Here is a 57084-nt window from a genome sequence, read left to right on the forward strand (position 1 = left end):
GCCGGCGCCGAGGTCGTACACCAGCAGGAAGGAACCGACGCGCAGCGCACCACCGTGCGTGGCGGTGAACGCCGCCGCGGCCGCCAGCGGCTCGGCGACGAGCTCGACGTCACCGAACCCGACCCGCCGCGCCGCCTCGACCAGCACCGCCCGCCGGGCACTGCCCCAGTCCGCGGGATGGGTGAGCACCACTTCCCGCACGGCACCGCCGACCCGCCCGGCCTCGACCGCGACCCGCCCGAGCACCGCCCCGACCAGCTCGGCGACCCCGACCTCGGCATCGGCGAGCAGCACGGCACGCTCGTCGATGCGCCGCTTGGGGTTGGGCTCGAGCCGCTCGGGCGCACTCCGCGCGAGATGCGCGGCGTCCCGCCCGGTGTGCAGCCGCCCGTCCACCCCGAGCAACACGGCCGAGGCCAACAACGGCGACCCGTCGAACAGCAGCTGCTGCACCCGCCCATCGGACCGCTGCAGCACCGCGACGGTCGTCGACGTGCCGAAGTCGATCCCCAGCCTCATGGTCGGCGAGAGTAGCGCATCCCCCCGCCGCGCCCGCCGCTCCGCCACCACCCGGAACACCGCCGCGAAGCGGCACCGGTCGAGCCGCTGGCGGGTCGGGGCGGTTGGCGGGCGGCGACCGGCGCGGAGCGGACCGTGGCGGAAAGCGGGCAGTGGCAGGCGGCGCGGGGCAGGGTCATGGCGGGCGGCAGGCGGCGCTGCGCAGGGCTGTGACAGGCAGCGCCGCGCAAGGCCGTGGCGCGCGGCGCAGAGCCGTGGCGCGCGGCGCAGAGCCGTGGCGCGCGGCGCAGAGCCGTGGCGCGCGGCGACCGGCAGGCGACGCGGGGCGGGCCGTGGCGGGATGAGCGGCGGGAGGCCGCGGCGGGAAGCGGGCCGCGACCGGCGATCACGTCGCACCGTCGGGCGCTCCACCCCGCGAGGCGCGGCGCAGCGACCGGAACTCTCCGCGATCATGCACAACCCGGCACCGACACCAACGGTTTTTCATGATCACGGAGTGCTGATGTACCCCCGTGTACCACAAGTCTCCGGGATCATGGCAAACCCGTGGTGCGCCACTGCGGACTGCATGATCACGGAGACATACGTCCGGCTCGGCCGCGCAGATCGGCGGTTGCACCCGCCGGGTGCGACGCTGGGCGCCGTTGCGAGCGCGGACGAGCAACACCCCAGAGTGCGGGCCGACAACCCGAGCGCAAGCGGGCGAACGACGCCCGGCGACGCGCTCCGGCAGCGGGCGACGGGGGGGGACGAGCCGGGGCGGCGCGGATGGCCGGGGGCGCGGACGAACAGACGGCGCAGGCCAGCAGACGGCGGCGGGACGGGCCGGCGGGCAACGCGACGCTTCGCGGGACGGGGCGCCGTGGCAGGCAGAGCCCGGCGGGCGGGAAGGCGGCGCGAGTGCCCGACCGTGGCGGGATGAGCGGCGCGGGGCCGTGGCTGGCGGCGACCGACGGGCGGCGCGAGTGCCCGACCGTGGCGGGATGAGCGGCGCGGGGCCGTGGCTGGCGGCGACCGACGGGTGGCGCGAGGCGAGGCCGTGGCGCGAGGCGGGGCCGTGGCGCGAGGCGGGGCCGTGGCGCGAGGCGGGGCCGTGGCGCGAGGCGGGGCCGTGGCGCGAGGCGGTCGACGGGGGGCGGGCCGTGGCGGGAAGCGGCGCGGAGCCGGCGGAGGTGGGTGGCGGACGGCGGGTCGGGGCGGTGCGGGACCGGCCCCGACGCGCGGCGGTTGTAGTGGGGCGAGGCGGAAGGGCGGGACGCGGGGCGTCAGCCGTCGGCCGGCGGCCGTCAGCGGCGGTCGGCGGTGTCCTGGGCTTCCTCGTCCTCCTCCTCGTCTTCGTCTTCGTCCTCGGTGAGCTCGTCGTCGAGGTCGACGAAGGCGTGCTCGTCGAGGCGGTCGACGACGCGGTCGCCGTCGGCCAGGGTGAAGGGGCCGGCGCCGTCGGTGTCCTCGTAGGTCTCGGGGTCGAGCGGGGTGTCGACCTCGGCGACGATGACGACGCCGTCGAGGGACTCGAGCTCCGGGATGTCCAGGGCGCCGAGCGAGCCGTCGCCGGCCTGCATCAGCTCCAGGACGGCCTCGCCGACCGTCTCGACGGAGGCGCTGTCGCCCTCGCCCGGGTTGGCGCGGCGGGCGGCCTCGGCGAGGCGGAGCAGGGCGGCGACGCTGGGCACGCGGTAGTCGCGGCGCTGGCGGACCGAGATGACCTGCGGGTGCGGGTCCTCGGCCTCGGTGCCGTCGACGCCGCCGATGCCGACGCCCAGCTGGCGGTCGGCCTCCTCAGGGTCGATCGCCTCCACGTCCCACGGGGTGACCTCGCCGAACTCATCGAGGAGCAGCTCGTCGTAGCTGTTGGAGGCGTTGTTGAGCTCAACGTAGGCCCGCCACACCTCGTCGTCGTCGGCCCGCCCGTTGGCGGCCTTGACCGCGGCCAGGTGCTCGCGTGCCGCCGCGATCACGCGCTCGAGCGCGGCGTCAAGCTCCGCGTGCCGGTCGGTCATGATGGGACTCCCCCTGAATCGATGAACGCTGTATTGGTCAGGACTGCTGCAGGAACCGGTCGAGAACTCGCACGCCGAACTGTAGTCCCTCCACGGGAACGCGCTCGTCAATGCCGTGGAACAACGCGCCGAAGTTCAGGTCGGCGGGCAGGCGCAGCGGCGAGAAGCCGAAGCAGCGGATGCCGAGCCGGCTGAACTGCTTGGCGTCGGTGCCGCCGCTCAACATGTACGGCACGGGGAGCGCTCCCGGGTCCTCGGCCCGCAGCGCCGCGGACATGGCCCCGACCAGCGCCCCGTCGAAGCTGGTCTCCAGCGCCGGCTGACGGTGGATGTACTCCAGCTCGATGTCCGGCCCGACGATGCGCCGCAGCTCCTCCTCGAACGCCTCGGACTGGCCGGGCAGGGTGCGGCAGTCGATGGTGGCCGAGGCGCGGCCGGGGATGACGTTGTCCTTGTACCCGGCGGCGAGCCGGGTCGGGTTGGCGGTATTGCGCAGCGTGGCGCCGATGATCATCGCGATCGGCCCGATCTTGCCGACCGCCGCCTCCGGGTCGTCGAGGTCGAACTCGATGCCGAGCACCTCGGAGACCTGCACCAGGAACTCGCGCACGGTCGGGGTGAGGATCACCGGGAACCGGTGCCGGCCGACCCGCGCGACGGCCTCCGCGAGCGCGGTGACCGCGTTGTCGTCGTTGATCATCGAGCCGTGGCCCGGCCGGCCCTTGGCGTGCAGGCGCAGCCAGTCGATGCCCTTCTCCGCGGTCTCGACGAGATAGAGGCGCTGGTCGCCCCCGACGCTCACGGAGAAGCCGCCGACCTCGCCGATGGCCTCACTCACGCCGTCGAAGTGCTCGCGGTGCCGCTCCACCAGGAACTGTGCGCCGTAGGTGCTGCCCGCCTCCTCGTCGGCGACGAAGGCGAGCACGACGTCGCGCGGGGGCTTGCGACCTTCGCGCTTCATTTGGCGTACCAAAGCGAGAACCATCGCGTCGAAGTCCTTCATGTCGACGGCACCGCGCCCCCACAGGTAGCCGTCCTTGAGCTCGCCGCCGAACGGGTCCACCGACCACTCCGCGGCCTCGGCGGGCACCACGTCGAGGTGGCCGTGGATCAGCAGCGCGTCGCGCGTCGGGTCGGCACCCTCGAACCGGGCCACGACGCTGGCCCGCCCGGGCTCGCTCTCGTAGATCTGCGGCTCCAGCCCGACCTCGGTGAGCTTCTCCGCGACATACTCGGCGGCGACCCGCTCACCGACGCTCGTGCCGAGGTCGCCGGTGTTGGTGGTGTCGATGCGCAACAGGTCGCGGCAGATGTCGATGACCTCGTCGGTGGCGTCCATGGTGAAGTCATATCAGGCGGGTGTGACAGTTTGGCGGTTGGTCCGGCGACGGCTACGGTGAGTCGTCGCCGGACCACCCTGAGATTCACCAGGCGAAGCCGGCGGCGTAGCTGATCGAGGCGAGCACGGCCTGCCCGGACGCGTTGGGGTGGAAGTAGTCCCAGGTCGAGACCTCGGACAGGGAGAACTGGTAGCCGAAGACGGCCCCGCCGTCGTACTTGCAGTTCGCGCCATAGGCGATGCAGGCGGCGGCGAGCTGCCCGTTGAAGTCGATCACGCGCTGGCGCACGCGGTCGCGGCGGGCCGAGTCGGCGGCCGAGGTCGAGGTGGGGTTGGCGAGCATCGATTGACAGATGCCGAACAACGACCACACCGTCCGCGCGGCGGCGTTCGTGCTGCCGACCTGCCAGAGCCGTTTGATGTCGGGGATGCTGATCAACAGGATCTTCGCGTTCGGCAGCCCGGACTTCAGCGTGGCCAGCGCGCCGTCCAGCGTGGAGCGGAAGGCGGCGACGCCGGTCATGGTGGACTCGGAGCTCGTGCAGGCGTCGTTGGCGCCGATCAGGATCGTGACGTACCCCGCGCCCTGACTGACGGCCGCGGCGGCCTGCCCCGGCATGTCGGCGACCGTGGCACCGGACTCGGCGTCGTTGAAGTTGTGGCCGCTGATCGCCGGGTTGACCGCCCGGATGCGCAGGTAGTGGCTGTTCACGCCGGTGTCGGTGCCGGTGCTGAACGATCGGCTCGGACAGTCGACGTACCAGCCGCAGGCGTTGAAACCGCGGGAGATCGAGTCGCCCATCGAGGCGATGGATCCGGGCGGCGGGCCCGGGGCCGCGGCGGCCGGGATGGCGGTCCCGAGCTGCGCGGCGGTGATGACGGCGGCGGTGAGCGCGGCGAGGGCGGCGGACCCCCGCCAGGTCACAGACATGGCGGCCCCTTCAATTGAAGATGGTGCATGCGATGGTACCGCCGTTTCAAGGAATGCGGACTCGGGTAACCGCGCGTCACCACTCCCACGACCGAGGAGGTCGACCCGTGAGCGCGGCCCCGCTCCCCCCGCTGCCGCCCGTGCCAGGCGTCACCGACGAAGAACTGGAACCGGCCGGCCCCAGCATGCTCGACCTGCTGCACGAGGACCACGAGCAACTCGACCGGCTGTGCGCCCGCGCGACGACGGAGCCGAAGGCGTCAGACGTCCTGGTGGCGATGCTGGCCCGCCACCTGTCGGCCGAGGAGCAATATCTTTATCCGGCGATCCATTCGGTACTGCCGGAAGGCCCGGAAATCGCCGAACGCGAACTCGCCGCCGACGCGGAGCTGCTGGTAGCGCTGCGGCGGCTGCACGCGACGCCCGCGGACCAGGCCGCGCTGCACTCGGTGACGGAACGCGTTCGAGCACACACCAGGCGCACGGACGGCGAAGTTTTTCCGGCCCTGCGCGAGCGATGCACCGATACTGAGCTGGTACGGCTGGGCAACCGGGTGGAGATCGCCCGCTCGGCGGCCCCCACCAGGCCACATCCCGGCACTCCGTCCACCCCGCCGCTGAACAAGGTCGTCGACCCGGCGATCGGCGTGGTGGACAAGGTGATGGACGCGCTTTCCCGGCGTACCACGTGGGAAGAGGACTTGTAAGCCGGCGAACGTTTATCGATCGGTCCACAGCGGTATCAAACAGGCATGGCAACCATCCTGTGGATCATCGCGGTGCTGATCGGCATCGCCGGTGTCGTCGCACTCCTGCGCCGGCAAATCTTGTGGGGCATCATCCTCATCGTCGTGGCACTGCTGATCGGCCCGGGTGGCGTCAGCATCTTCAACGTCTAGGGCACCGCCACCCTCGACGCTACGAACCCCGGGCCGGCCGGCTCCCCCTCCGGCCGCCCGCGGCACAAGGCCCCCGGCGCCCCTCGCGCCGGGGGCCGCCGCGTGTCTCACCCCCGATTCGTCAAGATCTCGGGGAACCGTGTAATGTGTCGCAGGGCCGTTGGAGCGGGGTGAGAACCACCGCGTACAATGGTTCAGCCAGTCGAAGTGGCGGAATGGCAGACGCGCTAGCTTGAGGTGCTAGTGCCCGTTAAGGGCGTGGGGGTTCAAGTCCCCCCTTCGACACCAATGTGTTGCATACCTGCACCACTTGAGTGCTTCCTGGTCGAGCACGCTTGAGCACCGTTTCGTAGCATCCCTGCTTCCTGACGCCCGTCTATTCGGTCGGGTGGTGGCAGCATGGCTGCGCTGACCATCGCCCCGATCGTCCCGCCCAGCGCGCTGGCCGCCGCTGGGCCGGAGGGGCCGCGAGGGCTGCCCCGGCGGCCGCTGCCCCTGGCACCGGTCCCCTCGCCGCACACCAGCCCGATGCGGTATGGGCTGGCCACGCTCGACAACCGCGGCCGTGTCGCGGACGGCGCCCTCGTCCGGGCCATGGGGTGGGCGCCGGGCACCCGGGTCCACATCCGCGAGCAGTCCGGGCTGGTCCTGGTCACCGCCGACGCCCAGGGCGTGTTCAGCATCAGCCGCCAGGGATACGTCCAGCTCCCGGCCACGGTGCGGCACTGGTGCCGGCTCACCATCGGCGAACGGCTACTGCTCAGCGCCGACCCCGCGAGAAAGCTGCTGGTCGTCCACCCGCCCGAGGCGCTCGACGCCATGGTGGCCCACCTGCACGCGCTGCGCATCGGGCAGGACGAATCATGACCGCCGTCCCGCACGCACCGGCCGGCCAGGCAGAGCTCGAAGCGGCTCGGCTGCTGCTGGCCCGGCTCGGCGTCACGCCCGCCGACCTGCTGCAACTGACCCCAGCCCGGGCGGCGGCGCCGACGTTCGCCGAGTATGTCCCGATCGTGGCCGCGGCGGTCAGCGACGGCACCCGCCGGGCGTACACCAGCTACTGGAACCGAGTCCTGGAGCAGTGGGCCGACCGCCGGCTGGACGACGTACGGCCGTCCGACATCGAACGGCTCGTCGAACACGTCAAAGCCCACGTGGTCGTCCGCAGCAACGCCCGCGGCGGACGCAGCGCCGCCGAAAACACCATCACCGCGCTGCGCTGCCTGTACCGCCGCGCCGTCGCCGACGGATACCTCACCGAGGCGGAAAACCCAGCGGCCAAAGTCGCCAAACCAAAGCGGCTGCCCAGCACCCGCCGGGCTGTGCCGGACACACGGCTTGCGGAGATCAACCAGGTCGCGGCCAGCACCGGCGACGACCCGGTCCTGGACAGCCTCCTCCTGCGGCTGCACACGGAAACCGCCTGCCGCCGCGGCGGCGCGCTCGCGCTGCAACCCGCCGACCTCGACGAGGAGCAGTGCCTGATCAGGCTGCACGAGAAGGGCGACACGGTACGGTGGCAGCCCGTCTCACCGACCCTCATGCGACACCTGCGCCAGCACGCCGACGAACGCCACGCACCACCAGACGGTCAACTGCTGCGGTACCGCAACGGCCAGCCGATCACCCACCGCCGCTACGACCACCTCTGGGAACGCATCGGCAGACACCTGCCATGGGTCGCCAAACAGGAGATCAGCACCCACTGGCTACGGCACACAACCATCACCTGGGTCGAACGCAACTTCGGCTACGCCATAGCCCGTGTCCTGCACCGGGTTTGATGGAGACATCGAAACCTGGGAGGAATACCAGCGATGCCTGCACCGAAGAAGTACCCCGATGAGTTGCGTGAGCGTGCGACCCGGTTGGCGGTCGAGGCCCGCCGGGACCCGGTGTCGGCGGTGGGCGCGATCCGGCGGGTCGCCGATCAGCTCGGGGTGCATCCGGAGGCGTTGCGGACGTGGGTGAAGCAGGCCGAGACCGATGCCGGTGTGCGGCCTGGCAGCACCAGCAGCGACGCGGAACGCATCGCCGCGCTCGAACGGGAGGTGCGTGAGCTGCGGCGGGCGAACCAGATCCTGAAGTCCGCGGCGAGTTTCTTCGCGGCGGAGCTGGACCGTCCGTCGCGATGAAGGTCGATTTCGTCGACTCCCAGAAGGAGCAGTACGGTGTCCAGCCGGTCCTGCAGGCGCTTGATGGCACGCCGGCACAGATCGCACCGTCGACGTACTACGCGGCCAAGACCCGCCCCGCCAGCGCCCGGTCCCGGCGCGACGAGGAACTGACCGCGCTGATCGAGCAGGTCCACGCGGAGAACTACGGCGTCTACGGGGCCCGCAAGATCTGGCACGAGCTGCACCGGCGTGGTGTCCGGGTGGCCCGCTGCACGGTCGAGCGGCTGATGCGCGCAGCCGGGCTGCGCGGGCTGCTGCGTGACAGGTCGCCGCGCACGACCCGGCCTGCAGCCGAGACCAGCCGGCCCGCTGACCTGGTCAGACGGGACTTCACCGCAGCCGGTCCGAATCAGCTGTGGGTCGCTGACCTGACCTACGTGCGCACTGCCGTGGGCTGGGTGTACGCCGCGTTCGTGCTCGACGTGTTCTCCCGCATGATCGTCGGCTGGCAGGTATCGACGAGCCTGTACACCGACCTCGCGTTGGACGCGTTGAAGATGGCCATCTGGCGCCGCGAGAACCAGGGCACTGACCTGGACGGACTCGTTCACCACTCCGACCGCGGCGTGCAATACCGGGCGATCCGCTACAGCCAGCGCCTCGCCGAGGCCGGCGCCGCCGCCTCGGTCGGGTCCAGGGGCGACTCCTACGACAACGCGATGGCCGAAGCGTTCAACTCCCTCTACAAGGCCGAACTCGTCCGCAACCGAGGACCCTGGCGCGGGCTTGACGACCTGGAGATGGCCACCGTCGAGTACATCGACTGGTACAACAACCGGCGCCTGCACGGCGAGCTCGGGCACGTCCCGCCCGCCGAACACGAAGCGCTACACGCGATGACCCACCCACTCACCGCAACCCTGGAAACCAAATAACTTCGTCTCCATCAAACCCGGGGCTTGACACCGCGCCTACGCCGGACATGCCGAAGGTAGCGCCGCCGGCACCACCGCTACCTATGTGCGGGCCAGCCTGCAGGAGATCGCAGCCGCACTGGCCGCACTCACCGGCGAGCCTCATCCGCTGGCATGACCGACCACGTCACACCGCGCCGGCGGCGGCCCACACGTTCTGATGGTCGCCGCCAGCGCCGACACGCCTCGCGGAGGGCAAGGGGTCGTGGGTTCAAATCCCGCCGTCCCGACGGGTTCTGAGCAGGCCGTATAGATCGCCGCCTGTGATCTTGTGTTCACGGGCGTGGTAACAGCGATCAGCTACAGTGCCCCGCATCGTCACGCTGTGACCACGGGGGCACCAATGGCCGTATTCAGTTAGCACCTCGCCAACGGACAGACGCGCTGGTTCTACGTTGTCGATCTTCCTCCGGGCCCGGACGGCAAGCGACAGCAGAAGAAGAAGCGCGGAATCAAGTCGCGGACCGCCGCGCTGAACGCCGAGCGAGAACTCCTAGCGGCGTTCGCCGGCGCCGAGATGAACGCCGACGGCACGCTCGGCGCCGAGTTGAACGCCTGGCTCAACGAGCGCGAACTCGACCTCGAGGAAACGTCGCTGGAAAACTACCGCGACATCGTCCGCTGCTACGTCAACCCGCACATCGGCCGGAACCAGCTCTACGCCGTCGACAAGAACATGATCAACGGCCTGTTCAAGACGCTGCTACGCTGCGGCAACAAGCAGGGCAGCCCGCTCTCTCCGGGCACCGTGCGGATCGTGCACCGAGTGCTGATGAAGGCGCTCAAAGACATCGGAATCACCGTCAACGGCGTCCGCCAGCCACGCCGCGAGGCCAAGGAGACGATGGGCCGCAAAGGCGTGTGGCCACCGGACCAGTCGCGGACCTTCCTCAAATTCCACGCCCGGCACCGGATGCGGGCGGCATGGGCGCTCGCGATCGTGGTCGGCACGCGACGCGACGAGATCGCCGGCCTGAAGTGGCAGCGCGTCGACTTCGAACGGGGATCCTTTTCTTGCACTGGCAGCGAACCACCACCAGCGCCGGGGTGGTCGAGAAGGAACCGAAGGGCAAGAGCAAGCGCACCGTCGCGATCGGCCCAGCACTCGTCGCCGAACTCTGCGCCCACCGCAAACGGCAGCAGGCGGAGAAGGACCACGCCGGCGTCGTCTACCACGACCGCGACTACGTCTTCTGCAAAGAGGACGGCGAGCCGTACTACCCGAAGTACTTCACCGGCGAATGGGAGCATGCCTGCATCCAGGCGGGCGTCGCCGTGATCGCCTTGCATGACGCCCGGCACACATCCGCGACGACCGGAGCCGACGCGGGCGTCCCCGAACACGTCATGCAACGCCGCCTCGGCCACGCCGACGCACGCACCACCCGCGAGGTCTACACCCACCTACTGCCAGAGACCGAACGCAAAGCGGCGCAACTCATGGACGCGATCCTGATCAACGGCGAAGCCGCCTGACTACACGGAATGACTAGGCCATCCGGTCAATTGTTTGGACCTGGTGCCGCGAAGCAGCAACTGCCCTGTTCCACGACTCGGATCGCGGCTGTACGTTCCGTGGCAGGAGTAGGTCTGCTCAACCTCTTCATGACCTCGCCTCCGCAAAGGGGTATAGACACTGCGTGCCGTCACCGCAAATGTGTGGGCCCACCAACTGACGGTGGACGGCAATGTGGTGCGCCAACTTCTGGTTCCCGAAGGAAGTCTTGACGTCGAAGACACGCCGACTGGACTTTGGGTCGCCGGGTCGTCTGGCAGGTGGCCCGCGACGAGGGCCAGCGGCATGGACGAAGCCGACCCACTGACGGCGCAGCTTCCCGTCCTACGCACCAAAGGGGTGCGTATCGTTTGGGTCGGTTCTCGGCAGCCTAGCGATCCGAGCGACGTGCAGTCATCCTATGCCGGAGCCTTCACATTTCGGTCTCACGATGAGCCGCACAGTCTCCGCCGGCCGCAGATAGGCGCGCTGCATTCAGTAGTGGGTTACTGGTCTTCGGGACTCACCGACCCCGGCATCGTTGTCATGCCGACCGGGACGGGAAAGACCGAGACGATGATCGCGCTGTTGGTGGCGTGTCAGATAACAAAGTTACTGGTCATTGTCCCGACGACGGCGCTACGAAACCAAGTCGCGGGCAAGTTCGAATCACTCGGCATCCTCCAAGAGCAAAGGATCATCGAACCGTCGGCGTTGCGGCCCCGAGTCGCCCGGTTTGAGCATGGGATGCGGGACCGTGCGAACGCCGAAGCACTGGCAGCCGCGTGCAACGTGCTCGTCGCAACGCCCCAAGCGCTTGGCGCCTGCTCTCCAGAAGCGCGCGGAGCCCTTCTGGAGCAGTTCACGCACCTCATGGTCGATGAGGCTCATCATGCTCCGGCGCCGAGCTGGGCCGCCATCATCCAGGCTTTCGAGGACCGGCCGGTGCTGCTGTTCACGGCCACGCCGTTCCGCGAGGACGGCAAGGGACTTCCAGGTCGCACCATCTTCAGATTCCCGCTACGCGAAGCCCAGCGAGACGGGCACTTCACCCACATCGACTATCAGGCGGTTCTAAGCCTGACCGGCGCGGACGCCATGATCGCCGACCTCGCGGTCGATCGGCTACGTCGCGACCTGGCGGCCGGATTCGACCATATCCTCATGGCCCGTGCCAGGAGCGTGCGGCGTGCCAAGGAAATCGTCGCTCTCTACCAAGCGCGCGCCAGCGACCTGTCACCTGCGGTGCTCTACGACGGTGTCCGTCCCCAGCAGCGCCGCGCAGTTATGCAGGCGTTGGAGGAACGCTCTTGTCGCGTCGTCGTTTGCGTCGACATGCTCGGCGAAGGGTTCGACCTGCCGTCCCTCAAGGTCGCGGCCTTGCACGACGTTAAGAAGAGCCTAAGTCCGATGATCCAGTTCATCGGACGATTCACCCGTGCGCCTGACACTCCAACGATCGGCACGGCGTCCGCGTTCGTTGCCCGTGATCCTTCGGTCGCGCTGTCACCGCTTCGTGACCTACTGCGGGAGGATGCGGACTGGAACCTTCTGCTCACCGATATCACCGAACGTGCCACCGCTGCTGCGGAAAGCGTCAGCGAATTCGAAGCGTCCTTCACAGGTGCGCCGGACGACGTCGCCGTTGCCCTGCTGGAACCGAAAATGAGCGCGGTTGCATACCGAGCTCCCTTTTCGTCCTGGCACCCCGAACGCGCGCTGACGTTCTACGGAGAGGGTCGCATCCTCGACGACCGGGTCGCCATCGGAGCCTCGGCCTCAATCGCCTGGTTCGTGGTCGAACACCGTACCAGCGTCAGCTGGGGCAGCGTACCGGACCTCGAGCAGGTGATATTCGAGCTAATCATCCTGCACTTCGACGAGCGGACACGACTGCTGTACATCCACGGCTCCCAGAAGGCCGGAACGTACGCGGACCTCGCGAACGCTGTGCTTGGTGGTGAGCCGATGCCGCTGAAGGGGCCGCACACGTTCCGGGTGCTCGCCAAGCTCGACCGACTGATACCAAGCAACATCGGACTGCTCGATGCCCGTGACCACTTCAACCGGTTCACCATGTATGTCGGCAGCGACGTCATGGAAGCCCTCAATACCGCTGACCGGCAGGGGAAGAGTCAGACGCACATCGCCACGTCTGGGTTCGACCAGGGCGAGCGAGTCACGATCAGCGCCGCCCTGTCCGGCCGTTTCTGGTCGGTGCGATCCGCGCCGAACCTGAAAGCCTGGGCGGAGTGGTGCGACGTTCAGGGCGAGAAGCTGCTCGACGACCGGATCGATCTCAAGGACGTCTTCAACGGACTCATCGTTCCCGTCGACCTCACGCAGCGACCGCCACATGTCCTCCTCGGTCTCGAGTGGCCGTGGGAGCTGTTCATGGGTAACGGCACCGGCGTATCGATCAGTTACGGTGACGCCCCTTACCCGGTCACCGACGTAGGGTTCGAGGTCGACGACTACGGTACTGCGGGGCCGTTCCGCTTCTCACTGGTCACAGCCGCATGGCGGGTCCGTTATCAGGCCGACTTCACGCGACAGGGGCTCACGTATGCACCAGTCGGCGACGATGCAGAAGCTCTTTCTCGCCCTGCCCCGGTCCCTCTAGAGGCATGGATCAACAAGCGGAAACCCACTCTGTTCCTCGATGGGGACCGCATGATCACCAGCGAAGACCGGCTACTGCACCCCAACTACGACATCGAGCCCTTCGACCGGACCCGGCTCGTGACGTTGAGGTGGCCCGGCGTGGATCTCCGGGTGGAATCCCAAGGGCCCGAGCGGCGCCCAGATTCCATCCAGGCCTTCATGTCGAAACACCTTCAAAGCACCGACGTGTTCGACGTACTCCTTGACGATGACCGGTCGGGCGAGGCGGCCGATCTCGTCGGCCTTCGCGTTCTCGACAGGGAACTCATCGTGACGCTCGTGCACTGCAAGTACTCGTCCAAGCCCGACCCAGGCGCACGCCTCACCGATCTTTACGAGCTGTGCGGCCAGGCGGTCCGCGGTGCCAAATGGCGACAGCATGGGGCACAGCCCCTGTTACGTCATCTCGACCGACGTGCGCAACACTACGCGAACCGGACCGGCATCTCGCCATACGAGCTCGGCGACATCGGCAGCCTCTACCGCATCAGACAGCTCGCCACCCAGCTACGACCAAGGTTCCGCACGCTGCTCGTTCAGCCTGGCCTGTCTCAAGCGGAATGCACCGACGAACACCTCCGCCTGCTTGCCGGCGCGGAGTCATACGTCCACGCAGTAACCCGAGGAACATTCGAGGTGTTTTGTAGCGGGTAGCCAGCTCCACGGTGATGCTCGACACGCTGCGCCGAAGTAGCCGCTGCGCAAAAGATCCACCGGCCGGTCGGCGCCCTGACCGGATCCGGGTCGTAGCGCTGGACCCGGCGGCCCTACGGCGTACATCGGGTTCGGGTCCAGGCTCTGGCAAATTAGCCGGGCTCTGGCTGTTTCCGCACCGGCAGGTTTACGTCGAGCAGGCAGGGCACGGTGGAAACCACGCCGTCGGCGGCGATCTCCTCGGCCTGCGAGCTGAGCTCGGCGAGCAGGCGCTCCTTGCTGTAGCGCGCCGCGGCCGTCCTCCTGCAGTCGTTCTTCGTCCAAGAGTCGAGCGGATACCAGCCGACGAGGTAGATGCCCGCCGAGCTGCGGGCCGCCGGAATGTAGCGGTCGGCCAGCTGCGTCCGCTGCGCGGTGGGCACCTCCGGATTCCACGAGCCCTTGATCTCGATAACCACCGCCGCGCGAGCAGCCGTGCGCCCGTCGGCAGTGTTGGTGCGAGGCGTGACCTCGACCAGGATGTCGGTTCGGTCGCCAGCGCCGGTGAGGGCATCCGTCGGTTGAACCATGACCTCGCGGTTCACGATGACGCCCCGCCCGACGAGCCGAAGCTCAAGCTCATGCGCGAGGTATGCCTGCAGCGCGTACTCGTACTCTGGCCGCCAGCTGCCGTCCGCTTGGTGATTCCACAGCAGATCGCCGTGCTTGGGGAGGTCGGCACCGATCTGGCCGAGGATCTCAAGCAGGAGCTCGATCAGTTCAGCGTCGCTGCGGGCGAAGCGGCGGGTCGCATCGTCGAGCAGCCTCGCGACCTCGGCCGGTTCCGGCGCCCGCCAGCGTTCGGCAGCAGCGACCCAGCGGGCGCGGACCAGGCAGTACAGCAGGAACTGGCGGTCGCGAAACGCCTCACGCAACCCGGCCAGTGCCTCGACCGCCTCCGACGTGCCAAGCGTGACAAGCGCCTCGGGCACGCTGTCGCGCCATCGTCGGGCCTGTTCCTCGGGCCCGACAAAACGCCCCTCCAGCACTATGGGTGGGTCCTGGTCCGGCGGAAGCACCTCACTGAGCCACCGATAGACGCCTACGAGCTGCTCCACGGATAGCGCCTCGAGCAACGTTCTGCCGTCGTACGCCGCCCCAGTGGCGAGTGCGATCTCGCGGCCGGTCGCTGGATGGGCCGAGGTGGCGGCAAGCACCGTCGCCAGCCGACCCGCACAGTCCGCCCGCAGCAGCGCCCGGCCAGCGCGACCGGCCAGAGCGAGTCCCCCGGGATCGTCGCTACCGGCGCGCAGCCGGTCAACGGCCAGCTCGACGCCTCGGGCGTCCCCGGCGGTCAGCAGCGCCGCGACCATCGTCTCCCAGGTCTCCATGGCGATCGCCCGATGCTTGTCGGAGACGAGCGAGACCCGCACCCGCTCCACTCGGGTAATGGCCGCTGCGACCTCGGTCACCATGTCCGCCCAGGCGGCGGCTAGTGGCGGCGCCCATCCGGGATCGATGTACCGCACATCGAACGGCGAACTGCCCCGCGCGAGCTCCGCCCGGACGTACTCCTTCACGCTGTCCGCCAGCCGCTGGGGCGCATGCTGGGCGGCGATCGCGAGCAGCTTCCGCTTGACGTCGTCGCCCTCGGGCTGCGTCGTGATCGAGTCGATGAGCGCATGGGTCCAGCACGCCCAACGCTCGGGCGGCAGTTCGCCGAGTCGGCCCTGCCGATACAGCATCGCCATGGCCAGGTAGCCCGCCCAGGCCCGGTAGTTGAGTATCCCTTGCCCGACCCACTCCGCGGCGCGGTCGTCCTGGACGGAGAGGTACCGCAGCGCGGCGTTGGTGAGGCGGTCCGGGTGATCGGCGGGCAGGACTGCGATGCCAGGAAAGTCGAGCAGGTTGTCGTCCTGGCGCGGCTGGCCCCTGGCCGTCTCCGGCTCGCACTGCAGCAGATACGCCAGGCGCCAGAACGCATCGGGCTCGCCGCCCTCGCTCTCCACAAGCACCTGCTGCATCCGCTGATGAAACGCGGCGACGTCCTCGGGCGAGGCCTCTGGCTCATCGTCACGGCGCCTCCGTCGCCACCGCCGTGTCAAGCCCCGGGTTTGATGGAGACGAAGTTATTTGGTTTCCAGGGTTGCGGTGAGTGGGTGGGTCATCGCGTGTAGCGCTTCGTGTTCGGCGGGCGGGACGTGCCCGAGCTCGCCGTGCAGGCGCCGGTTGTTGTACCAGTCGATGTACTCGACGGTGGCCATCTCCAGGTCGTCAAGCCCGCGCCAGGGTCCTCGGTTGCGGACGAGTTCGGCCTTGTAGAGGGAGTTGAACGCTTCGGCCATCGCGTTGTCGTAGGAGTCGCCCCTGGACCCGACCGAGGCGGCGGCGCCGGCCTCGGCGAGGCGCTGGCTGTAGCGGATCGCCCGGTATTGCACGCCGCGGTCGGAGTGGTGAACGAGTCCGTCCAGGTCAGTGCCCTGGTTCTCGCGGCGCCAGATGGCCATCTTCAACGCGTCCAACGCGAGGTCGGTGTACAGGCTCGTCGATACCTGCCAGCCGACGATCATGCGGGAGAACACGTCGAGCACGAACGCGGCGTACACCCAGCCCACGGCAGTGCGCACGTAGGTCAGGTCAGCGACCCACAGCTGATTCGGACCGGCTGCGGTGAAGTCCCGTCTGACCAGGTCAGCGGGCCGGCTGGTCTCGGCTGCAGGCCGGGTCGTGCGCGGCGACCTGTCACGCAGCAGCCCGCGCAGCCCGGCTGCGCGCATCAGCCGCTCGACCGTGCAGCGGGCCACCCGGACACCACGCCGGTGCAGCTCGTGCCAGATCTTGCGGGCCCCGTAGACGCCGTAGTTCTCCGCGTGGACCTGCTCGATCAGCGCGGTCAGTTCCTCGTCGCGCCGGGACCGGGCGCTGGCGGGGCGGGTCTTGGCCGCGTAGTACGTCGACGGTGCGATCTGTGCCGGCGTGCCATCAAGCGCCTGCAGGACCGGCTGGACACCGTACTGCTCCTTCTGGGAGTCGACGAAATCGACCTTCATCGCGACGGACGGTCCAGCTCCGCCGCGAAGAAACTCGCCGCGGACTTCAGGATCTGGTTCGCCCGCCGCAGCTCACGCACCTCCCGTTCGAGCGCGGCGATGCGTTCCGCGTCGCTGCTGGTGCTGCCAGGCCGCACACCGGCATCGGTCTCGGCCTGCTTCACCCACGTCCGCAACGCCTCCGGATGCACCCCGAGCTGATCGGCGACCCGCCGGATCGCGCCCACCGCCGACACCGGGTCCCGGCGGGCCTCGACCGCCAACCGGGTCGCACGCTCACGCAACTCATCGGGGTACTTCTTCGGTGCAGGCATCGCTGGTATTCCTCCCAGGTTTCGATGTCTCCATCAAACCCGGTGCAGGACACCGCGCTACCTCGCTGTCGAGCGGAACGGGATCGAACCACCAACTGACGTGCTTCCACACGCGGTGGGTCCGGTCTTCGAGGACAAGCGTCGCCGACTCGTCGTCGGCCAGGTCGAACACCGTGGCGGCCGCAACGGCGAACGCCTCGGCCATCTCGCCCCGGCCGCCCGTTGTGGCGTCGGTCGCCAGCCGGTAGAGCCACACGAAGTCGCCAGAATCCAGCAACGCGGGCCGCCCAGCCGACCGCAGCGCGCCTTCCGCATCGCCGGCATTGCGTCGATAGCGACGGCCCGTCCACCCCCCGAGCATGTCCCAGGCGCTGTCGTGGTTGAACGTCCCGGCCTCGACCCACTGCTGGATCAACTCGTGCGCGACACTGCGGCGCAGCGCACAGACTTCTGCTGGCTCCCGTCCGTCGGCGTTGACGAGGTCGAGCGCCCAGGGCATCGGCACCGGTTGGTACTGCTCGATCCGGTGTCGCACGACCGCAGCCACGCCACTCACGTGAGCGGCCGGGGAATGCGCCGAGAGAGCCCGATCGACCAGGTCGTCGACAAAGTCGTCGAAGGAATCGGGGAGGTTGCTCGACTCCTCGCCCCGGTTTTACTCCTCCGCCGCCCATCGCAGCACCGTGTCGAGGTCACCCTCTGGCAGGCGTTCCGCGAAGATGCGCCGGAACAGCCGGAACGTGCCGATGCGCCTGGGTTTGCCGCGGTGCCGCAGCACCGGCAGCACGTCCACGGTCGCGATATGCCGCGGCCACAGCATGCGCAGCAAGCCGCCGCGAAGCTCGCCGTCCGGGTCTTCACCAACCGCGACCGCCGGATCCGTGAACCGGCGCAGGAGCCCTCGCAGCCGATCCGACGCGCGGTCCGGGTCGCCCGCGAATGCGGACGACGCGGCCAGCACATGGGTCGAGTCGTCCCACGCGTCGTCCTCGGCAAGCTGCAGGAGCCGGTCGACCAGATCGGCGTCCGCGGCGTCGCGGGCCAGCCGGACAGCCAACCGGACCCGCGCCCGAGACTCCCACTCCACGGGCGGTCCCGCGTCCGACTCAGCCAGAACCTCCCGCAATTGCCGGCCGAGGGCTGGATGGGCGAGGTGTCGTCCGGCCCGGGCCCACGGCCGATCCGCGACCTCGATCTCGCCTGCTCGGCGCAGCATCGCGGCAACGATCGTCTCGCGTACCGCGGGTGAGTCGACCAGCGGGCTGTGCGGCACGAGGCTCTCCGGGTCGGCCTCGACAAGCCAGCGCGTGTCTATGTCGGCCGCGCCGGCCAGCCAGGCGGCCGTCTCGCGCAGCGCGACGGGAACAGCATGATCGGCGCGGCCAAACGGCATGAGAAACAGCGGCCGCAGCTGCGCGGACGGAACGCGGTGCCGGACCAGATATTGGGCGGCGAGGTAGGCCGCGAACGACGCGTGCCGAAACGCCAGCCGGTTCGTGCCGCGACCGGTGAACAGCGGGGTCGCCAGCGTCGCGTCGACGACCCCGGGGGCGACATGGAACGTCCCGCCCTCGCAGGTCTCCTCACCTCCAGCGAACCCGGCGGCGTTGACGTCCTGGGCCTCCGCTCCGCGCGCGCCCGCGCCAGATGGTCCGTCGGCCTGACAGCACCAACCGGACGGCGATCCGCTCCGCGACCGCCTGCCGCTGGCTCGGGGTCGAATCTCCGTTCACGGTGCTGCGATCCGAGTCATGCTCGTCCAGCAACTGCAGCACACCGTCGGCGAACAGGTCGACCGGCAGCGCGTCGAGGGAACCGCGCCTGCGGTAGGTGCCGACAAGCAGTTCGAGTGTGAGCGGCACACTCGCGAGGGCTCCCGCGCCGCACTCGACAGCCGCCGCGACCAGCGCTTCGCCGTCGACACCCTCGACGCTGGACGCCAGAGCCGTGGCCTCGGCACGGGTGAGCGGAGCCAGATCGGCCAGGTGGCAAGACCCGCACGCTGTCCTCAGCACCACGGTGAGGTTTGCCGGGTAGTCTGCCGTACGGCATCCGAGGACGAGGCGTAAGCCGGCGGTGTCGCGGCCGTCGAGCGCGCGCCGAAGGTGCCCCGCGAGCTGCTGCAGGATCGGGCATTCATCGACCTGGTCAATGATGATGACCAGGCCGGGTGTGGGCCGGCCCGATGCCGTCGCGGCACCCGCTGGGACCGGCTTGGGCGGGAGCGTCCTCAGGTGGCAGCCGACAAGCTCCTCGAATGAGGCCGCATCGGCGAGGTCAGCGCCATCGACGGGCTCCTCGACCCTTAGCCCACCGGCGTCGCCGTATTCGCGCAGTCGGCGGAACTCGGTCGACTTGCCAAGTCCGGGCTCCCCTAGCAACACGACGGCCCCGCTGCGCAGTGCATCCTGCAGCGGCAGGAGGCGGCCGACGATGTCACCGCCATCCGAACCGCTCGGTTCCCTCCACGACGTGGCGAGGAATCCGTCTTCGTTCACGGGAAAGGGCAACTCGTCCGCTACGGACCCGGACCGGATCCGGCAGACCCGGGGTACCCGGACGCCAAAGGACGAACCCATCTCGCGTGCCCCTCGGTGACCGACTCCCCGAAACGCCGGGGCAAAAGCCTATCTCGCTCGCCGATACCGCTCATCATCCGGCCAGCCCTGAGTGGTAACCGCCCTGGGCGCGCCCATTGCTTGTGGCCTGCCCGGGAGGAACGGGCCTGCCAGACGCGATCGAGCGGCGGCCGGTGCCGTTGTCCCGCCTATCGGCCCGCCGTAGAGGCGCCGCCTGCGAGATCGACGCCGCCGAGTCTCTGTGGGTTCCGATGGTCGAGCGGACGTTAACGGATGGGTACCAACCGGACAGCGGACTCCCAGTGTGATCGGATGATGTCACGTAACGAACGCCTTGCGGTCCAGCCGAGGTCACGCTGGATCCGGTCAGCGTTGGCCACGACGGACGCCGGATCGCCGGGGCGGGCGGCGGCGATCGCGGTGTGCGCTCGAATGCCGGTGATCTCCTCGGCAGCCTCGACGATCTGCCGGACCGAGTACCCGCGACCGGTACCGACGTTGTAGACGCCGGCCAGCGGCCTGCCGCCGAGCCGGTCGGCAGCAGCCAGGCAGGCCAGAGCGGCGTCTTCGGCGTGGACGTAGTCGCGGACGCCCGTGCCGTCCGGGGTGGCGAACGCGCCGCCCGCGATGCGGAACGGCCGGCTCTCCTGAAGGGCGCGGAAGAGCAGCGGAAAGACGTTCTGTCCGGCGTGGTCGGCGAGCATCGCGGAGCCAGCGCCGGCGATGTTGAAGAACCGCAGCGCGCACCACGACAGGCCGTAGGCCGGCCCCGCCGCCGCGAGCAGCTGTTCGCAGATGAGCTTCGTGTGGCCGTAGGGATTGATTGGACGGGTCGGCCGGTCCTCAGCAAGCGGCACCTCGGCTGATACTCCGTAGACGGCGGCCGAACTTGCCAGGAGCAGCCGGCGTACGGGACTTTGCCGGACCGCACCGAGCAGCGCCGCCAGCCCACCGACGTTTTCCCGGTAGTAACGGGCCGGGTCGGCGACGGACTCCGGGGCCGACTTGTGCGCCGCGAAATGCATGACGCCATCGACACGGAGATCGTTCAGCAGGAGCCTTATTTCATTCTCGTTACAGACGGATTCCCGGACGAATACGACGCCGTCGGATAGCCGATCGGTCCGTCCGGTCGACAGATCGTCGACGACGACCACCCGATCATCCCGGTTTCGCAATGCGGCGACCACGTGTGCGCCGAGATAGCCGGCACCGCCGGTGACCAGCCAGTTCATGGGACGCGCAGAGAGGTGGGCATGCCGGGAACAGTAGGTTCCGCAGTGGCGGCTGGCGATACCTGAACCGAGTGAATATGAATGCAATTCGACCGTTCATTCCACTGCGGATGACCGTCCGGTCCATGCGTTCCGCCTGGCTCAGCGGATTTCTTGCGCGCATGTCGGGGTTTCACTCGTTCGGGCGTCGGCCCAATCGGGCCGTCCCGGGTAACGTACGCCGCGTCAGCGATTCGGCGGTTGCTCCCGCCGGAACCATTGCAGGAAACCGGAAAGGCCAATACCGGGACCGCCCGCGGATCGAAACCGCCGGCAGTCGCAAAGCGCACACTCCCGTCCACGTCGGTAGTGCTCGTGCGCCGAGCGCTCGTGGCCGCATCTACAGCTCGTCATTGTGTTGACCTTACGTCCATAGCGGAACAGGCCGTGCCCGACGGTCGCCAAAACGAGAGACGTTCATGAACCGCCCTCGTACGGATTAACCCGAACGGATGCGCTCAGCCGCGGATTGATCGGAGCCCGGCCGCCGCACCGCTGGCCAGGGCTCGCGAATGTCCGTATAGGACAGCACTTGCAGAGGTTTATAGGCATTCGTGCGCATTGCATGATGTATGTGCATTGCTGAGCCCGAGCAGCCGCGAACCGCATTGCCGCTTCCCAGTACAGATCATCGGAGGAGATCCATGCCTGCAGCACAGAACGACCATCCGGGGGGCGGATTGCGTGACGCGCCACCGATCACGTCGGCGAGCGGGTTGTCACGGGTCAGCGTGGTTGTTCCGGCGCGCAACGAAGCAAGGAATCTTCCACACGTGCTGGCGCGGATGCCGGCGGGGGTCCACGAGGTCATCCTGGTCGACGGCGGGTCGGTCGACGACACCGTCGGGGTCGCTCGGCGCTCGTGGCCCGGCATCCGGGTCGTCCAGCAGGCCCGGCGCGGCAAAGGCAACGCGCTCGCGGCCGGGTTCGCGGCGTGCCGAGGCGACTTCGTCGTGATGATCGACGCTGACGGCTCCATGGATCCGGCGGAGATCCCGCTGTTCATCGCCGCACTGGAGGCCGGGGCCGACTATGCCAAGGGCAGCCGCTTTGTGCTCGGCGGCGGCAGCGACGACATCACCACCGTGCGGCGCCTCGGCAACCTGGTGCTCAACGCGCTCACCAACGGCCTGTTCAGCACTCGCTTCACCGACCTGTGCTACGGCTTCAACGCCTTCCGGCTGGGCTGCATCGAGGCGTTCGCGCTGCCGGATCCGCACGACACGACCGCCCAGAAGCGCTGGGGCGACGGGTTCGAGATCGAGACGCTGATCAACACGAGGGTGGCGCGCGCGGGCCTGGCGATTCGCGAGGTGCCCAGCTTCGAGAGCCGCCGGCTGTTCGGCGACAGTAACCTGCGCACGTTCCGCGACGGGTTCCGCGTGCTGGTCACCATCGTGCGTGAGCGCGTGCGCCGCCGGCCGGTCGTGACGGCGGGGCACCTGCCCGGCGCTCTCGTCGTGCAGCGGGAGGCGTTCGAGTGAGCGCTCCTGTCACGGTTGTCGTCGGTGCGCACAGCATGCGGCGCTGGCCGTACCTGTGCCGGGCGGTCCAGTCGGCACGTACCCAGCAGCCGGCCCCGGCCGAGATCGTCGTCGTGGTCGATCACAACGAGGAGTTGCTGGGCCGGGTCGTCGCCGAGATCCCCGCCGTCACGGTTCTGCGTAACCGCTACCATCGCGGCGCCTCCGGCACCCGCAATACCGGCGCCGAGCACGCCCGCACGGACCTGATCGCCTTCCTCGACGACGACGCGGCGGCCCGGCCGGGATGGCTCGCGGCGTTGGTCGAGCCGTTCAGCGACGAGTCCGTGGTCGGCACGGGCGGCGACGTCCAGCCGCTGTGGGAGGTCGGCCGGCCGCGCTGGTTCCCCGCCGAGTTCCACTGGGTCGTCGGCGCCTCCTACGCCGGCATGCCGGTCGTGCGGACCCGCGTGCGCAACGTCTGGTCGGAGAACATGGCCGTACGACGCTCGGTGTTCGCGGCGGTCGGTGGATTCCGGATCGGATTCGGCAAGCTCGGCGACCGGTCCCGCCCGGAGGACACCGACCTGTGCATCCGCATGGCCGCTGCGCGCCTCGGAGCGGTGTGGCTGCACGTCCCCGACGCCGTCGCCGACCATCGTGTCCCGGCGGACCGGTCGACCTTCCGGTTCTTCCTGCGCCGGTGCTACCACGAGGGATGGGGCAAGATCGAGCTGGCCCGCCTGCTGAACCGGCCCGGCAGCCTGGCCTCCGAGTCGGCGTACCTCCGCCGCCTGCTCCCGGCGGCCGTCGTGCACGGCCTGGCCGATACCATCCGCGGCCGGCCCTGGGGCGCCGCCCGTTCGGCGGCCATCGTGGCCGGGGTACTGGCCACCGCCCTCGGCGTGGTGCGGGCGCAAGTGAGCCTCGCCCGGCCCGGACGCCGCCCGGTTGTCGTCGCCGACGGCGGGGTGGCGTGATGGGCATTGACGTGACGTCGGCGCCCGCGGTCGTGCGGGACATCGAGCTGACGGAGCCGATACCGGCCCTGTACCCGGCCGGTGCCGACGCGGTCTGGCTGATCGTGCGGCTGTGGACCGAGCCGCTGGGAATGTTCGTCGTGCCGGTGCCCGGCGATGGCGTGCCGGCGCAATGCGTGGCCGAGCTCATCGAGCGCCGGCTGCGCGAGGAGATCGCGACCCGCCTGGTCGCCGCCGGGTTCCCGGCCGCCCCACCGCAGGAGCTCACCGGACTGGACCCGTCCCGCTCGCCGTATCTGGCCGAACGGCGACGGGTGCACGAACGGGCCGAGCCGATCACCGTCGTGGTGTGCACCCGCGATCGGCCCGACGGGCTGCGCCGCTGCCTGGAGAGCATCCGCGATCAGGACTATCCGGCCTGGCGGGTGCTCGTGGTCGACAACGCGCCGGAGACCGGCGCGGCGCGGCGGGTCGTCGCCGAGCTCGCCGACCCCCGCATGGCATACGTGTGCGAGCCGCGGCCCGGCCTGTCCTGGGCACGCAACCGCGCGATCGCCGAGGTGACCAGCGGTGTCCTGGCCTGGATCGACGACGACGAGGTCGCCGATCGCCACTGGTTGAGCGAAGTGGCCCGGGCGCTGCACCGCCACCCCGAGGCCGGCTGCGTGACCGGGGTCATCGTGCCGGCCGAGGTGGCGACGAAACCCCAGGAGTGGTTCGAGGGGTACGGCGGGCATAGCAAGGGCCGCGGGTTCGGAGGCTCGGTGCACTCGCCGGCGACGGCGGCCGCGCAGAGCCCGCTGTATCCGCTGCCGGCGTTCGGCGCCGGCGGGAACATGGCCTTCCGCCGAGAGGCGCTGGTGGCCATCGGCGGCTTCGACACGGCGCTGGGCGCCGGCACCGCCGCCATGGGCGCCGAGGACACCCTGGCCTTCACGCTGCACCTGCTCGGCGGTGGCACGATCGTCTATCACCCGCCGGCGCTGGTTCGCCACTACCATCGCCGTGACCTGGACGGGCTCACCCGGCAGATGCGCGGCTACGGGGTCGGGCTCGGCGCGTTCTACACGCGTCTGCTGCTCGACCGTCCGGCGTTGCTGCTGCCGTTGCTGCGGCTGTTCCCCGCCGCGCTGCGCTCCCGGGCCGGGCGGTCCGACGGTGTCCCGTCCGACTTCCCGCCGTCGCTGCTCGCCGCCAACCAGCGTGGGCTGCTGGCCGGCCCTGGCGCATATCTGCGGGCCCGGCGCGCCGCGCGCCGGCTTCGAACGGAGGCCGCCCGGTGACCGGAGCTTCGGTACCGATCCTGATGTACCACAGCGTCTCGGACCAGATGACGCCCGGATATCGCCGGTGGACGGTGACACCGGCCCGGTTCGAGCAGCATCTGGCCGCGCTGTGCGCCGAAGGATGGCAGACCGTCACCTTCGGCCGGGCGGCCGCCGCGCTGCGCGACGGCACGGCGCTACCGGATAAAACCGTGGTCGTCACGGTCGACGACGGGCTCGCCGACTTCCACACCGCCGCAATGCCGCTGTTGCAGGCATACGGGGCGACGGCGACTTTGTTCGTGCCGACCGCGTACATCGGCGGCTCGGCGCGGTGGCTGCCGGGCGAGGACACGCACCGGTCGATGCTGAGCTGGTCGCAGCTGCGCGAGGCCGCGGCGACCGGCATCGAGGTCGCATCGCACGGCCACCGGCACTGCCCGGTCGACGTTGGCCCGCAGCATCGCATGCTTGACGAGTTCCGGCGCAGCCGGGCGCTGCTCGAGGACGGACTCGGTCTGGGCGTGCGCAGCCTCGCGTACCCCTTCGGCTATCACCGTGCGGTGACCCGGCGGATGGCGGGCGCGGCCGGGTACGACGCCGCATGCGCCGTGATCGGATTGCCCGCCTCGCGGAGTCACGATGTCCGGGCGCTGCCACGCATCGCCGTGACTCAGGACATGGACGGCTCGGCGGTGGTGGCGGCGATCGGCCGCAGGTACGGCGGGGCCGAGCGCTGGGCCGGCCGGACGAAGCAGGCGCTGTGGGAGCTGGGACGCACGGCCGGGCTGGTCGGACCGCAGAAGGGTCCCCGGCCGGATGCCGCGAACACATCGGAGGTGCTTGCATGACGGGTCGGCCGGTCGGCGACATGGTCGGGTCGCTGCCGTTCATCCCGAGGTCCCGTGACGGCGACCACGAACACAGCCCGCCGGGAGCCCGGCTCCCGCGGCCGGGTGGCCGGTTCCCGGTGGCGAGGACCGTCGCCATGATCGCGCTCGCGTCGTCGCTCGGCGTCGTGGCCATGGCCGCCGCCTACGCCGCCGGCCGAGCGGGGCTGCCCTCGGCACGGGCGCTCTACTGGCTCGCGGTGGCCCTGATCTTCGTGCCCGTCGCGGCCGGCGTGCTCGCCCGGCGCGGAGTGAAGGACTCGGGCGCGGCGTTCCTGGTCGGCTGGGTTGTCGCCGAGCTCTACCTGGTCAAGTGGATGTACAGCCCGGACGAGTTCCGCTTCCCGGATGAGCTGCAGCACTGGCGCGGCACCACCGACGTCCTGGACAGTGGCCGGCTCTTCGTCCCCAACGACGCCCTGCCGGTCTCGACGCACTACCCGGCGTTGGAGGTGGTCACGGCCGCGCTCGTGTCGATAACGGGTCTGTCGGTGAATGTGGTCGGCGCGATGGTGGCCGGGCTGGCCCATGCGCTGTTCGTCGGCGCGCTCTACATCGTGGTCGCCCGGGTATCCGGGTCGGGCCGCCACGCCGCCATCGCGTCGCTGGTGTACTGCGCCAGTCCGCACTTCCTGTTCTTCGACTCGATGTTTCTGTACCAGACGCTGGCGTTGCCGTTCTTCATGCTCGTGGTCTGGGTGGCCCGGATGTGGCGGCGCGGCGGCGCGGACGGCCCGGCGCTGCTGCTGTTCGGTGTGGCCGCGATCGTGGTCACCGCGGCGGCCCACCACGTGACGTCGATGGTGATGGTCGCGACGCTGCTGCTCGTCGCGCTGTGCGAGCTCGCTTGGGGCCGGCCCCGGCAGCTGCGGCCGCTTGTACTGACGGTCGTGGCAGCCGCGGTCGTGACGGCCTGGCTGACGTTCGTCGCCGGTGACGCCGCCGGCTACCTGCGTCCGCCGGCCGAGGAACTAGCCGGCAACGTCGCCGAGCTGGTCCACGGCCGGCTGGGCGCGTTCGGCGAGGGCAGCGCACCGCTCATCGTCCCGCTGTCCGACCGCGTGATCGCCGTCGCCGGACTGCTGATCACCGCGATGTACCTGGTCCGCGGCTGGTGGCAGCTCCGGCGCCGTCGCTCGATCGGACCCTGGCACCTGGCGTTCCTGCTGGGATCGTCGGCGTTCGGCATCTTCATGGTGATCCGCCTGGTCGCCTCCGACGGTGCTGAGCTCTCCGGCCGGGCCTCGACGTTCGTCTTCGTCCCGGTCGCGTTCGTCGTTGCCGCCGTGATCGAGCAGGACGGGCTGTACCGCTGGCGTGCCGTACGCAACCCGGCGATCCTCGGCGCCGTTGCGGTCAGCCTGCTGTTCGCGTCCGGGATCACCAACGGCTGGCCGCCGCACTGGGCGCGGCTACCGGGCGGATTCCTCGTCTCCGGGTTCGAACGCTCCGTCGAGCCCGAGGGGGTGCAGGCGGCCCGCTGGGTGCGCGACCACGTCGGCCCGCATCGGCGGTGGGCCACCGACTTCACCTCGTACACGCTGCTGAGCACCTACGGCGAGCAGCAGACGGTCCGCAACGCCGCGCCGCTGTACTACGACCGGTCCGTCACCGCCGACGACCGGAAGCTGGTCGCCGACCAGTCGATCGGCTACGTCTACGTCGACCTCCGGCTCGCCGCGGCGCTGCCGGCGTCTGGTTCGTACTTCCCCGTCGATCCGCTCGCCAACCGCCACACCAGTCCCCTGCCGCTGGACTGCATGACCAAGTTCGACGCGGTCCCGGGCATCAGCCGGATCTACGACAGCGGTGACATCCGCCTCTACGACATCAGGAACTCCGACTATGTCCCGTAACGTCCTGGCACACATCGGCATCGGGCTGCTGGCACCGGCCGCCGCCGCTGTCGTACCGCACGCGCCGCTGGCCATACGAGTTCCCCTGGGCCTGCTACTGGCGATCGCACTGCAAGGCACGGCCGTCGTCACCGCACTCTTCCCGCGGCCCACGCTCACCCGGCCGGAGCGGCTTGTGCTGATTCCGGCCGCGAGCCTCGCCGCGCTCGTCGTGTCCGGCCTGCTCATGCACGCGGCCGGGATCAGGCTGACGTCCGTGACCTGGTCGTGGGCGGCGGCCGCCGTTACCACCGTCGCGGCCGCCGCCGCGGTGCTGCGGCTCAGCCGGGCGTCGGCGGCAGATCCGCCCCGGGTACCCGAAACGGGCGAGCCCGGCCCGCGCCGGCGACCCCGCCGCACCATGCCGCTGGCGATCGTCACCGTCGCCGCGGTGGCGCTGGCGGTCGCGGCCGGCTGGTCCGTACGCAGCGCCGAGCGCCACGACACCGCCGCCTTCACCGCGCTGTGGACAACCGAGCACAGCACGGCCGGACGGGAGGTGCTGATCGGCGTGCACAACCAGGAAGGCCATCCGATGCAATACCGCCTCGAGGTTTCGGTCGCCGCGCAGCCGCCACGGCAGTTCACGTTCGGCCTGGCCGACGGCGAGCAGTGGACGTCGCAGCAGCCGGCGCCCCCGGGACAGCGGGTCACCGTCGTCCTGTTCAAGGACGGATCGGCAGATCCCTATCGAACGGTATTCGCCGGCGGTTCGCCGGCCTGAGCGCCCATGGGGGCAGTCATGCACATCCTGGTGGAATGCAGCGGATACGAGCTGTTGAATCTCGGCGACATGGCCATGCTGGTAGCCGGCTACGAGCGGCTGCAGAAGCTCTGGCCGCACGCCACGATGCACGTGGTCACCAACTCGCCGCAGCGGCTCGCCGAGCACTGCCCCGGCGCGGTGCCAGTGCCGCTGGGCTGGCCGACCGGCGCGCTACGCACCGTCCTTTCGCACCGGGGCCGCGTGGCACTGTCCTGGGCGCACAAAGTACTAGCCCCGGAACTGATCGCGCGACTTGCGCCACCCGACGCGCTGCTGGACCCCGTCCGGCGTGCCGATGTCGTCGTCTCGACCGGCGGCGGTTTCGTCAACGACTCGTTCCGCCTGCACGCGGCGGGCGTGCTCAACCTGCTCGCCGCGGCGCAGCGCCTCGGCCGGCCGACCGCGATGTTCGGCCAGGGAATCGGGCCGCTGACCTCCCGCCCGGTCCTGCGCCGGGCCCGGCTCGTGCTGCCCCGGCTGCGCACACTCGGCATGCGCGAGCCGACGTCCGCCGCCATGCTGCGCGCCATGGGTGTACCAGCGCGAGTCATGTCCGTGACCGGCGACGACGCCCTCGCCCTCGCGGGTGCCGGGCGCGCCGCCGCGGTGGGAACAGCCCTCGGCGTCAATGTCCGGGTCACGCGGTACACAGGAATGGACTCCGCCGTCGTGCAACGGCTCCGCCGGGAGGTGACAAGATTCGCCGCGGCAGAGGTGGCCCCCGGGGGACGGGTGGTCTCACTGCCGATCTCCCGGCACGGCGACGAGGATCTGCGCGCCACCGAGTCCGTCCTGCCCGAGTTGCCCGCCGTCGAGTCCGTCAGCGCCGACATCCACTCCCCCGCCCAGCTGGCCGACGCCGTCGCCGGCTGCCGCGCGGTACTGACGTCGAGCTACCACGCCGGCGTCTTCGCGCTGGCCCGCGGCATTCCGGTGGTTGGACTCTCCCGATCGAGCTACTACGACCTCAAATTCGAGGCACTCCGCGTGTTGTTCCCGGACGGGGCGTGCAACACCGTACGGCTCGACGCACACGACTGGCCCGATACGCTCGCCGACCGGCTGTCCCATGCCTGGCACGCGCCATACGAGCTACGCACGGACATCACCGCCGCGGCAGCCCGGATGGCGGATTCGTCCCAGCGGCTCTACGAGCGATTCGCCGCCGAGGTGGACCCGTCCTGATGGCCGGGCTCACCACGGCGTCCGCGTATGCCCCGAAACACCGCCGGCGCGCCGGCGGCCTCGCCGCTGCGCTCGGGCACAACGTCGATCTGCTGTTCAGCTCCGGCTCCTTGCTCGGCAGTACCGCTGTCACCTCGGCGCTCGGCTTCGTCTACTGGATCGTGGCGGCTCGCATGTTCGACGCGCAGGTCGTCGGCGTCGCCTCGGCGGCGGTCTCGGCCCTGACCCTGCTCGGTTCGCTCGGCATGTTCGGCCTGGGTACGTTGCTCATCACCGAGCTCGGCCGGTCCCCACACCGCGCACCGGAGCTGGTGAGCGCAGGTCTGGCTGCGGCCGGGGCGGCAGCCACGGTACTCGCGCTGGTGTATGTGTGTGTCGCTCCCCTGCTCAGCCCTCGCCTCTTCGCCGGACCCGGGGCGTGGGGGCTCGCGACGATCCTGGTCGGCGGCGTCACGGCGACCGCTGTGGGCCTGGTGTTCGACCAGGTACTGGTCGGCCTCCGGCTCAGCCACGTCCAGATGTGGCGCAACACCTACTTCGCCGCCGGCAAGCTGCTGCTGATCGCGCTGCTGGGCGCCGGCATCGGCGCCGCCGGCCCGGCCGCGATCACTGCCACCTGGGTGGCCGGGACACTGGGATCCTTCGCGCTCGTCGCGCCGCACCTGCGCCGCCGCGGCGTGCGGCTGCTCACCCGGCCCCGTCCGTCCGCGCTGCGCGGCCTGGCGCGAGCGGCGCTGGGCCACAACGCCCTCAACCTCGCCACCACGATTCCGAGAGTCGGACTGCCCCTGGTGGTCGCGTCCGCCCTCTCCCCCACCGCCAACGCCACCTTCTTCATCGCCTGGATGATCGTCGGTTTCCTCTACATGCTGCCGACCCACCTGTCGACGTCGCTGTTTGCCATCGCGGCCGGCGACAGCGCGGCCCTGCGCACAAAGCTGCGCTTCGCCCTCGCCGTGTCGGCGGTGCTGGGTGTGCCCGGAAGCCTGCTGCTGATGGTCCTGGCCGGCCCCGTCATGGGTATCTTCGGTACCGCGTACCTCACAGCCGGCCCGCAGTGCCTGGCGCTGCTCACCTTGTCGTACGCCCCCACGGTCGTCAAGCAGCTGTACATGGCGGTGGCCAGGGTGACCGGCACCCTGCGCCGGGCCGCGATCGTGGCGGCCGCCGGTGCGGCCGCGGAGCTGGCAGCCGCGTGGCTCGGCGGGCGTCTCGACGGCATTCTGGGGGTCGCGACGTGGTTCTCCCTCGCGTGCGCGATCGAAACGGCGGTGATGATCCCACCCCTGGTCGCGGCGGCCCGCAGGCGCACGACCCCGAATGTGGTGATGCCCGCCGACCCGCCCCGACGCTTCGTCGGAATCTGTCAGGTCCAAACAGTCGGCTTCGCCGCGGTGGTGGCCGTCGACACGCACGGCACCGTGCCACTGTCCACGCTGGACGCCGACCATACGCACGAGCCGCGGACGCGGTTCTCATGGTTCAGCGCCACGGAACCGGCGTCGATCGAGGATCAGTTGCGCCAGATGACCGAGTCGACGAGCATGACCTGCGGGAACGGTGACGACGCCGCTGGTGCGCCGGCCCAGCTTCCGCCGACCGCGAAGCTCAACAGAATGTAGGCCGGGCGATCGAAGCTCCAGCGCTGGCCCGGGCTCAGGTCGGCCGGTGTGAACGCGGCATAGACCACGCCGTCGGCCGCGATCTGGATGATACCGGGCCACCAATCAACGCTGTACTCGTGAAACGCCGCGGAGGAACCGGCCGCCGGCATGGCTGCGGCGCCCGACTGCCAGCCGCCCCCGCTGCCGTCCGGCCCGTGCAACGTGCCATAAACAACGCCGGGCCGCGCAGCGCCGAGTGACTCGAGAATGTCGATCTCGCCGCACTCGGGCCAGCCGACGTCGGGCAGATCAGCACCGAGCATCCAGAACGCGGCCAACCCGCCGGCGGCCGCAGGAACCTGGATGCGGGCGCTGATACGTCCGTACCTTCCCGCAAACATGCTGTTGAGCCGGGCCGACGTAAAGTTGCGGACCGTTCCGTCGGGCAAAGACATCCGCTCCCGTCGCGCGACAACGGACAGGTGCCCCCGCCCGTCGAGGCCGGCGTTGGCCGGGCGGTCCGTGTACGTCTGCAGTTGCCCATCCCACGATCCGACCGGCCCTGTCTCATGCCGCCACTTGCGCGCGTCCGGCCCGCGGCCCGCCGACCCCGCAAAATCGTCGCAGAATCGCGTGGACCAGGTATCCGCAGCCGGCCCCGCGAGGCCAACGGCGATCGCGTTCACCGAAGCCGCACCCACGCTGAAGGCGACCGTCAGGACTGACGCCGAGGTCGAAGCCACGAGGGCGACCTGCCGCACGCCCGCAACGCCGACCCGGACGCGGGCAATGTCACTACCGGCCGTGACGTCGAATGGCTGAACGGCCGTGGCCGCATACACCACCACGATCCACCGACCCGCGGTCGGCACAGGCAATGCGTACTGCGTGACGCCCGTGCGCTCGTGCCGGTACAGCGCCGGCGTCCCCGTGCCGGCGATCGATCGTGCCGCCGGCCGAATCATCCCGCCGCGCGCCACCGCCGCGTCAGGCTCCCACACCTGCCCCTGGCTGTCCGTCACCGACCGGTCCGACGCGACCCACCGCCGGCTCCAACCCAGCGGCAGGCCTCCGACCTGGTCCGGGCTCGAAACCGACGAAGTCGGCCCACAGACCCCGGCGCCACTCTGCGACAACGAGTGCGGCGCCGTTTGATGCGTCGTCGCTGCCAGGCCAACGCCGGCGCAGAGCAGCAGGCCCGTCAACGCAACGAGGACCAGCGTTCTACTGCGGGCGGCCATTGCACAATAGTGACAAACAGGTGGAGATCGGTCGGCCGGAACGACACGAGCCTGACGCGTCTTCGGCCATTCGTCCGACATCCAATGGGTGACCCACCAGCGCAGGCGAAGACGCCTGACAGAAGCCATGGAATTGGGCGATTGGGGCCGGTCCTCGCCCGAGCCCTGAACCTGGCCGGTGGACGCCGTCCTCGCAGCCATAGCCGGGTTCAATCGTCCGCCGGGTACAGCGTCGCACCCCTGGGTGGTCAACAGGGCGCCGGGTGAGGGGCATCGATGGCTGTTGGGCGTGCTGAATCTGCCCGCACGGGCGATTCGTTCCATTGCGCACTGTGACATCGTGGCCGCCGATAGGTGGGTGGGTGGCCGAGCGGAGGGTATGTGTATCGCAGCGTCGGTGTCGCCACGGCCGTGGCCCTCGTGATCGTGACGACACCCGCGCCCGCGTTCGCCGAGCCGGGGACGGTCGGATTCGCCGAGAGCGGACTCCTGCGGCTGCAACCCGGTGGCCACGAGCGGATCGTCCTGGTCAACGACGGTGGCAACTCCGTCGAGGTCGAGGCCTCGATCGTGGTCACGGACGGCGTCGCGGCCGCGGCCGCAGTCAGTCCGGCGGACCTGCACCTCGACCCGGGCTCGATCGCGGCCGTCGAGGTCGCCGCACCCGCTGCGGCCGGGGCGAAGGGATTCGTCGTCGTCCTGGCACGATCCTCAAGCGCGTCGCCGAGCGTCTCCCGACGCCCGTTCCGGGTTGCCTCATCGTCCGCCGCGTGGACGCCCCTGGTAGCGGAGTGGCGCATCACGTCGACGCGCGGTCCGGCGCAACACGGTATGCGCAACACCCGGCTACCGCTGGCGCGAGGCGCGAGCTGCGGCACTCGCGACGCCACGGCGCCGGTTGGTGGTTTGGTCCTGCCGGGTTCCGGCGTTGCCACGGTGACCGCCGTCTGCCAGGCCGGTCGGCCCTGGGTGGAACTGTCGGTTGACGGCATCGCGACAGCAGGCGACTACAAAGGCACCATCGACCTCGCCCCGGACGACGACGCCACGGGCACGCTCACGCTGACGGTGCGGCAAACCGACGACGTCGTCTTCCCAATGCTGCTCCTGCTCGCGGGCATCGCCGTCGCGCTGCTGGCGGCTTGGCAGTCCGGGCGGCTAAGCGCCGTGTCACAGGCCCGCGAGGAAACCTGGCTCCTACACGTCGAGGCCGACGCCGCCCAGCAGCGATTCGGGGCGGCGGCCGGCGGCGCGGCCTGGCAGCGGTACTCACTGCTGCCAGCCGTCACGACGCGGCTCGACGAGATCCGGGCCCGGCTGGGCCGCTTGCGCTGGGGCTACACCGAACTTACCATCGACAAGGGACCATACAAGGAGCATGTGGACGCGCTTGCGGAGGTGCGAAACCTCGTCGACGCTTGGGAGGGCTTCGCCGAACGGCTCGCGGCGCTTGCTGCCGCCCGCAACAGTGTCACGGAATCGTCGGCCATCGCCGAGCATGGCACCGTACTGCTCAGCGGCGACCAACCTGTCTCAATCGCCGGATTTGCCCCGCTCGTCGCCGACGTCGAGGCCACCTCGACGGCACTGTCCGCGTGGTTATCCGACCGTGAGGCGATGGCGAAGCTGGCGGCGCTGGCGGAGCGGCTCAGACCGGCTACGCAGCGCTCCGACACCGACGCTCGCAGCCTGAGCGAGGCGTTGGCGGAGGTGGAGGCCGTACGGGAAGCGTCCTCCACCGCATCCGACGGCGCCGCGTACCTCGACCTTGACGTGGCCGCCCGGCTGCAGGAACAGGCCAGGGTGCTGAACGCGCTGCGCGACCGATACCTCAGGCTTGTTTCTGCAGGCGTCGATGAAGCCAACACGGGCCCCGTGGCCGCGCCCCAGCCTGTCCTGCCAGCGCCGCCGGTCGGGCGCGGCGACGGTGCCTTCACAATGGCCCGGCGCATGACGCAGACACGGCGTCTACGCAACTCATTGGTCTTCGCGGCCATCGCCGGCGTCACGGTCTGGACCGGGCTGAGCACCTTGTACTTCGACCGCGCGTTCGGCACCTGGCGCGACTACGTGGCGATCGGCGTGTGGGGCTTCGGCGCTCAGGCCGGTCTGAACGTCCTGGCAAGCGCGCTGGACCGAATCGTCGCGGGAAGGATGCTGCGACCGTGAAGGCACCGCTCACCTGCTGGTTCCGCGACGAGGACCCGGGACCAGCGACTCATGCCCTCGTCATCGGCGTCTCGCACTATCCGCACCGGCCGCTCGGCGTCGACGATCTGCCCGGTGCCGCAGTGTCCGCCGACCTGTTCGCGCGCTGGCTGCGCGGTCGCTATCCCGGCCGCGACCGCCGGCTGGGCAGCATCCGGCTGTTGTTAGCGCCCTCCGGCGATGAACGGCCGGACGTCAGCGCCGGTCCTGGGGTCCATCTTCCGGACCGGGCAACGGTGCACCAGGCGCTGAACGAATGGGCGTGGGACTGCATGAGCTCTCCGGACAACGTTGCGGTGCTATACGTCTGCGGGCATGGCGTGCAGGAAGCCGACGACGGCGTAGTCGTGTTCATGCACGACGCCGGTGCGGTTCCCGACGACGTGCTGGACGGGGCGCTCGACGTCGCCGGCGTGCGGGCGGGCCTGAAAGGCGACGGCAGTCCAGCCCGGCAGTGGTACTTCGCCGACGCCTGCCGGGTGCCTAGTGCCGATCTGATCGGCCTCGAGGGCCCGGCGCAGGGCGGGATCACGCTGAAACGCCGACGCGGCTCAGCGGTCGGGCACCGTCCGATCTTCTTCGCTACTACGCCCGGCGGAGAGTCTTGGCAGTCGCGGGCGGGCAGCGTCTTCGTCCAGGCACTGCGCGACTGTCTTGAGCTGCACGCCTTGGTGCCGCTCAAGAACGCAGCGGGTGGATGGGGCATCACGGCGCAGTCGCTGGGTGAAGCGCTCGACGTTCGGGTGCGTGAGCTGGCCGCCCTGGATGACCGGGAGCAGGCGGTCGTCGTCGGCGGCTCGCTGACCAACGCCACGTTCCTGGAGCGTGAGCCGCCACTGGTGCCCGTAACGCTCGTGGTGTCGCCAGCCGAGGCACAGGAGGTCGAGGGCTGCGGCGCGGAGATCTTCGACGGCGACACAGCCCGGCGAATCCTGGAACGGCGCCCGCTGCCGGTCGCCGACGTGCCAGTGCTGGGTGGCTTCTGGACGCTGGCCGTCACGTTCGATCCGCCGTGCCCGCCGTACATCGACAAGCCCGCCATCGCGATTCAGGTACACCCGCCGCGCGTCGAGCAAACGGTAACACTCCGATGACGCCAGCGCCCGATCCCCGTCATGGGACGATCATCGCCGTCTACGGCGACATCCCTCTCCCCGTCGAGGTACGCAACGACCGGCTGGACCTGGTCACCACGGGGAGCGTCGGCCACCCCATCAGTCTGCCGCCCGGCCGCTACGCGATCTCGGTCCCCATCCCCAGCGGCCCGCTGTTCCGGACCGTCGTCGAAGTGGAACCTGACAAACCCGGGACGGTCCAGGTGCCGCTCAACGGGTTGTCCGTCGACGATACCGCGCGGCCCATGACGGCCTACGAGGCGGCAGTCGCGTTCGTTGAGCACAACCGCCTCGACGCAGCCCTCCACGTGCTCCGCAACAGCCTCCCGGACCTCCCACCAGCGGGCGTGGCCCTCGCTGGCTTCGTCGCGCTGCGCCTCAATGACGTCAAACTGGCCAAACGGATAGCGCGGACCATGCCCGCCTCCAGCCCGGACTGCCTCGCCCTGCGGGCGACCCTGCGCCGCGCCGCGGACGACATCGCAGAGGCAGGCCGCCTCGCCGGCAAGGCACTCGCCCTGGGCCTGCCTGACCTCACGCCCGCAGCACTCGCGCTGGTCGCCGCCCTTCGAGACAGCGAACGGCCCGACACGCCGCAGTCACAGGCACTGGTACGCCTCGTTCGTGCCGCGAACCTTCACCGCGTCGCCCTCGCCCGTCCCGAGCCTGGCACCCCGGAACACAGCCTCGTCTGGCAGGCCTGGCCACGGGCAACGGATACGCCGCCCACCTTCCGCCAAACGCTGGCGAACACAGAGTACAGAGCGATATTCACAGCCTGGACTCTGTCGACCTTTGGGAGCTACGCAGCCCGTGTCGTGATCATGGCGATGGTCTACGACCAAACCCACAATCCCCTAGTGACGACCGCCGCCTTCGCCGCCACCTATCTACCGTGGCTCGGCTTCGGACAGGTGCTTACGACATGGGCGGAACGCTTTCCGCCGCGCAGAACCATTGTTGTCAGCGATCTCGTCCGAGCCGCCGCGATGCTCCCATTGGTGATCTTCAGCAACGTGCCCTACGGCTTGACCATCGCCTTGGTGTTCGTCAGCGCGCTCCTTGCCTCGCCGGCGGACGCCGCACGGTCCTCCCTGCTACCGCAGATCCTAAAGGGTGACCGTCACCTGGTCGGGCTTTCTCTGCAGCGCGCATCTGGTCAGGCGACGTTGGTGGCCGGCTATGTGATGGGGGCCGCGCTCGCGGCAGTGAGCTCGTCCCTCGGTCTGCTGCTGACGCTCGCGACATTCGGCATTTCGGCTTTGCTGATCGCTCTTTGGGTAAGAGAGCGCCCTTCCAGCTCATCCAACCGTTCACTCAGCACCCTGATCCGGGACTATTCACAAGGTTCCACGATCGTGTTTCGCTCCGCCGTCCTGCGGACCATCGCCCTCGTTGTCTTCTTCGGCGTCGGCATCGCTGTCATCCCAGAGGGCCTGGCTGCGGCCTGGGCAGCCGAACTGGCCGGTCACTCAAGTCCCCTATATATGGGCGCCATCATGACAGCGGCGGCTGTTGGGTTCGTAGCCGGCGCTTTTGCGACAAGCTTGATTGCACCCGGCTGGCGCATCCTTCTCGCGCGGCCCCTTGCGGTCGTCGCCGTGGCTGCTCTCGTACCGTCGTTGTTTTCCCCTGGCATCCTCACGGTTGTCGGCATGACACTGATCTCAGGCGTCGCACTCTCCCTCGTGCTCCCTACGACCAACGGGCTCTTTGTCCGGGTGCTTCCGACGCAGTACCGCGTTCCGGCGTTTCAGGTCATGCAAAGCGGGGTGCATCTGTCTCAGGGGACTGGGGTGCTGGTGGTCGGCTGGCTCGCAACGTGGTGGCGTCCGCTGCCCGAGGTCGTCGGCTGCTTTGCTGTGGCCGGGGCAGCCGGCATGGTCGTGCTCGCGTTGATGTGGCCATCGTCGGCGGCCGACGTCTCCGCCGTTGAGGAGAATCGTCTCAACGCCCAAGAGCCGGAGCCGGCCGCGAAGCGGCCGGCTCCGGCTTCCGGAGGCCACGAACATCCCGAGGAACCGGCCGGACTGGACGATCCCTTCCACGCCCTGGACAGCGAATGGCTGGATATGCTACTCGCTAGATAGGGAACGGGACTGCGGCCGAAGAGCACCGTGAGTGCGGACGAGCATGGTGGTCGCCTCGCTGGCGCCCGCTTTCTCGCGGACATTGAGCCATTCCGCGTAACGGTGGCTGAACGGTAGGTAGTCGCCCGGTCGGGTCGGTCGTGACACGCCGACACCGTTGTGGTGCAAGGAAAAGGCGCAAAACCCCGGTATGAAGGTGGTCCTTCCACAGATCAACTTCATAAAGGGTTCTGCGCCGACGATGAGTGTCACATACACCGCCACGCTCAGCGTGCGCGAGGAGACCGTGCTGTTCGTCTCAACCCTCCTGCACGCCGAACGGCAGCGGCGTGGTACCCGGGCCCGCACCCGCGCGCTGGGCTGTTTCAAGCAGGCGATCCTGGTGATCCGCTGGTTCTGCGACGGGACCCGGATGAGCCAACTGGCCCGGGACAACGCGATCGGCAAGTCCACCGGCTACGACTACCTGCACGAGGGCATCGACGTGCTGGCCGCCCGCTCGCCGAGCCTGCACGGGGCGCTGCTGGCCGCGAAGGCGGCCGGCTACAGCCACGTGAACATTGACGGCACGCTGATCGAGACCGACCGGGTGGCCACGCCCGGCCCGACGCCCGGGGTGGACCTGTGGTGGTCGGCCAAACACCACAATCATGGCGGCAACGTCCAGGTCATCACCGCACCCGACGGCTGGCCGATCTGGACCTCCGAAGTGCGGCCGGGTCGCGAGCACGACACCACCGCCGTACGCACCCACACCGAGATCCTGCCCGCCCTCACCAATATCGCCGACGACCTGCGCTCGCTCGGCGACCTCGGCTACGAAGGCGAGGCCGACACCATCACCATCGCGTTCAAGAAGCCCAAGAACGGCCAGCTCACCGGCGAGCAGCAGATGTTCAACAAGGCTCACAACGGGCTCCGCGCGATCGGTGAGCGCGGCAACGCCCTACTGAAGACGACCTTCAAAGCCCTCCGCAACGTCAGCCTTGACCCCTGGCGCATCGGCGACATCGTCGCCGCAGCGCTGGTCCTCCTCCACACCGACCGCGCCCGCACCACATGACAGCACCCAGCCCGTCCGGTGGGTGACTGGGTCAGTCAAGGGCCGCAACACGTTGAGGGCCACCAAACCTTATCGACTGCGTGCCCGGTATGCGGCAACGGTCGTCCGGCTGGCGCACTTGTTGCCACAGAAGCGGCGGCTGCGGTTGCGCGACTGGTCGACGAAGAACCTTGCGCAACCGGCGGCCTGGCATCGCCCAATGGTGACCTCGGGTACGCCGCACCCGATGTGCGCAAGCGCCGCACCGCAACTGCGCCCGAGCCAGCTCACGCCGGGCTCGCCGTCGCGCGCGTAGTGCAGGTGGGCGAGGCCCGCGCCTTCGTGCGTGCTGACGTGCAGCCGGGGCGGATAGGCCGCAAGCAGCCGGTTGACCGGATCGGAAGGCGCGCCGTCAGCGACCGCCGCGACGGCGGCGCGCAGGTGCCGCAACAGCGGCGCCAACTCGTTCGGGCTAGGCCCGTCTTTCGCACATGGTTGTGGGGTGGTGGTTATGGCCATCGGGGTTGGGTTGGGTCGACGTTGAGTAGGGCGAGGAGTTGGGCTTGTAGCCATCCGGGGTGGGGGATTCTGGGTGGCTGCTGGTCGTGGGCGGGGATGAGTCGTAGGTCGTGGAGGGCTTGCAGGATGAGCCGGCCGGTGGGTCGGGTGGCCCGGTTGTCGTAGGCGTAGAACCCGGCCATGTCGGTGTGGCCCTGTGTGGCGAGGTTGGTGCGGACTTCGCGTTCGATGAGGCTGAAGATGAGCAGGGCGAGGCAGATGACGGTGATGAGTGCGGTGATCCGCCGGTTGTGTTGCAGGAACATGGGCGCCACCGCGAGCGGGCCTTTGATCGTGGCGTAGCGCTGTTCCACGGCGGGTTGTCCCTTGTAGCGGCGCAGGATGTCGGCGGGGTCGGCCTCGTCGGGGGGCAGGTTGGACAGTAGGGCGTACCAGCCGTCGGTGGCGGCCTCGGCGGCGATGGCGGCCTGGTCGTAGTGCCAGGTGAACACGGGTTTGCCGGTGCCGGGGTGCTCGGTGACCCGGGTGCGCAGGTAGCCGCCGATGCGGCGGTGCCGGCTGATCTGCTCGGCTTTCGCGGTGACGGCGGCGGTATCGGGGTGGTAGCGGGTGCCCGCGGTCCGGGTGAGGGTGTCCAGCTCGGTGGCGGCCTTGTCGAGTTTCAACGTCCGGGCCTTGGCCGCGGCGGTCTGGTTCGCGGTGGAGTGCACCAGGATCCGCCGCAGGTGGTGGACCGGATCGGTCTTGCGCGGCCCGGGCAGGTCCATGACGTCCTCGGCGACCCGGTAGGCGCCACGCCGGTCGGCGGGCTTGCCCGTGTCGCGTTGCGCGATGTAGTCCACCGGCACGGCCCGGTCGGCCTCAGCCGCGGTGAACAGCCCTGCCGGGACCCGTTTCGCGGCGAGGGGTGCGATGAACCCGACACCAGCCTCGCGCATCGCGGTGATGTTGCCGTAGGACAGCAGTTTCGAGTCCCCGACGAGCAGGAACCGGCGGGGCCCGGCCAGGGTCTGCAGGCGTTGCATGGCCTCGACGACCTGGGAGATCTCCCCGGCGCCGCCGTCGTAGGCCTGATGGAAGATCGGGACAGCACCATCCCCGGCGACCGCGATCCCGGCCTGGATCTGTTTGAGATCGGGGCGGCGGTCCTTCGGATGTCCCCACCCCGGCGCCGGGAACCCGTCCTCGAGCGTGTCGTAGGCGCCGTGCAGCGAGACGCTGGTCATGTCCCAGTGCAACCGGGCCACGTCGATCCCGAACGCCGCGATTGCCGTCGCGCCGATCGATCCGACGATCCCGTCCAGATGCGGGGCGATCGCGTCCAGCGCCCGGGCGAGGCGGTCGTCACCGAGCACCGCGGCCGGCAGGCCGTAGACCTCCTCGACCGCCCACGCCGACGCCCACGCCGCGATCCCGACCATCGCCGCCGGGTTCGTCAGCCGGTTCGCGATCAACACCTCGATCACCTGACCATGCGTCGCATGGGCAACGTCCCGCACCGGGCACACCCGGTCGATCACCCCCGCGATGTCCAGACGGCGGGAGAACTCCGCGATCACCGGCAACGACCCCAACCGCTTCTCCAACACCGGTACCGCAGCAAGCTCCGCCCGCCGCCTGCCCACCAACCCACGACCCCGAGACGAACCACCAACACCCATCCACAAACCCAACCACCCCCAACCCCCAACACCACACACCGCCACTCAAAACAATGTGCGAAATACAGGGCTAGTCTCCGTCTCCCTGGGGCTGTCAAGTTAACGGTGGAAGTGTTGTTCAGGTCTGAGCTGTAGTGGTGATGGTTGTCTATGTACGTGGATTGGAGAGGCGTCCGTCAAAGGTGATCTCGAACGCGTTGAGCGCCGACTTCCACCGGTTGGACCAGCGTTGCCGGCCACGGCCAGTGGGGTCCAGGCTGATCACGGTGAGGTAGAGGATCTTCATCGCGGCCTGCTCGTTGGGGAAGTGGCCGCGGGCGTTGACCGCGCGGCGGAACCGGGCGTTGAGGCTCTCGATGGCGTTGGTGGTGCAGATGATCGACCGGATCTCGGTGTGGAAGGCCAGGAACGGCACCATCTCCGCCCAGGCGTTGGTCCATAGCCGCACGATCGCCGGATACTTGTGCTCCCAGGCGGCGGCGAACTCGGCGAACCGGTCCAGCGCGGCCTGCTCCGAGGGTGCGGTGTAGACCGGCTTGAGCGCCGCGGCGATCGCGGTCCAGTCCTTGCGGGACGCGTACTTGAACGAATTGCGCAACAGGTGCACGATGCACGTCTGCACCACCGTCTTCGGCCACACCGTAGCGACCGCATCGGGCAGGCCCTTCAACCCGTCACACACCACGATGCACACGTCGCTCGTGCCACGGTTGCGGATGTCGGTCAGCACGCGGAGCCAGAACTTGGCGCCCTCACCGTCGCCGTGTTCCCCGGCCCACATGCCCAGAATGTCGCGGTGCCCGTCCACCGTCACGGCCAACGCTACATAGATCGGCCGGTTCGCGACCTGCCCATCGCGGATCTTCACCTGGATGGCGTCGATGAACACCACCGGATACACCCGATCGAGGGGCCTGGACTGCCACTCACCCATCGAGTCCAGGACCCGGTCGGTGATCGTGGAGATCGTCTCCTTCGACACCGACGCCCCGTACACCTCGGCCAGATGCGCCGACACCTCACCCGTGGTCAGTCCCTTCGCGGTCAGCGACACGACGAGGTCGTCCACACCGGACAGCCGCCGCTGCCGCTTACGCACGATCTGCGGCGTGAACGACCCGTCCCGGTCCCGCGGCACGTCCACCTCGACCGGCCCGGCCTCGGTCAGCACCGTCTTGGCCCGCCGCCCGTTGCGCGCGTTGCCCGGCGTGCGCCCCGCACGTTCGTGTTTCCCCGAACCCAGATGCGAGTCCAGCTCACCCTCGAGCGCCGCCTCCAGGACCCGTTTCGTCAACTGCTGCAACAAGCCGCCCTCACCGACCAGGCTCACCCCCCGCGCCCGGGCCTGCCCAGCCAACCGCGCGACGAGCTCGTCGTCGACCACATCGACCAACCCCGGCCCATCCGCCGGCGCATCGCTCTTCGGTACCACTGTCATCGTCATCCCGGTGTCCCCTTTGTCCGAGTTACACCGTTAAATTTACAGTCCCGCTCACGTAATTGGTCCGGGGTCGGCTCACGGTATTGATCTGGCCTGCCCGGTTGAGGATCGAAGGCTGTCGCCTGAGCCTCGGTGGTTTCGAGCGGCTTGGGAACTTCGAAGATGCGCTTGCGTGTGTGGTTCAGGAGGTTTCCCCGCTGCGGCGTGGGGTTTGTCGGCGGATCTGGTCGGTGTGGGTGGTGATGGTGTCGATCTGTGCGGCGAGGTCGGGGTGATCGGGGAGGTGTTGGTGGGCCGCGGCGAGCAGGGCGGGCAGGGTGGTCGCGTCGGCGTCGCCGAGGGCTTGGTGTAGTTGGGTGAGGTCGTCGGTGGCGGCTTGGCCGAGATCGGTGAGGGCGGTGATCTGGCCGGCGAGGCGGCGAAGGTCGGCGGTGTTGTCGTTGGCCCATTGGGCGACGGCGCGGTTGCCGGCGCGGCGGTCGCGTTCGGCCTGCACCCGGTCGTCGCGGGTGGCGCCCGGTTGGCCGGTGGGGGCGGCGGCGCCGCGCAGGTAACGCCGCTCGGCGGCCTGGCGGCTGGCCACTCCCAGGGCGGGGGCGAGAGCTTGCCAGGAGATTCCGGCGGCGCGGGCGGCGGCGATCAGGACCGGCTCGAGGCCGGCCAGCTCGGTCTGGGCCCAGCGCAGCAGCACCAAGGCGTCGAGCAGGTCAGCGCCGGTGATCGGCGGCTGGTCGGTGGTGGGCCGCTGAACCGCCTGCGCGGTGACGGCGATCGTGGCCGCGATCGAGGCGAGATCGCGATCTTCGGGCAGCGGGCCCGCGCCGGGGGCAGGTGCGTCGAGCATGCACCCCTCCTTCCGTGTCGTCGTTCTGATGACGAACTACTTGTCATCGGAGCGATGACGTGTTACAAAAACGGTATCGCGCATTGACTGCCAAGTCGAGACCGCAGGAGGTGGGAAACCATGTTGATGCGCAGCGAACCCTTCACCGAGGTCAACCGGATCGCCCAGCAGCTGTTCGGGGTCCCGGTGACCGGGACCTGGTCACGGCCGACGGCGATGCCCGCCGACGCGTACCGCAATGGCGACGAGTTCGTGATCGCGTTCGACCTTCCCGGGGTGGACGCCGACGCCATCGACATCGACGTGGAACGCAACGTGCTGACCGTGCGCGCCGAGCGCCGCCCGATCGACCTGGGCGAGCAGGCCACGGCGCAGCTGAGCGAGCGCCCGCTCGGGGTGTTCTCCCGGCAGCTGTTCCTCGGCGACGCGCTGGACACCGACCACATCGACGCCGCCTATGACAACGGCGTGCTGGTCGTGCGGATCCCGATCGCGGAGAAGGCCAAGCCCCGCAAGGTCTCCGTGGCCGGGCGGGAGCACACCGAGCAGAAGGTGATCACCAGCTGACCTGGCGGTTCGACAGGCCAGCACCTTTCCCAGGAAGACCGGACGTGGCGGGTGGTGACCGGCATGACCAGTGATCCCGTAGCGCAGGCGGGCACCGCGTTGTCCCCCGAGTGGGACCGCGGCTTCGACGAAGCGTTCACCGAACTCATCAGCGGCGACCCCGACCTGGTCCGCGCCGAGTTCGACGCCCTCATCGGCGCCAGCTTCGACGAACCACCCCCGCCCCCGGCGCCACCCGCCCCGTCCGCCGCCCAGCCGGCAAGCCCCCACCCGCAACCCGACACCTCACCGACACCAGCGGCGGGCGACGGCGGGCGCCCGCCCGACGCCGCCGGCAACAACCCACGATCGCCGCCCCGGCACGCCGCGGGGCGAGGCACTGACCCAGCGGAGTCCCGCGCCCGACCTCCTCGGCCCACGAACGGCCAGCACCGTCCCGAGCCCTGATTCCACCTCCTCACCGCGCCCTTGGGGCCGACGCGGGGACTGTAAGTTAAACTTACAGTCCCTCTCACCTCGATCGATGGCTCTTGCGTGGCGGCAGTTTGTGCACCGGCCACAGCGACTCCAACCAGCCCAGCGCGCCCGCAGCGTTGGCCGTCTTCACGATCGTTGCCGCGTCGCCGGTGCCGAGTTGCGACCACAGGGGGAGTCCATCACGTGGCTGCAGCTGGACGGTCCATGCGGACGTGATCTGGGGCCTGGGCGACCTCCCGGCCCGGCATGGTGCTGGGCTCGCGACACGACGCGAAGCGGTCGAGGCCGAACGAGCGCAGTGAGGGGTCGCGTCTTCCCGATAGCAGTTCGGTTGTCACGACCTCGGCGAGAGGTTCCCCGTCTGGTCACCGTTTGGCCGGGTAGTGCGGGCGCAGGTTGGCGGCGAGAATACGGTCGAGGACGCGGTCGGGCAGGATGCGGGGCAGGCGGCTGAGCACGGCGGCGTCACGGCCGATGGTGTAGCGCGTGCGCGGATTGCGCACGGTCACGGCCTTGGCGATGACCTTGGCGGCGTCACCGGCGGGCAGGCCCGCCTTGGTGAAGGCGGTCGCCTGCGCGGTGATCGCCTGGACCAGGTCGCCGTATCGCTCATGCTGCTCACGCGTCATACCGGTCACCAGCCGGTTCGCGGTGGCGATACCGCGGCCCGCCATCTCGGTCTGGACCCCACCGGGCTCGATGACGACGACCTGAACGCCGAGCGGCGCCAGCTCGCGGCGCAGGGCATCACTGACGGCCTCGAGCGCGAACTTCGTGCCGGCGTAGGCGCCGTACGTGGCCATGGCGATCTTGCCGCCCACGGAGCTGATGTTGACCACCCGGCCCTTGCTGCGCAGCAGCGCGGGCAGCAGCGCTTGCGTGACGGCGATGTGGCCGAACAGGTTGACCTCGAACTGCCATCGCCAGTCGTGCATCGACAGTGACTCGACCGGCGCGTTCACGGCGATGCCGGCGTTGTTCACCACTGCCCGCACCGCCCGCGGGTCGCCCTCGACCCGCGCCGCGAGCGCCGCGATCTGGTCGGGATCGGTGATGTCGAGGATCACCGGTTCGATGCCGTCCGCGCGGATCGCGTCGGCGTCCTTGTCCTTGCGAACGCCCGCGAGGACGTGGAAGCCCCGGCCGGCGAGTTCTCGTGCGGTGGCCGCGCCCATCCCGGTGGACGCGCCGGTCACGACGATCAGTTCCTGCATCTCGAACTCCCTACTTTCGGATGGCTTAGTGCGCCAGAGGGCCGCGCGTCAGGGGGCAGCGCACGGCCCTCCATCTCTGTTCGTGCTGGTCATCGGTGCCCTGACCTGATGTCGATGACCGACCGGACACGCCTTAGATCGGTGCCCCGTTGTTCACCAGGAAGCTCTGCCCGTTAACCCACCCGGCGGCTGGGGTGGCGAGGAAGGCCACCACGGGCGCGATGTCGCTGGGCAGGCCGAGTCGACCCGTGGGAATCAGCGTGGCCATCTGCTCGAGCGCTCCGGGCGGGGCGGCGACCACGCCAGGAGCGTCCGCGGCGAGGAACCCGGTCCCGACCGGCCCCACGATGACCGTGTTCGCGGTGATGCCGCGTGGTCCGAGTTCGGACGCTAGGACCCGCGTCGTGACCACGGCGGCGGCTTTCGTGGATGCGTAGATCGCGAAGCCAGCGGCCGCGAAGTGCCCGGAGGATGATCCGATGTTGATGATCCGCCCGCCGTCGCGGACTGTGCGCGCCGCGGCTCGCAGCACCCAGAACGTTGCCAGTGTGTTGTTCGCGGTCATCTGGCGGTAGGTCTCATCGGAGACGTCCGCGACCGCTGTCATCGGCGTCGTCGCGCCGGCGTTGGCCACGACGATGTCGACGCCCCCGAACTCGGCGAAGGCACGCTCGAACAGCGACGTGACCGCCGAGCTGTCGGAAAGGTCGCCCGGCACGGCAACCGCTTCACCGCCGAGCTCGGCGACAGCTTTGACAGTCTCGCCTGCCTCCTGTTCCCGGCTGCGGTAGTGCACGACCACGGCCGCGCCTTGCCGAGCAAGCTCCAGGGCGATCTCGCGTCCGATGCTGCGCGCCGCCCCGGTGACGATGGCGGTCTTGCCGGACAGGGGTGCCGCGGTCACGACGCGTCCTGCTGCGGGAAGAACGGGGCCAAGTTCTGCGCGAGGGCGGCGTCGAGTTGCTCGTCGGAGAGCGTGCGCGACATTTTGGCCATCGCGGCGGCCTCCTCGCCGATTGTGTAGCGGGTCTGCGGCGTCGCGGTGGTTGCGGCCTCGGCGATGACGAGGGCGGCCTCCTCGGCCGGGACGCCGTGTGCAGTGAAGGTGCTTGCCTGGTTGATGACCGCGGTCATGAGGTCGCCGTAGATAGCCCGCTGGTCGGGGGTCATGGCATCGGTGAACTCCTGGGCGGCCTTGATGCCGCGGCCAGCCATCTCGGTCTGCACGGCACCGGGCTCGACGACGACGACCTGAACGCCGAGATGTGCCAGCTCACGGCGCAGTGCGTCGCTCATCGCCTCGAGCGCGAACTTGGCGCCGGCGTAGGCGCCGTATGCGCTCATAGCGATCTTGCCGCCGACGGAGCTGATGTTGACAATGCGTCCGCCGTTGGCGCGCAGGCTCGGCAGCAACGCCTGCGTGACGGCGATGTGGCCGAACAGGTTGACCTCGAACTGCAGGCGCCAGTTTGCCAGCGAGAGGGTCTCGACGGGCGCGTTGATCGAGATGCCGGCGTTGTTAATCAGGATCCGCAGGCGGCGGCCCTCGGAGTCGGGGGCGACGCGCGCCGCGAGGGCGGCGACGTGCTCCTCGTTGGTGATGTCCAGGATCACGGGTTCGATGCCGTCAGCGCGTAGCGCATCCGCGTCGCTCTCGCGCCGTACGCCGGCGAGAACGTGGAATCCACGACTCGCGAGTTCTCGTGCGGTGGCCGCGCCCATACCCGTGGAGGCTCCGGAGACGACGACCAGCTCGGTTTCATTTGACGTTGTCACATGAAACACTGTAGCCGTTGATCTGACACTGTCAACTAGACTGCGAACATGGTCACCCGCACAGAGTCCGCCGCCGCCACACGAGCCGCTCTCGTCCGCGCAGCCGCGCAGTTGCTTGCCGAAGGCGGGCCGGAGGCCGTCACGCTACGCGCCGTGGGCGCACTGGCCGGCGTGTCCCGCGGCGCCGCCTACGGCCACTTCGAGGACAAGGAGGCGCTGCTCACCCAGATCGCGGTCGACGGCTGGACCGCGGTCGCCGACGCACTGGAACGACTCCGCGCCGACGCCGGCCTCAGCACCACCGAACGGCTGGAGCAGGCCCTCATCGCGTTCATCGACGTGGCCCGTCACCAGCCACACCTGTACGCCCAGATGTTCCGCACCCCCACGGGTGACCCGCAGGCCGTCGTGCGCGCGGCGGAACGGTCCCAGCAGGCGTTCCTCGCGATCGTGCGACCGGTCGTCGGCGCCGAGGACGTCCGCGCGCAGGGCGCGCTGCTGATGTCGAGCGCGCACGGCATCGCCGGGATGGAGCCGAGCGGTCACCTGGCCAACGCGACCGGCGACGTCTCCGACAGTCCGTCTCCTTCAAGGATCGTGACCCCGAAGCGCTGCTCGAAGCCGCGGTGGACCTCGGCAGGTAAGGCCGACCCGCCGGCCACGGCGGCACGCAGCCGCTCGGCGATTGCCGAGACGTCGGCGCCATCCTCGTATGCACGGAGCAGTCCCCAGTACATCGTCGGCATCCCGGCGAAGAAGGTCACCCGCTCGTGCAGCATCAATCTGATCGTGGCGTGCGCGTCGAACCGCGGCAGCATCACGATGGTGCCACCGAAAGCGATGGCGCTGTTCTGGATGACCGTTTGCCTGAACGAGTGGAACAGCGGCAGCACGCCCAGGTAGGTGTCGCTTCCATGGCCTTCACCCTGATTATGGCTTACAGGCAATGATGCGCTCCTCCCCGTTTGCCACGGCGCTGGCCGCGGCCGCGATTCCTTCGGGTCGTCTCCGCGAAACCGGGGCCCCATCGACCGAACCCGCGATCGCCTCAGCAGACGCTTGTAATGAGTGAGTGGCGGGAGCTTCGCCCGGTGCGGCTTCAACGCCGCACAACTCGGCGCAGCCACGGCACCATCGCGGCCCTGGCCGTCCGGGAGATCGCCGCGTCCGGGGCCAGATAGCCGAAGCCGTGGAAGCCGCCGGGCCATACGTGCAGCTCGGCCGAGCCGCCGGCACGCCAGATCCGCGAGGCGTAGTCCACGGCCTCGTCGCGGAATGTCTCCGCCGACCCGACATCGATGAACGCGGGCGGAAGGTCGGACCAGTCGGCGTTCCGGGCGGGCGCGGCGTACGGCGAGACGTCGGGCGTCCCTTGGGCGTCACCCAGTAGTGCGCGCCATCCCATCTGGTTCGCCGTGCGATCCCAGACTCCGTGGCCGTCCATCTGTCGCGCCGAATAGCTGTCGTTGCGGTCGTCCAGCATCGGGCACAGCAACATCTGGCCGGCCAGGCGGGGTCCGCGACGGTCTCGGGCCAGGAGAGCGACGGCGGCGGCGAGTCCGCCGCCGACGCTTCCGCCGCCGACGACGATACGATCCGGATCGATGCCCAATTCCTCGGCATGCTCTGCGGTCCACGTCAGGCCCGCGTAACAGTCGTCGACCGGGGCGGGATGGCGATGTTCCGGCGCCAGGCGATACTCGACCGAAACGAACAGCATGCCGAGCTCGGCGGCGGCGGCATGCGCCTCACCGGCGCCCTGTCCACGGTTGGTGCCGCGCACCATGCCGCCACCGTGCATGAAGTACAGCGCGGGCACAGCCGAGCTTGCCCCGGTAGGGCGGCAGATCAGCAGCGAAACGGGCGGGGCTCCCGGCGGCCCGAGCACGAGCCGTTCGGACACGGTGTAGGCGCCGTTGAGGCTCAGATCCTGATCGGTCAGGCTTTCGGGGAGGTTACCCGCCGCGATGCCGCTGAGCGCGTCGACGAGCTCGGGATCGAAGGGCACCGGAGGGCCTATTTCATCGTCGTGACGCACGGAGAGAGACATGGCAATCCTTGGGGTAGGTTGAACCGTTGGCACATCGAATGGCTGGGCGTGCGGTGAGATCACGCGAGCACGGCTTCGGCACCGTTCACCGTGTTCGGCAGGCCGGTAAAGCGGCGATACCCTGCGGCGAGCAGCGTGACGCCCGTAAAAACCTGCCAGGCTTGTGCTCCCGACATGGCGAGTTGGTCCAGGGCACCCCCTCCGACGGCCCTTGCCACACCGGGAGCCGCGAAGAGCGTGGCGAAGGAGATGGCGCTGAAAGCGAGTACGACCGCGGTCGTCAACCGGTACCACTTCGGTGCGCCGGTGTGGCCGGCGGCCGCGCTCATCAGCATGCCCACCACCGCGCCGGCGAAGATCAGCCCCGCCCCGAGGTAGTGCACCGCCATCTCGAAGGCGTTGACCGACTGTTCGTGGAAGACGGAGACGATCAGCAGCCCGGAGGCCTGAATTATGCCCATGGTCAGCACTGCGCGGCGAGCGCGGCCAGCGAAGATCCGGTGCAGCAGTATGACTGCGGTGCCGTAGAGGATGCCGGAGAGCGAGAAGCCGAAATTCATCACGAAGTACCAGGGAGAATGAATCGCGTGCCCCATGGTGGAGTCGTGTGGTACGGGATCGCCGAGGTCGCTGATACAGATCTTGAATGGTCAGGTTGTGTTGGGTTCGAGGGTGAGCCCGGTGTGGGTGAGGAAGCTGTCGAGCAGGTCGGTGCGGTACTGGATGCTTTTGAGCCGGTTCTTGATGATGGCCTGGAGGTGGTCGACGCCGTTGACGGCGAGGTTGCCGATGCTGCGTTTCAGGTGTGACCAGACCGCTTCGACCGGGTTGAGATCCGGGGTGTAGGCGGGGAGCCGGATGACGTGCAGCCAGTCCCGGGCGGCGATCAGCTCGCGCATGGCGGCGCTGATGTGGGTGTTGAGGTTGTCCCAGATGACCACGATCGGGGCGTTGAGTTGCTGGTGAGCGGCGTCGAGCAGGCCGATGTAGTCGCGTTCGCTGAAGCTGCGTCGTTCGCCCTTGCGGTTGCGGTGCACGATCGTGCGGTAGATGAACCGGCTGCACCGGCCACGCTGGTAGCAGGCCAGCCCGGCGATTGACACGCGTCCGGATCCCTTACCGGACACCGGGATCACTGGGGTATGCCCGCGGCGGCCCCAGGTACGCGCTTTCGGTGGGCGCAACGTCTGACCCGCCTCGTCCTCGAAGCAGATCCACGCGTCACGCTGCGCCGCTACCGTTTTCCCTCCGGCCACGCCTCCCGCCGCCACGACGCGATCGCCTGCTCGTCACGCTCGACCGCCCGATGCTTCGGGACCTGCACCGAGAAACCGAGGCGATGCAACACGTTCGCCGTCCCGCGCAGGGTGTACCGGGTGTGGAACATCCGGGCGATCAGGTCCGACACCCTCGCAAGAGTCCAGCGTTCATCCTCACCGAACCCGTGCGCGGCAGGGCCTTCGTCCAACGCGTCGGCAAGACGCCGCAGCCGGGACCCGTCCAGCCGGCACCGGCTCCCACCGGCCCCCTTCGACGCCAGAGCCGTGACACCACCAGCCTTCCAGCGACGCCGCCACCCGTACACCGCGGTCTGCGACACCCGCAACCTGCGGGCCACCTCCGGCACGGACACACCCTCAGCGAACCAACCAGCCGCCTGCCGCCGCACCGCCTCCCGCTTGACCCGCCCCTGCGCGGTCAGGCCACCACCATCGGCATACCTCATCCCCCCGGCCTACAAGAACCCATCGACCGATGTCACGCCGACACGCCGCAACACCATCGATCAACCTGACCATTCAAGATCTGTAGCGTTCCAGCGAAGGCTGTAGCCGGGCGAGGTCCACGCTGATGCGGTGATGGCTTCAGCGGACCAGAACACGATCGCCGCTGCGATCAGTGACAGCGTGCCGGCTATGAACCGGCGGCGTGCGAACATAGAGATCCATATCCGATTCTGGCGATGACGATGGGTCCGGCCGCGCCACGGGTTGGCCGGCGACCGCCGCATGCGGATCCGTCAAAGGCGCACGACGAGCTTCTGGGCGGAGACGCCACGCCGGATCCGATCGAGCGCGACCGGAATCTGATCGAGTCCTTCGCCGACCACGACCGCTTCCGGGGCCGCGCGGTACTCCTTGGCGGCCAATGCATCCGGCAGGTAGTCGACGAAGACGGCCGGACCGACCTCGTTGTCCTTCAGCGTGCCGCCCCAGATCCCGCTCACCTCGACGCCATGACGCCGCCGGCCGAGAAGCGTCAGACGCAGCGCGAATCCCGGCTGGGCGGCCGCGACGCGCCGCCGACCACGCGCCCGCGCCGCGATCGCCAATGTCCGGGGCACCGAGCCCCGGCCGATGGCCAGCGCGCCAGCCAGCGGGCTGTCGCCGAGCGCGGCCACGACCTTCGCCACCGCGTTCCCGTCGCGGTAGTCGACGGCGGCCGCCGCCCCCAGCGAGCGGACATAGTCGAAGTTGCGCGGCGACGCGGTGGCGACCACCCGGTACCCGGCGCCGCGGGCGAGCTGGATGGCGTTGCTGCCCACGCTGGTCGATCCGCCCCAGACCAGCACCGTCTCACCCCGCTCGACCGGCTGTACGGTCGGCAGCGGTAGCCCGAGGTGATCGGACTGGAAGAGTCCGGTAGCCGCGGTCGACAGCGTGAGCGGCAGAACCGCGGCCTGCTCGTACACGAGGTCGGCCGGGATCCGCGCGGCCATGTGGGCGATCAACACGGCGTACAGCTGAAAGGCGCCCTCGGCGGCTCGGTTGCGGTTGCGCTCGGTGCCTGCGGCGAGGCCGAGCACCCGGTCGCCCGGCCGCAGATGAGTGACGCCGGGGCCGACCTCGACCACTTCGCCCGCCACGTCGCCGCCGATGACCGCCGGGAAGGTCAGCCAGGGCAGGACGATGCGGTAGGCGAAGCCCGGCATCGCGTCGACCGGGTTGACCGCGACGGCGTGGACCCGTACGACGATCTCGCCCGCCCCGGGCGCGGTGTAGGGCGCGGGCCCGATCTTGAAGTCGGCTCCGGGTTTGGGAAGCCAGAGTGCGGTGTTCTGCGGTGTCATGGCCACCTTCAACGAGATAGGACTTGGTCCTATCACTGTACACCACTCATAGGACCTAGTCCTATGACCTAGACTGGCAGCGTGGCACGTTGGGAACCGAACGCACGCGAGCGCCTGCACCTTGCCGCGATGGACTTGTTCGGTGAGCGGGGCTACGAGAACACCACGGCGGCCGAGATCGCGGAGCGAGCCGGGCTTGCCAAGAGCGGGTTCTTCCGGCACTTCACCGACAAGCGCGAGGTGCTCTTCTTCGGCCAGGAGATGCTCGACGACTTCCTGGTCCAGGCGGTCGCCGACGCGCCGGCCGACGCCACCGCGATGGCCGCGATCAGGGCGGCGCTGGAGGGGCTGGAGGTGGCATTCCCGCCGGATCGGCGCGAAGCGGTCCGCCGCCGGCAGTCGATCATCGACGCCCACCCCGAGCTCCGCGAGCGCGAGCTGGTCAAACGCGCGGCGATGACCCAGGCCATGGCCGCCGGACTGCGTCAACGCGGCGTGCCGGACCTGGCCGCCAGGCTGGCCGCGGCGATCGGAGACCTGGCGCTGAACATCGCCTACACCAACTGGCTGGAAGCCACCGGCGACGCGCCGTTCGGCCAGTTCGTCCGCCGGGCCCTCGACGACGTGCGGGCCGCGACCTCGACCCTGAGGTGAGGCTGCCCGTCCGCGGCCGGCTCGAGGGGCGGACAACGCTGTCAGGAAGACGTGTCCGCGGCGAATGCTTGCGCGCCGAGGACGACGGCCAGCGCGAGGCGCTCGGCGTCGTCGGTGCCCGGTTCGGCCGTGTACACGGTGATGCGGTGCCGCCGGGCACCGGGACCTCGCCACCGATCACGGCCGCGAGGGCGGACGCCGGCAACGGCGAGGCCGGGCTCACTACCGCGGCCGGGCGTTTCCCATGCTCCGGGAGACCCGCCCCGGACCGAGACCTGCGCACTTCATCTCCGGCGACACCTCTGACATCCTGGGAAGCCGACGTCTGCTGGGACGACGAGTGCTCAGTCAAGCGGCTCGCCGAAGTCCGAGCGGTCTGATCGGTTCAGCTTGATTCAGCGCGCCCTCCGTACCTCGGCACCCCACGCACGCGCGGCATCGTGGAAGGCGGCGGCCAGGCTGCTCGCCTACACCGGCGCCCCGGATTAGGCTGCCTCCAGCTCTGTTCCGCCGCTGCGGCGGCGGCGAATACACCCATACCGGTGTCGCGATCGCGCCGGTAAGCAGAGGGATCAACGCCTTGGGGTACGGCGGACTGAGGGCGCGGCGAGAACCGCCAGGACCGCGACGAGAGTCACAGCGGCGCCGGTCCAGAAGGCGATCGTGAATCCGCCGTCACTGGGCACGCCTGGCGCCGAAATGTGCGCGGTCAGCAGTGTGGCGATCGCGGCCGTGCCGATGCTGCTGCCGACCGTGCGGGCGATGGCGTTGGCGCTGATGGCCTCGCCGCTCTGGGTGGAGGGGACGGCATCGATGATCGCGTTGGCCGTAGCGGCGAGTGCGAGCCCTATGCCGGCGCCGACCAGGATTCCTGACACCACGATCTGCCAGAGTCGGTCGTGGGCGATCGCCGGAAGTCCGAAAGCGGCAGCGACGAGGATGCTGCCCAGTAGCATCGGCAGCTTCGCTCCCCGCGTTCGCACCAGCACGCCGGCCATGGGGCCGAGGGCGACCATCGCGATGACGGTTGGCAGCAGGAGTAGGCCCGCCTGGGTGACGGTCATGCCGAAGCCGTAGCCGGCGTTGTTCGGCAGTTCGAGCAGGGGCGGGATGAGTACGAACACGGCGAACATGGCGAACCCGATGACGAGCGCGACGAGGTGAGCGGTCCACACGCCGCGGATCGTGAACAGTCTGAGGTCGACCAGCGGCTCCCTGACCCGCAGTTCCACGAGTACGAACGCGACGAGGGCGATCACGCCGAGAGCGAGCAGGCCCAAGGTGCGGTCGGATTCCCAGCCCCAATTTCGGCCGTTGCTGACGGCAAGCAGGATGGACGCCAGCGCTGCCGACAGGATGACGCTGCCGAGAATGTCGAGGCGCCCTGGCTTGCGCACCGACGACTCCGGCATCCCGAAGACGGCGCCCAGCAACGCGATGACGATGAGTACTGTGGGCGACCAGAACAACCAGTGCCAGTTCAAACTCTGGACTATGGGGCCCGCGGCCGCGATGCCGATGCCGCCGCCGACACCGAAGGTCGCCGAAAGCAGACCGATCGTCACGCTGACCCGCTCACGCGGGAGCTCGTCGCGCACTATGCCGATGGACAGCGGCATGACCGAGCCCGCGGCGCCCTGCAACACCCTCGCCGCGATGAGGACCCCGAGGTTCGAGGCGAGCGCGGCCAACACGGTTCCGGCGAGAAGCACGGCCAGCACCACGATCAGGATCTGGCGCTTGCCGACCATGTCGCCGAGCCGGCCGAGGACCGGGGTGAGCACGGAGGCCGACAGCAAGTAGGCGGTGAGCACCCAGCTCGTCTCGCTGGTGGAGGCGCTCAGGTCTCGTGCAATCGTTCCCAGCGCCGGAGCGACCAGGGACTGGAGCACCGAAAACGCGAGACCGCCAAGCGACAGGTAGACGACGATGAGCGTGGAACGGCGCCCGCTGGCCGACCGCCGACCGTTGAAGTCGGCGGCGGCCCGCGCCGGGTTGGCGACGGTCACGGGTTCAGCGTCCGCACAAGTTCGGGTACCCGCCCCGCGCCGAGCGCGGCCCGCGCGGTGACCGTTTCGGCGTCGACATGGAGCTCCTGCATCGTGGCGTCGAACAGTTCCAGGTCGATCCGCAGCGCGGCCATCGGGCGTTCGAGCGCCGCTTCGAGGTTCACCGCGCTGTGCACGGGAATCAGCTCGAGTGCCCGGCTCGAACCGCTCCCCTGCTTGATGACCTCGACGAGACCGGTCGGCTCGACCCCGGCGAGCCTGGCCAGGTCGACGATCTCGGCGACGTTGGCCTGATTCATCATCATCAGGGTGTTGTTGAAGAGCTTGGCGATCTCCCCCGCGCCGTGCCCGCCAAGGTGGACGACGTGCGCGGAGAAGGTGCGGAACAGCGCTTCGCAGCGCTGGGCGACCGCTACGGGACCACCCACCATGGTCGTCAGGGTTCGAGCCTCGGCGCCCACGCGCGCGCCGCTGACGGGGGCGTCCAGGAACTCGACCCCGGCCACGGCGCAGGCTTCGGCGCAGGCCACAGCGGCGCTCGGGGTCCCGGTGCCGTGGTTGACGACGACGGATCCGGGGCGCAGGCCGGCGAGCAATCCGCCGGTCAGCAGGGCCATCACGTCTTCGTCGGTGCTGACGCACAGGCAGACGATCTCGCTGGCCGCAGCGAGCGACGCCATGTCGCCGTGGCGAACGTGGTGGACCCCCGCGAGCGCGTCGAGGGATCCAGCGCGCCGCGCCCAGGCGTGCAGGGGGTAACCGGCTTCGGCGATGGCGATCGCCATGGGCAGGCCCTGGTCACCGAGACCGATGAAGCCCACCGAGGGAAGTGTCGCCGAGGTCATGAACGTACCTTCCTGTTGCTGCGCGGCGCCTCATCAATGGGGACCGCGGCGAGCAGAGCGCGGGTCTCAGCGACGACGCGATCCTGGAATGCCGTGTTCCGGATCTGCGCGGATCCGGCCATCGGCTGACCCTTTTCGTCGTAGTAGACGCCGGTCCGACGCGATTGATCCGTCAAGACGTTGGTGATCAAGCGCGCGGCGACCTTCGGGGTGCTCCAGTATTTGATCATCGGCGCGATCGGCGAGAGAAGGTACTTCGCTATCAACCGGAGCGCGGCGTTCGCGTCGCGGCCAAGATCGCTGCCCGGGTTGAAGCCGGGTTCGACAGCGTTGAAGCGCAGCCGCGGGAATTCACGCGCAAAGGCGTAGACGGTGGCAAGGTTGCCCTGCTTCGAAGTGGCGTAGGCATCGAAGCCGGGCTTGGACGAGCCGCCGGGCGCCCATTCGCCGCGTGCGCTGGCCGCTGCGGAAATGTAGCGAGCGCCGCGGAAGCCGCTGGCCACAGCGGGTTTGCGCTCAGGATCCTCGACGGCGGAGACGACGAAGACGACGTTCGCACCGTCGGGGAGGTACGGAACAAGCGCCTCGGTCAGGGCGAACGGTCCAAGGTGGTTGGTCGCGTACGTCCCGTCCCAGCCCTGCGCGCTCTTGAAGGATTTGCTCGGCATGATGCCCGCGTTATTCACCAGGCCGGCGATCGGCAGACCGAGCGCGGCGATCTGCGCGGCCGCGCGCCGCGCGCTCGTGACATCGGACAGATCGGCGACGACCGAGACCGCTCGGCCGCCCCGCTCTCGGATTTCCTTCTCGACGCCGTCGAGCTTGGCGCGATTGCGCCCGACCAGCACGACGGTGCCGTGCTTGGCGAGCCCGAGCGCGGTGCGCCGACCGATGCCCGCGGTCGGCCCGGTGATGATCCAAGCCTGCGCGATCGAGGAAGCTGGGGTGGACTGTGCCATGTCGGCTCCTGGGTAGTTGTTGATGGTCTGATCAGATAGCGGGAAGGGCAGGTCCGGCGATCATTCGCCACATCGCGTCGAACGCGATCCGGGCGTGGGTCTCCGCCTGGTCCGGCTCACGGATCATCGCGTCGCTGGCCGAGTCGGCGAGCGCGCCGGCCAGAGTGACGACGAAGCCCAGCGGCACCTCCCGCATCGGCCCGGCGGCCACGCTTCGGGCCAGCAGGTCTGCGATGCCGCGGAACGCGGAGCTCGCGACCCGGTGACTCTCCGCGGTGACCTCGTCCGACACCTCAAGCCGGGCCAGCGCTCGTCGCTTCTCCGGGAAGGACGTGGCCCAGCGCAACCACTGGTTCCACATGTGGCGCAACTGCTCGCGCACGTCACTCCCGGTCGGCAGCCCATCGACGGCGGCCTCGCCCATGCCGGCCTTGAGGGTGATGTACAGCTCGTTCAGGAGTGTCAC

50 protein-coding genes, 1 tRNA gene and 1 pseudogene (2 of these 52 running past the window's edge) are annotated in these 57084 nt (G+C 69.4%); 24 read left to right on the forward strand and 28 right to left on the reverse strand.

Annotated features, from left to right (window positions below; genetic code table 11):
• The 4 genes from ACQPXD_RS34180 to ACQPXD_RS34195 form a co-directional block, all read right to left on the reverse strand.
• On the reverse strand, nt 1-519 hold the 5' portion of the coding sequence (locus tag ACQPXD_RS34180; RefSeq protein ID WP_432825446.1) for an Hsp70 family protein. It extends 1347 nt beyond the left edge of the window; 519 of the gene's 1866 nt are visible here — the first part of the coding sequence; its start codon is at nt 517-519; its stop codon lies beyond the left edge, outside the window.
• Between the two features lie 1286 nt (nt 520-1805).
• Nucleotides 1806-2519 carry a hypothetical protein gene (locus ACQPXD_RS34185; protein WP_432825447.1) on the reverse strand — a complete coding sequence of 238 codons (714 nt, stop codon included), beginning with the start codon at nt 2517-2519 and terminating at the stop codon, nt 1806-1808.
• A 37-nt stretch (nt 2520-2556) separates the two neighbouring features.
• Complete coding sequence (locus ACQPXD_RS34190) at nt 2557-3858, reverse strand: M20/M25/M40 family metallo-hydrolase (protein ID WP_432825448.1); 1302 nt, start codon at nt 3856-3858, stop codon at nt 2557-2559.
• Between the two features lie 85 nt (nt 3859-3943).
• Nucleotides 3944-4789 carry an SGNH/GDSL hydrolase family protein gene (locus tag ACQPXD_RS34195; RefSeq protein WP_432825449.1) on the reverse strand — a complete coding sequence of 282 codons (846 nt, stop codon included), beginning with the start codon at nt 4787-4789 and terminating at the stop codon, nt 3944-3946.
• Between the two features lie 185 nt (nt 4790-4974).
• Between ACQPXD_RS34195 and ACQPXD_RS34200 the strand changes: the two genes are divergently transcribed.
• From ACQPXD_RS34200 to ACQPXD_RS34235, 8 genes are all read left to right on the forward strand, one after another.
• Entirely contained in the window at nt 4975-5496 is a 522-nt protein-coding gene (locus tag ACQPXD_RS34200) for a hemerythrin domain-containing protein (protein ID WP_432825450.1), read from the forward strand.
• Between the two features lie 45 nt (nt 5497-5541).
• Nucleotides 5542-5688: a GPGG-motif small membrane protein gene (locus ACQPXD_RS34205; RefSeq protein ID WP_344616877.1), complete on the forward strand. Its 147-nt coding sequence runs from the start codon at nt 5542-5544 to the stop codon at nt 5686-5688.
• A 201-nt stretch (nt 5689-5889) separates the two neighbouring features.
• Nucleotides 5890-5976 (forward strand) — tRNA-Leu (locus ACQPXD_RS34210).
• 111 nt (nt 5977-6087) lie between these two features.
• Complete coding sequence (locus ACQPXD_RS34215; RefSeq protein ID WP_432825451.1) at nt 6088-6555, forward strand: hypothetical protein; 468 nt, start codon at nt 6088-6090, stop codon at nt 6553-6555.
• The gene (locus tag ACQPXD_RS34220; protein WP_432825452.1) at nt 6552-7472 is read left to right on the forward strand and encodes a tyrosine-type recombinase/integrase; all 921 of its coding nucleotides are present in this window, start codon (nt 6552-6554) and stop codon (nt 7470-7472) included. The genes ACQPXD_RS34215 and ACQPXD_RS34220 overlap by 4 nt, the downstream gene beginning before the upstream one ends.
• Before the next feature lie 33 nt (nt 7473-7505).
• Nucleotides 7506-8740 (forward strand): IS3 family transposase gene (locus ACQPXD_RS34225; RefSeq protein WP_432825453.1). Its coding sequence is split into 2 segments (ribosomal slippage): nt 7506-7785 and nt 7785-8740, totalling 1236 coding nucleotides; the frame shifts between segments, so codons are not numbered across the junction.
• 1053 nt (nt 8741-9793) lie between these two features.
• Nucleotides 9794-10255: a tyrosine-type recombinase/integrase gene (locus ACQPXD_RS34230; protein ID WP_432825454.1), complete on the forward strand. Its 462-nt coding sequence runs from the start codon at nt 9794-9796 to the stop codon at nt 10253-10255.
• 325 nt (nt 10256-10580) lie between these two features.
• Complete coding sequence (locus ACQPXD_RS34235; RefSeq protein ID WP_432825455.1) at nt 10581-13592, forward strand: DEAD/DEAH box helicase; 3012 nt, start codon at nt 10581-10583, stop codon at nt 13590-13592.
• Nucleotides 13593-13744: 152 nt separating this feature from the next.
• On the opposite strand, the gene ACQPXD_RS34240 is transcribed toward ACQPXD_RS34235, so the two are convergent.
• The 6 genes from ACQPXD_RS34240 to galE form a co-directional block, all read right to left on the reverse strand.
• The gene (locus tag ACQPXD_RS34240) at nt 13745-15595 is read right to left on the reverse strand and encodes a hypothetical protein (RefSeq protein WP_432825456.1); all 1851 of its coding nucleotides are present in this window, start codon (nt 15593-15595) and stop codon (nt 13745-13747) included.
• A gap of 105 nt (nt 15596-15700) precedes the next feature.
• Nucleotides 15701-16935 (reverse strand): IS3 family transposase gene (locus ACQPXD_RS34245; RefSeq protein ID WP_432825453.1). Its coding sequence is split into 2 segments (ribosomal slippage): nt 15701-16656 and nt 16656-16935, totalling 1236 coding nucleotides; the frame shifts between segments, so codons are not numbered across the junction.
• Nucleotides 16907-17482 (reverse strand): hypothetical protein, encoded by a 576-nt coding sequence (locus ACQPXD_RS34250; protein ID WP_432825457.1) that lies wholly within the window; start codon nt 17480-17482, stop codon nt 16907-16909. The genes ACQPXD_RS34245 and ACQPXD_RS34250 overlap by 29 nt, the downstream gene beginning before the upstream one ends.
• 108 nt (nt 17483-17590) lie before the next feature.
• The gene (locus tag ACQPXD_RS34255) at nt 17591-18328 is read right to left on the reverse strand and encodes a hypothetical protein (RefSeq protein ID WP_432825458.1); all 738 of its coding nucleotides are present in this window, start codon (nt 18326-18328) and stop codon (nt 17591-17593) included.
• Nucleotides 18329-18518: 190 nt separating this feature from the next.
• Entirely contained in the window at nt 18519-19433 is a 915-nt protein-coding gene (locus ACQPXD_RS34260) for an NACHT domain-containing protein (protein ID WP_432825459.1), read from the reverse strand.
• Between the two features lie 347 nt (nt 19434-19780).
• Nucleotides 19781-20749 (reverse strand): UDP-glucose 4-epimerase GalE, encoded by a 969-nt coding sequence (gene galE / locus ACQPXD_RS34265; protein WP_432825460.1) that lies wholly within the window; start codon nt 20747-20749, stop codon nt 19781-19783.
• 812 nt (nt 20750-21561) lie between these two features.
• Here galE and ACQPXD_RS34270 point away from each other — a divergent pair.
• The 8 genes from ACQPXD_RS34270 to ACQPXD_RS34305 are packed head-to-tail and all read left to right on the forward strand — an operon-like array spanning nt 21562 to nt 30854.
• Nucleotides 21562-22272 (forward strand): glycosyltransferase family 2 protein, encoded by a 711-nt coding sequence (locus ACQPXD_RS34270; protein WP_432825461.1) that lies wholly within the window; start codon nt 21562-21564, stop codon nt 22270-22272.
• On the forward strand, nt 22269-23231 hold the full coding sequence (locus ACQPXD_RS34275) for a glycosyltransferase family 2 protein (RefSeq protein ID WP_432825462.1): 963 nt from the start codon (nt 22269-22271) through the stop codon (nt 23229-23231). The genes ACQPXD_RS34270 and ACQPXD_RS34275 overlap by 4 nt, the downstream gene beginning before the upstream one ends.
• The gene (locus ACQPXD_RS34280) at nt 23231-24514 is read left to right on the forward strand and encodes a glycosyltransferase family 2 protein (RefSeq protein ID WP_432825463.1); all 1284 of its coding nucleotides are present in this window, start codon (nt 23231-23233) and stop codon (nt 24512-24514) included. Before ACQPXD_RS34275 ends, ACQPXD_RS34280 begins: the two co-directional genes overlap by 1 nt.
• Nucleotides 24511-25347, forward strand: coding sequence for a polysaccharide deacetylase family protein (locus tag ACQPXD_RS34285; RefSeq protein ID WP_432825464.1), 837 nt, complete (start codon nt 24511-24513; stop codon nt 25345-25347). The genes ACQPXD_RS34280 and ACQPXD_RS34285 overlap by 4 nt, the downstream gene beginning before the upstream one ends.
• Nucleotides 25344-27242 (forward strand): hypothetical protein, encoded by a 1899-nt coding sequence (locus ACQPXD_RS34290; RefSeq protein WP_432825465.1) that lies wholly within the window; start codon nt 25344-25346, stop codon nt 27240-27242. Before ACQPXD_RS34285 ends, ACQPXD_RS34290 begins: the two co-directional genes overlap by 4 nt.
• Nucleotides 27232-28005 (forward strand): DUF1616 domain-containing protein, encoded by a 774-nt coding sequence (locus ACQPXD_RS34295; protein WP_432825466.1) that lies wholly within the window; start codon nt 27232-27234, stop codon nt 28003-28005. Before ACQPXD_RS34290 ends, ACQPXD_RS34295 begins: the two co-directional genes overlap by 11 nt.
• 18 nt (nt 28006-28023) lie before the next feature.
• A complete protein-coding gene (locus ACQPXD_RS34300; RefSeq protein WP_432825467.1) occupies nt 28024-29232 on the forward strand; it encodes a polysaccharide pyruvyl transferase family protein in 1209 nt (402 codons plus the stop codon).
• Nucleotides 29232-30854 (forward strand): lipopolysaccharide biosynthesis protein, encoded by a 1623-nt coding sequence (locus ACQPXD_RS34305; protein WP_432825468.1) that lies wholly within the window; start codon nt 29232-29234, stop codon nt 30852-30854. Before ACQPXD_RS34300 ends, ACQPXD_RS34305 begins: the two co-directional genes overlap by 1 nt.
• On the opposite strand, the gene ACQPXD_RS34310 is transcribed toward ACQPXD_RS34305, so the two are convergent.
• Nucleotides 30746-32077 (reverse strand): glycoside hydrolase family 16 protein, encoded by a 1332-nt coding sequence (locus ACQPXD_RS34310; protein WP_432825469.1) that lies wholly within the window; start codon nt 32075-32077, stop codon nt 30746-30748. The two genes, ACQPXD_RS34305 and ACQPXD_RS34310, sit on opposite strands and share 109 nt — an antisense overlap.
• Nucleotides 32078-32458: 381 nt before the next feature.
• On the opposite strand from ACQPXD_RS34310, the gene ACQPXD_RS34315 reads away from it, so the two are divergent.
• The 4 genes from ACQPXD_RS34315 to ACQPXD_RS34330 all read left to right on the forward strand — a co-directional run bounded on the left by ACQPXD_RS34315 (nt 32459) and on the right by ACQPXD_RS34330 (nt 38553).
• Nucleotides 32459-34246, forward strand: coding sequence for a hypothetical protein (locus tag ACQPXD_RS34315; RefSeq protein WP_432825470.1), 1788 nt, complete (start codon nt 32459-32461; stop codon nt 34244-34246).
• A complete protein-coding gene (locus ACQPXD_RS34320; RefSeq protein ID WP_432825471.1) occupies nt 34243-35379 on the forward strand; it encodes a caspase family protein in 1137 nt (378 codons plus the stop codon). Before ACQPXD_RS34315 ends, ACQPXD_RS34320 begins: the two co-directional genes overlap by 4 nt.
• A complete protein-coding gene (locus tag ACQPXD_RS34325) occupies nt 35376-37490 on the forward strand; it encodes an MFS transporter (RefSeq protein WP_432825472.1) in 2115 nt (704 codons plus the stop codon). Before ACQPXD_RS34320 ends, ACQPXD_RS34325 begins: the two co-directional genes overlap by 4 nt.
• Nucleotides 37491-37731: 241 nt before the next feature.
• Nucleotides 37732-38553: an HARBI1 family protein gene (locus tag ACQPXD_RS34330; protein ID WP_432825473.1), complete on the forward strand. Its 822-nt coding sequence runs from the start codon at nt 37732-37734 to the stop codon at nt 38551-38553.
• A gap of 69 nt (nt 38554-38622) precedes the next feature.
• Here ACQPXD_RS34330 and ACQPXD_RS34335 read toward each other — a convergent pair whose 3' ends face one another.
• The 4 genes from ACQPXD_RS34335 to ACQPXD_RS34350 all read right to left on the reverse strand — a co-directional run bounded on the left by ACQPXD_RS34335 (nt 38623) and on the right by ACQPXD_RS34350 (nt 42997).
• Nucleotides 38623-38994: a CGNR zinc finger domain-containing protein gene (locus ACQPXD_RS34335; RefSeq protein WP_432825474.1), complete on the reverse strand. Its 372-nt coding sequence runs from the start codon at nt 38992-38994 to the stop codon at nt 38623-38625.
• Nucleotides 38995-39041: 47 nt separating this feature from the next.
• Nucleotides 39042-40637, reverse strand: a complete 1596-nt coding sequence (locus ACQPXD_RS34340) for an IS1634 family transposase (RefSeq protein ID WP_432825475.1) — start codon at nt 40635-40637, stop codon at nt 39042-39044.
• Between the two features lie 223 nt (nt 40638-40860).
• Nucleotides 40861-42150: an IS256 family transposase gene (locus tag ACQPXD_RS34345; protein WP_432843860.1), complete on the reverse strand. Its 1290-nt coding sequence runs from the start codon at nt 42148-42150 to the stop codon at nt 40861-40863.
• 184 nt (nt 42151-42334) lie between these two features.
• On the reverse strand, nt 42335-42997 hold the full coding sequence (locus ACQPXD_RS34350) for a hypothetical protein (protein WP_432825476.1): 663 nt from the start codon (nt 42995-42997) through the stop codon (nt 42335-42337).
• A gap of 120 nt (nt 42998-43117) precedes the next feature.
• Here ACQPXD_RS34350 and ACQPXD_RS34355 point away from each other — a divergent pair, with 120 nt between their 5' ends.
• The gene (locus ACQPXD_RS34355) at nt 43118-43564 is read left to right on the forward strand and encodes an Hsp20/alpha crystallin family protein (RefSeq protein WP_432825477.1); all 447 of its coding nucleotides are present in this window, start codon (nt 43118-43120) and stop codon (nt 43562-43564) included.
• A gap of 63 nt (nt 43565-43627) precedes the next feature.
• Nucleotides 43628-44011 (forward strand): hypothetical protein, encoded by a 384-nt coding sequence (locus ACQPXD_RS34360; protein WP_432825478.1) that lies wholly within the window; start codon nt 43628-43630, stop codon nt 44009-44011.
• 395 nt (nt 44012-44406) lie between these two features.
• On the opposite strand, the gene ACQPXD_RS34365 is transcribed toward ACQPXD_RS34360, so the two are convergent.
• From ACQPXD_RS34365 to ACQPXD_RS34375, 3 genes are all read right to left on the reverse strand, one after another.
• On the reverse strand, nt 44407-45255 hold the full coding sequence (locus ACQPXD_RS34365; protein WP_432825479.1) for an SDR family oxidoreductase: 849 nt from the start codon (nt 45253-45255) through the stop codon (nt 44407-44409).
• Nucleotides 45256-45388: 133 nt separating this feature from the next.
• Complete coding sequence (locus ACQPXD_RS34370) at nt 45389-46159, reverse strand: SDR family oxidoreductase (RefSeq protein WP_432825480.1); 771 nt, start codon at nt 46157-46159, stop codon at nt 45389-45391.
• The gene (locus ACQPXD_RS34375; protein WP_432825481.1) at nt 46156-47031 is read right to left on the reverse strand and encodes an SDR family oxidoreductase; all 876 of its coding nucleotides are present in this window, start codon (nt 47029-47031) and stop codon (nt 46156-46158) included. The genes ACQPXD_RS34370 and ACQPXD_RS34375 overlap by 4 nt, the downstream gene beginning before the upstream one ends.
• 48 nt (nt 47032-47079) lie before the next feature.
• Here ACQPXD_RS34375 and ACQPXD_RS34380 point away from each other — a divergent pair.
• Nucleotides 47080-47547: pseudogene (locus ACQPXD_RS34380) on the forward strand (TetR/AcrR family transcriptional regulator); the annotation flags it as partial.
• Between the two features lie 26 nt (nt 47548-47573).
• On the opposite strand, the gene ACQPXD_RS34385 reads toward ACQPXD_RS34380, so the two are convergent.
• From ACQPXD_RS34385 to ACQPXD_RS34410, 6 genes are all read right to left on the reverse strand, one after another.
• The gene (locus tag ACQPXD_RS34385) at nt 47574-48239 is read right to left on the reverse strand and encodes an AMP-binding protein (RefSeq protein ID WP_432844078.1); all 666 of its coding nucleotides are present in this window, start codon (nt 48237-48239) and stop codon (nt 47574-47576) included.
• On the reverse strand, nt 48131-49081 hold the full coding sequence (locus tag ACQPXD_RS34390; protein ID WP_432825482.1) for an alpha/beta hydrolase: 951 nt from the start codon (nt 49079-49081) through the stop codon (nt 48131-48133). The genes ACQPXD_RS34385 and ACQPXD_RS34390 overlap by 109 nt, the downstream gene beginning before the upstream one ends.
• Before the next feature lie 59 nt (nt 49082-49140).
• Nucleotides 49141-49677 carry a hypothetical protein gene (locus ACQPXD_RS34395; RefSeq protein ID WP_432825483.1) on the reverse strand — a complete coding sequence of 179 codons (537 nt, stop codon included), beginning with the start codon at nt 49675-49677 and terminating at the stop codon, nt 49141-49143.
• A 54-nt stretch (nt 49678-49731) separates the two neighbouring features.
• Complete coding sequence (locus tag ACQPXD_RS34400) at nt 49732-50352, reverse strand: IS630 family transposase (RefSeq protein ID WP_432825484.1); 621 nt, start codon at nt 50350-50352, stop codon at nt 49732-49734.
• Nucleotides 50316-50708, reverse strand: coding sequence for a winged helix-turn-helix domain-containing protein (locus ACQPXD_RS34405; protein WP_432825485.1), 393 nt, complete (start codon nt 50706-50708; stop codon nt 50316-50318). Before ACQPXD_RS34405 ends, ACQPXD_RS34400 begins: the two co-directional genes overlap by 37 nt.
• A gap of 393 nt (nt 50709-51101) precedes the next feature.
• Nucleotides 51102-52151 carry a zinc-binding alcohol dehydrogenase family protein gene (locus ACQPXD_RS34410; protein ID WP_432825486.1) on the reverse strand — a complete coding sequence of 350 codons (1050 nt, stop codon included), beginning with the start codon at nt 52149-52151 and terminating at the stop codon, nt 51102-51104.
• A gap of 129 nt (nt 52152-52280) precedes the next feature.
• Between ACQPXD_RS34410 and ACQPXD_RS34415 the strand changes: the two genes are divergently transcribed.
• Nucleotides 52281-52805, forward strand: a complete 525-nt coding sequence (locus ACQPXD_RS34415) for a TetR family transcriptional regulator (protein WP_432825487.1) — start codon at nt 52281-52283, stop codon at nt 52803-52805.
• 572 nt (nt 52806-53377) lie between these two features.
• Here the strand turns inward: ACQPXD_RS34415 and ACQPXD_RS34420 are convergent.
• The 4 genes in view from ACQPXD_RS34420 to ACQPXD_RS34435 are tightly spaced (at most 31 nt apart) and all read right to left on the reverse strand, a layout consistent with a single transcriptional unit that may run on beyond the window.
• Nucleotides 53378-54814 carry an MFS transporter gene (locus ACQPXD_RS34420; RefSeq protein ID WP_432825488.1) on the reverse strand — a complete coding sequence of 479 codons (1437 nt, stop codon included), beginning with the start codon at nt 54812-54814 and terminating at the stop codon, nt 53378-53380.
• Nucleotides 54811-55659, reverse strand: coding sequence for an NAD(P)-dependent oxidoreductase (locus ACQPXD_RS34425; protein ID WP_432825489.1), 849 nt, complete (start codon nt 55657-55659; stop codon nt 54811-54813). Before ACQPXD_RS34425 ends, ACQPXD_RS34420 begins: the two co-directional genes overlap by 4 nt.
• Nucleotides 55656-56618 carry an SDR family NAD(P)-dependent oxidoreductase gene (locus ACQPXD_RS34430; protein WP_432825490.1) on the reverse strand — a complete coding sequence of 321 codons (963 nt, stop codon included), beginning with the start codon at nt 56616-56618 and terminating at the stop codon, nt 55656-55658. Before ACQPXD_RS34430 ends, ACQPXD_RS34425 begins: the two co-directional genes overlap by 4 nt.
• Nucleotides 56619-56649: 31 nt before the next feature.
• A protein-coding gene (locus tag ACQPXD_RS34435; RefSeq protein ID WP_432825491.1) for a TetR/AcrR family transcriptional regulator crosses the window boundary here: on the reverse strand, nt 56650-57084 show its 3' portion. Its footprint extends 153 nt past the window's final position; 435 of the gene's 588 nt are visible here — the last part of the coding sequence; the start codon falls outside the window, past its right edge; the stop codon is at nt 56650-56652.

The organism is Dactylosporangium sp. CA-092794, from assembly GCF_050948465.1.
GTDB lineage: Bacteria > Actinomycetota > Actinomycetes > Mycobacteriales > Micromonosporaceae > Dactylosporangium.

Excerpts from the sequence above, each read along its gene's own strand:
- ACQPXD_RS34185 (WP_432825447.1), bottom strand. The coding sequence starts at position 2,519 with ATGACCGACCGGCACGCGGAGCTTGACGCCGCGCTCGAGCGCGTGATC.
- ACQPXD_RS34190 (WP_432825448.1), bottom strand. The coding sequence starts at position 3,858 with ATGGACGCCACCGACGAGGTCATCGACATCTGCCGCGACCTGTTGCGC.
- ACQPXD_RS34195 (WP_432825449.1), bottom strand. The coding sequence starts at position 4,789 with ATGTCTGTGACCTGGCGGGGGTCCGCCGCCCTCGCCGCGCTCACCGCC.
- ACQPXD_RS34200 (WP_432825450.1), top strand. The coding sequence starts at position 4,975 with ATGCTCGACCTGCTGCACGAGGACCACGAGCAACTCGACCGGCTGTGC.
- ACQPXD_RS34205 (WP_344616877.1), top strand. The coding sequence starts at position 5,542 with ATGGCAACCATCCTGTGGATCATCGCGGTGCTGATCGGCATCGCCGGT.
- ACQPXD_RS34215 (WP_432825451.1), top strand. The coding sequence starts at position 6,088 with ATGGCTGCGCTGACCATCGCCCCGATCGTCCCGCCCAGCGCGCTGGCC.
- ACQPXD_RS34220 (WP_432825452.1), top strand. The coding sequence starts at position 6,552 with ATGACCGCCGTCCCGCACGCACCGGCCGGCCAGGCAGAGCTCGAAGCG.
- ACQPXD_RS34235 (WP_432825455.1), top strand. The coding sequence starts at position 10,581 with ATGGACGAAGCCGACCCACTGACGGCGCAGCTTCCCGTCCTACGCACC.
- ACQPXD_RS34240 (WP_432825456.1), bottom strand. The coding sequence starts at position 15,595 with ATGCAGCAGGTGCTTGTGGAGAGCGAGGGCGGCGAGCCCGATGCGTTC.
- ACQPXD_RS34255 (WP_432825458.1), bottom strand. The coding sequence starts at position 18,328 with ATGCCGTTTGGCCGCGCCGATCATGCTGTTCCCGTCGCGCTGCGCGAG.
- galE (WP_432825460.1), bottom strand. The coding sequence starts at position 20,749 with ATGAACTGGCTGGTCACCGGCGGTGCCGGCTATCTCGGCGCACACGTG.
- ACQPXD_RS34280 (WP_432825463.1), top strand. The coding sequence starts at position 23,231 with ATGGGCATTGACGTGACGTCGGCGCCCGCGGTCGTGCGGGACATCGAG.
- ACQPXD_RS34290 (WP_432825465.1), top strand. The coding sequence starts at position 25,344 with ATGACGGGTCGGCCGGTCGGCGACATGGTCGGGTCGCTGCCGTTCATC.
- ACQPXD_RS34295 (WP_432825466.1), top strand. The coding sequence starts at position 27,232 with ATGTCCCGTAACGTCCTGGCACACATCGGCATCGGGCTGCTGGCACCG.
- ACQPXD_RS34300 (WP_432825467.1), top strand. The coding sequence starts at position 28,024 with ATGCACATCCTGGTGGAATGCAGCGGATACGAGCTGTTGAATCTCGGC.
- ACQPXD_RS34305 (WP_432825468.1), top strand. The coding sequence starts at position 29,232 with ATGGCCGGGCTCACCACGGCGTCCGCGTATGCCCCGAAACACCGCCGG.
- ACQPXD_RS34310 (WP_432825469.1), bottom strand. The coding sequence starts at position 32,077 with ATGGCCGCCCGCAGTAGAACGCTGGTCCTCGTTGCGTTGACGGGCCTG.
- ACQPXD_RS34325 (WP_432825472.1), top strand. The coding sequence starts at position 35,376 with ATGACGCCAGCGCCCGATCCCCGTCATGGGACGATCATCGCCGTCTAC.
- ACQPXD_RS34330 (WP_432825473.1), top strand. The coding sequence starts at position 37,732 with ATGAGTGTCACATACACCGCCACGCTCAGCGTGCGCGAGGAGACCGTG.
- ACQPXD_RS34345 (WP_432843860.1), bottom strand. The coding sequence starts at position 42,150 with ATGACAGTGGTACCGAAGAGCGATGCGCCGGCGGATGGGCCGGGGTTG.
- ACQPXD_RS34350 (WP_432825476.1), bottom strand. The coding sequence starts at position 42,997 with ATGCTCGACGCACCTGCCCCCGGCGCGGGCCCGCTGCCCGAAGATCGC.
- ACQPXD_RS34355 (WP_432825477.1), top strand. The coding sequence starts at position 43,118 with ATGTTGATGCGCAGCGAACCCTTCACCGAGGTCAACCGGATCGCCCAG.
- ACQPXD_RS34360 (WP_432825478.1), top strand. The coding sequence starts at position 43,628 with ATGACCAGTGATCCCGTAGCGCAGGCGGGCACCGCGTTGTCCCCCGAG.
- ACQPXD_RS34365 (WP_432825479.1), bottom strand. The coding sequence starts at position 45,255 with ATGCAGGAACTGATCGTCGTGACCGGCGCGTCCACCGGGATGGGCGCG.
- ACQPXD_RS34385 (WP_432844078.1), bottom strand. The coding sequence starts at position 48,239 with ATGGCCCGGCGGCTTCCACGGCTTCGGCTATCTGGCCCCGGACGCGGC.
- ACQPXD_RS34390 (WP_432825482.1), bottom strand. The coding sequence starts at position 49,081 with ATGTCTCTCTCCGTGCGTCACGACGATGAAATAGGCCCTCCGGTGCCC.
- ACQPXD_RS34395 (WP_432825483.1), bottom strand. The coding sequence starts at position 49,677 with ATGGGGCACGCGATTCATTCTCCCTGGTACTTCGTGATGAATTTCGGC.
- ACQPXD_RS34410 (WP_432825486.1), bottom strand. The coding sequence starts at position 52,151 with ATGACACCGCAGAACACCGCACTCTGGCTTCCCAAACCCGGAGCCGAC.
- ACQPXD_RS34415 (WP_432825487.1), top strand. The coding sequence starts at position 52,281 with ATGGACTTGTTCGGTGAGCGGGGCTACGAGAACACCACGGCGGCCGAG.
- ACQPXD_RS34425 (WP_432825489.1), bottom strand. The coding sequence starts at position 55,659 with ATGACCTCGGCGACACTTCCCTCGGTGGGCTTCATCGGTCTCGGTGAC.
- ACQPXD_RS34430 (WP_432825490.1), bottom strand. The coding sequence starts at position 56,618 with ATGGCACAGTCCACCCCAGCTTCCTCGATCGCGCAGGCTTGGATCATC.